This is a genomic window from Photobacterium atrarenae (genome assembly GCF_024380015.1).
In the GTDB taxonomy this organism is placed as follows: domain Bacteria; phylum Pseudomonadota; class Gammaproteobacteria; order Enterobacterales; family Vibrionaceae; genus Photobacterium; species Photobacterium atrarenae.
On the sequence record NZ_CP101508.1, the window covers coordinates 3,013,057 to 3,070,727 of the forward strand.

Annotated in this window: 45 protein-coding genes, 1 tRNA gene and 1 riboswitch (2 of these 47 only partly in view); of the genes, 27 read left to right on the forward strand and 19 right to left on the reverse strand. The window is 56.6% G+C overall.

Annotation, left to right across the window (positions count from 1 at the left end; all coding sequences use genetic code 11):
- The 7 genes from NNL38_RS13970 to NNL38_RS14000 all read left to right on the forward strand — a co-directional run.
- Nucleotides 1–417, forward strand: the 3' portion of a protein-coding gene (locus NNL38_RS13970) for a GatB/YqeY domain-containing protein (RefSeq protein ID WP_255388623.1). It extends 27 nt beyond the left edge of the window; only the last 417 of its 444 coding nucleotides appear in the window; its start codon lies off the left edge, out of view; its stop codon occupies nt 415–417.
- A 120-nt stretch (nt 418–537) separates the two neighbouring features.
- The gene (gene dnaG, locus NNL38_RS13975; protein ID WP_255388624.1) at nt 538–2,292 is read left to right on the forward strand and encodes a DNA primase; all 1,755 of its coding nucleotides are present in this window, start codon (nt 538–540) and stop codon (nt 2,290–2,292) included.
- A 92-nt stretch (nt 2,293–2,384) separates the two neighbouring features.
- Entirely contained in the window at nt 2,385–4,223 is a 1,839-nt protein-coding gene (rpoD, locus tag NNL38_RS13980; protein ID WP_255388625.1) for an RNA polymerase sigma factor RpoD, read from the forward strand.
- A gap of 188 nt (nt 4,224–4,411) precedes the next feature.
- Nucleotides 4,412–4,487 (forward strand) — tRNA-Ile (locus NNL38_RS13985).
- Nucleotides 4,488–4,916: 429 nt separating this feature from the next.
- Nucleotides 4,917–5,795: a hypothetical protein gene (locus NNL38_RS13990; protein ID WP_255388626.1), complete on the forward strand. Its 879-nt coding sequence runs from the start codon at nt 4,917–4,919 to the stop codon at nt 5,793–5,795.
- A 386-nt stretch (nt 5,796–6,181) separates the two neighbouring features.
- Complete coding sequence (gene nirK, locus NNL38_RS13995; protein WP_255388627.1) at nt 6,182–7,357, forward strand: copper-containing nitrite reductase; 1,176 nt, start codon at nt 6,182–6,184, stop codon at nt 7,355–7,357.
- Nucleotides 7,358–7,516: 159 nt separating this feature from the next.
- Complete coding sequence (locus NNL38_RS14000) at nt 7,517–8,614, forward strand: alpha/beta hydrolase family protein (RefSeq protein ID WP_255388628.1); 1,098 nt, start codon at nt 7,517–7,519, stop codon at nt 8,612–8,614.
- Here the strand turns inward: NNL38_RS14000 and NNL38_RS14005 are convergent.
- The 4 genes from NNL38_RS14005 to NNL38_RS14020 all read right to left on the reverse strand — a co-directional run bounded on the left by NNL38_RS14005 (nt 8,611) and on the right by NNL38_RS14020 (nt 12,149).
- A complete protein-coding gene (locus tag NNL38_RS14005; protein ID WP_255388629.1) occupies nt 8,611–9,750 on the reverse strand; it encodes a helix-turn-helix domain-containing protein in 1,140 nt (379 codons plus the stop codon). The two genes, NNL38_RS14000 and NNL38_RS14005, sit on opposite strands and share 4 nt — an antisense overlap.
- Before the next feature lie 152 nt (nt 9,751–9,902).
- Entirely contained in the window at nt 9,903–10,892 is a 990-nt protein-coding gene (locus tag NNL38_RS14010; RefSeq protein WP_255388630.1) for a peroxiredoxin family protein, read from the reverse strand.
- Nucleotides 10,893–10,904: 12 nt separating this feature from the next.
- Nucleotides 10,905–11,444, reverse strand: coding sequence for a TlpA family protein disulfide reductase (locus NNL38_RS14015; protein ID WP_255388631.1), 540 nt, complete (start codon nt 11,442–11,444; stop codon nt 10,905–10,907).
- Between the two features lie 18 nt (nt 11,445–11,462).
- Complete coding sequence (locus NNL38_RS14020; protein WP_255388632.1) at nt 11,463–12,149, reverse strand: cytochrome c biogenesis protein CcdA; 687 nt, start codon at nt 12,147–12,149, stop codon at nt 11,463–11,465.
- A gap of 219 nt (nt 12,150–12,368) precedes the next feature.
- Here NNL38_RS14020 and NNL38_RS14025 point away from each other — a divergent pair, with 219 nt between their 5' ends.
- The gene (locus NNL38_RS14025; protein ID WP_255388633.1) at nt 12,369–14,723 is read left to right on the forward strand and encodes a winged helix-turn-helix domain-containing protein; all 2,355 of its coding nucleotides are present in this window, start codon (nt 12,369–12,371) and stop codon (nt 14,721–14,723) included.
- Between the two features lie 79 nt (nt 14,724–14,802).
- On the opposite strand, the gene ltrA is transcribed toward NNL38_RS14025, so the two are convergent.
- Complete coding sequence (gene ltrA, locus NNL38_RS14030) at nt 14,803–16,095, reverse strand: group II intron reverse transcriptase/maturase (RefSeq protein WP_369414621.1); 1,293 nt, start codon at nt 16,093–16,095, stop codon at nt 14,803–14,805.
- Between the two features lie 611 nt (nt 16,096–16,706).
- On the reverse strand, nt 16,707–20,024 hold the full coding sequence (locus NNL38_RS14035; RefSeq protein ID WP_255388634.1) for a prealbumin-like fold domain-containing protein: 3,318 nt from the start codon (nt 20,022–20,024) through the stop codon (nt 16,707–16,709).
- Between the two features lie 773 nt (nt 20,025–20,797).
- On the opposite strand from NNL38_RS14035, the gene pykF reads away from it, so the two are divergent.
- Together pykF and NNL38_RS14045 are read left to right on the forward strand one after the other, a co-directional pair.
- Nucleotides 20,798–22,210 carry a pyruvate kinase PykF gene (gene pykF / locus NNL38_RS14040; RefSeq protein ID WP_255388635.1) on the forward strand — a complete coding sequence of 471 codons (1,413 nt, stop codon included), beginning with the start codon at nt 20,798–20,800 and terminating at the stop codon, nt 22,208–22,210.
- 317 nt (nt 22,211–22,527) lie between these two features.
- Nucleotides 22,528–23,151, forward strand: coding sequence for a GntR family transcriptional regulator (locus NNL38_RS14045; protein ID WP_255390657.1), 624 nt, complete (start codon nt 22,528–22,530; stop codon nt 23,149–23,151).
- Nucleotides 23,152–23,182: 31 nt separating this feature from the next.
- Here the strand turns inward: NNL38_RS14045 and NNL38_RS14050 are convergent, their stop codons facing one another.
- The 8 genes from NNL38_RS14050 to NNL38_RS14085 form a co-directional block, all read right to left on the reverse strand.
- A complete protein-coding gene (locus tag NNL38_RS14050; RefSeq protein WP_255388636.1) occupies nt 23,183–23,311 on the reverse strand; it encodes a hypothetical protein in 129 nt (42 codons plus the stop codon).
- Between the two features lie 176 nt (nt 23,312–23,487).
- Nucleotides 23,488–23,985, reverse strand: coding sequence for an acetolactate synthase small subunit (gene ilvN, locus NNL38_RS14055; RefSeq protein WP_255388637.1), 498 nt, complete (start codon nt 23,983–23,985; stop codon nt 23,488–23,490).
- The gene (locus NNL38_RS14060; protein ID WP_255388638.1) at nt 23,985–25,703 is read right to left on the reverse strand and encodes an acetolactate synthase 3 large subunit; all 1,719 of its coding nucleotides are present in this window, start codon (nt 25,701–25,703) and stop codon (nt 23,985–23,987) included. The genes ilvN and NNL38_RS14060 overlap by 1 nt, the downstream gene beginning before the upstream one ends.
- A gap of 589 nt (nt 25,704–26,292) precedes the next feature.
- On the reverse strand, nt 26,293–28,116 hold the full coding sequence (locus tag NNL38_RS14065) for an AMP-dependent synthetase/ligase (protein ID WP_255388639.1): 1,824 nt from the start codon (nt 28,114–28,116) through the stop codon (nt 26,293–26,295).
- A gap of 309 nt (nt 28,117–28,425) precedes the next feature.
- Nucleotides 28,426–29,382, reverse strand: coding sequence for a transcriptional regulator LeuO (leuO, locus tag NNL38_RS14070; RefSeq protein WP_255388640.1), 957 nt, complete (start codon nt 29,380–29,382; stop codon nt 28,426–28,428).
- 338 nt (nt 29,383–29,720) lie between these two features.
- Complete coding sequence (locus tag NNL38_RS14075; protein ID WP_255388641.1) at nt 29,721–30,833, reverse strand: MJ1255/VC2487 family glycosyltransferase; 1,113 nt, start codon at nt 30,831–30,833, stop codon at nt 29,721–29,723.
- Nucleotides 30,830–31,339 (reverse strand): phosphatase PAP2 family protein, encoded by a 510-nt coding sequence (locus tag NNL38_RS14080; protein ID WP_255388642.1) that lies wholly within the window; start codon nt 31,337–31,339, stop codon nt 30,830–30,832. The genes NNL38_RS14075 and NNL38_RS14080 overlap by 4 nt, the downstream gene beginning before the upstream one ends.
- A 123-nt stretch (nt 31,340–31,462) precedes the next feature.
- Nucleotides 31,463–32,146 carry a TetR/AcrR family transcriptional regulator gene (locus NNL38_RS14085; protein WP_255388643.1) on the reverse strand — a complete coding sequence of 228 codons (684 nt, stop codon included), beginning with the start codon at nt 32,144–32,146 and terminating at the stop codon, nt 31,463–31,465.
- Between the two features lie 476 nt (nt 32,147–32,622).
- Between NNL38_RS14085 and leuA the strand changes: the two genes are divergently transcribed.
- The 8 genes from leuA to thiQ all read left to right on the forward strand — a co-directional run bounded on the left by leuA (nt 32,623) and on the right by thiQ (nt 41,856).
- Nucleotides 32,623–34,173, forward strand: a complete 1,551-nt coding sequence (gene leuA / locus NNL38_RS14090; protein ID WP_255388644.1) for a 2-isopropylmalate synthase — start codon at nt 32,623–32,625, stop codon at nt 34,171–34,173.
- Nucleotides 34,174–34,175: 2 nt separating this feature from the next.
- Nucleotides 34,176–35,264: a 3-isopropylmalate dehydrogenase gene (gene leuB, locus NNL38_RS14095; RefSeq protein ID WP_255388645.1), complete on the forward strand. Its 1,089-nt coding sequence runs from the start codon at nt 34,176–34,178 to the stop codon at nt 35,262–35,264.
- Nucleotides 35,265–35,287: 23 nt separating this feature from the next.
- Complete coding sequence (gene leuC, locus NNL38_RS14100; RefSeq protein ID WP_255388646.1) at nt 35,288–36,727, forward strand: 3-isopropylmalate dehydratase large subunit; 1,440 nt, start codon at nt 35,288–35,290, stop codon at nt 36,725–36,727.
- Nucleotides 36,728–36,745: 18 nt separating this feature from the next.
- Nucleotides 36,746–37,348: a 3-isopropylmalate dehydratase small subunit gene (gene leuD, locus NNL38_RS14105; RefSeq protein ID WP_255388647.1), complete on the forward strand. Its 603-nt coding sequence runs from the start codon at nt 36,746–36,748 to the stop codon at nt 37,346–37,348.
- Between the two features lie 134 nt (nt 37,349–37,482).
- Nucleotides 37,483–38,265, forward strand: a complete 783-nt coding sequence (locus tag NNL38_RS14110; protein ID WP_255388648.1) for a DUF547 domain-containing protein — start codon at nt 37,483–37,485, stop codon at nt 38,263–38,265.
- Between the two features lie 64 nt (nt 38,266–38,329).
- Nucleotides 38,330–38,438: riboswitch (TPP riboswitch) on the forward strand.
- A gap of 139 nt (nt 38,439–38,577) precedes the next feature.
- Entirely contained in the window at nt 38,578–39,531 is a 954-nt protein-coding gene (gene thiB / locus NNL38_RS14115; RefSeq protein WP_255390658.1) for a thiamine ABC transporter substrate binding subunit, read from the forward strand.
- Nucleotides 39,532–39,544: 13 nt separating this feature from the next.
- A complete protein-coding gene (gene thiP, locus NNL38_RS14120) occupies nt 39,545–41,134 on the forward strand; it encodes a thiamine/thiamine pyrophosphate ABC transporter permease ThiP (RefSeq protein WP_255388649.1) in 1,590 nt (529 codons plus the stop codon).
- Nucleotides 41,134–41,856: a thiamine ABC transporter ATP-binding protein gene (thiQ, locus tag NNL38_RS14125; RefSeq protein ID WP_255390659.1), complete on the forward strand. Its 723-nt coding sequence runs from the start codon at nt 41,134–41,136 to the stop codon at nt 41,854–41,856. Before thiP ends, thiQ begins: the two co-directional genes overlap by 1 nt.
- A gap of 89 nt (nt 41,857–41,945) precedes the next feature.
- On the opposite strand, the gene NNL38_RS14130 is transcribed toward thiQ, so the two are convergent.
- The gene (locus NNL38_RS14130; protein ID WP_255388650.1) at nt 41,946–43,322 is read right to left on the reverse strand and encodes a PhoH family protein; all 1,377 of its coding nucleotides are present in this window, start codon (nt 43,320–43,322) and stop codon (nt 41,946–41,948) included.
- A 306-nt stretch (nt 43,323–43,628) separates the two neighbouring features.
- Here NNL38_RS14130 and rapA point away from each other — a divergent pair, with 306 nt between their 5' ends.
- From rapA to NNL38_RS14145, 3 genes are all read left to right on the forward strand, one after another.
- Nucleotides 43,629–46,547, forward strand: a complete 2,919-nt coding sequence (gene rapA, locus NNL38_RS14135) for an RNA polymerase-associated protein RapA (RefSeq protein WP_255388651.1) — start codon at nt 43,629–43,631, stop codon at nt 46,545–46,547.
- A gap of 142 nt (nt 46,548–46,689) precedes the next feature.
- Nucleotides 46,690–47,406 carry a bifunctional tRNA pseudouridine(32) synthase/23S rRNA pseudouridine(746) synthase RluA gene (gene rluA, locus NNL38_RS14140; RefSeq protein WP_255388652.1) on the forward strand — a complete coding sequence of 239 codons (717 nt, stop codon included), beginning with the start codon at nt 46,690–46,692 and terminating at the stop codon, nt 47,404–47,406.
- Nucleotides 47,407–47,482: 76 nt separating this feature from the next.
- A complete protein-coding gene (locus NNL38_RS14145; protein WP_255388653.1) occupies nt 47,483–48,436 on the forward strand; it encodes a D-2-hydroxyacid dehydrogenase in 954 nt (317 codons plus the stop codon).
- A gap of 102 nt (nt 48,437–48,538) precedes the next feature.
- Here NNL38_RS14145 and djlA read toward each other — a convergent pair whose 3' ends face one another.
- Nucleotides 48,539–49,384, reverse strand: coding sequence for a co-chaperone DjlA (djlA, locus tag NNL38_RS14150; RefSeq protein WP_255388654.1), 846 nt, complete (start codon nt 49,382–49,384; stop codon nt 48,539–48,541).
- A gap of 190 nt (nt 49,385–49,574) precedes the next feature.
- Between djlA and lptD the strand changes: the two genes are divergently transcribed.
- From lptD to apaH, 6 genes are all read left to right on the forward strand, one after another.
- On the forward strand, nt 49,575–51,935 hold the full coding sequence (gene lptD / locus NNL38_RS14155) for an LPS assembly protein LptD (protein WP_255388655.1): 2,361 nt from the start codon (nt 49,575–49,577) through the stop codon (nt 51,933–51,935).
- A gap of 68 nt (nt 51,936–52,003) precedes the next feature.
- Entirely contained in the window at nt 52,004–53,308 is a 1,305-nt protein-coding gene (gene surA, locus NNL38_RS14160; RefSeq protein WP_255388656.1) for a peptidylprolyl isomerase SurA, read from the forward strand.
- On the forward strand, nt 53,295–54,287 hold the full coding sequence (pdxA, locus tag NNL38_RS14165) for a 4-hydroxythreonine-4-phosphate dehydrogenase PdxA (protein WP_255388657.1): 993 nt from the start codon (nt 53,295–53,297) through the stop codon (nt 54,285–54,287). The genes surA and pdxA overlap by 14 nt, the downstream gene beginning before the upstream one ends.
- Nucleotides 54,284–55,099, forward strand: a complete 816-nt coding sequence (rsmA, locus tag NNL38_RS14170; protein WP_255388658.1) for a 16S rRNA (adenine(1518)-N(6)/adenine(1519)-N(6))-dimethyltransferase RsmA — start codon at nt 54,284–54,286, stop codon at nt 55,097–55,099. The genes pdxA and rsmA overlap by 4 nt, the downstream gene beginning before the upstream one ends.
- 61 nt (nt 55,100–55,160) lie before the next feature.
- Nucleotides 55,161–55,544 (forward strand): Co2+/Mg2+ efflux facilitator ApaG/CorD, encoded by a 384-nt coding sequence (gene apaG, locus NNL38_RS14175; protein ID WP_255388659.1) that lies wholly within the window; start codon nt 55,161–55,163, stop codon nt 55,542–55,544.
- An 8-nt stretch (nt 55,545–55,552) separates the two neighbouring features.
- The gene (gene apaH, locus NNL38_RS14180) at nt 55,553–56,371 is read left to right on the forward strand and encodes a bis(5'-nucleosyl)-tetraphosphatase (symmetrical) ApaH (RefSeq protein ID WP_255388660.1); all 819 of its coding nucleotides are present in this window, start codon (nt 55,553–55,555) and stop codon (nt 56,369–56,371) included.
- Between the two features lie 91 nt (nt 56,372–56,462).
- Here apaH and folA read toward each other — a convergent pair whose 3' ends face one another.
- The 3 genes in view from folA to NNL38_RS14195 are tightly spaced (at most 18 nt apart) and all read right to left on the reverse strand, a layout consistent with a single transcriptional unit that may run on beyond the window.
- Nucleotides 56,463–56,954 (reverse strand): type 3 dihydrofolate reductase, encoded by a 492-nt coding sequence (gene folA, locus NNL38_RS14185; RefSeq protein WP_255388661.1) that lies wholly within the window; start codon nt 56,952–56,954, stop codon nt 56,463–56,465.
- An 18-nt stretch (nt 56,955–56,972) separates the two neighbouring features.
- Nucleotides 56,973–57,446 carry a threonine/serine exporter family protein gene (locus tag NNL38_RS14190; RefSeq protein ID WP_255388662.1) on the reverse strand — a complete coding sequence of 158 codons (474 nt, stop codon included), beginning with the start codon at nt 57,444–57,446 and terminating at the stop codon, nt 56,973–56,975.
- On the reverse strand, nt 57,443–57,671 hold the end of the coding sequence (locus NNL38_RS14195) for a threonine/serine exporter family protein (protein ID WP_255388663.1). The gene runs 566 nt beyond the window's last position; only the last 229 of its 795 coding nucleotides appear in the window; its start codon lies beyond the right edge, outside the window; its stop codon occupies nt 57,443–57,445. Before NNL38_RS14195 ends, NNL38_RS14190 begins: the two co-directional genes overlap by 4 nt.

The window sequence follows — 57,671 nt, forward strand, 5'->3', positions numbered from 1 at the left end:
GAACAAAAGGCGGCAATGAAGGCGAAGGACAAACCTCGTCTTGGTGCCATCCGTCTTGCTCTGGCTGCGGTCAAACAGCGCGAAGTTGACGAAAAGATCACTCTTTCCGATGACGACGTGCTGGCAGTCCTGACCAAGATGGTCAAGCAACGCCGTGACTCTGTCGCTCAATACGAAGCCGCAGGTCGCCAGGAACTCGCTGATGTCGAGCTTGCTGAAATTAAAGTACTGGAAGAATTCATGCCGCAACCGCTGAGCGAGGACGAAATCGTTGCTCTGCTCGATGCTGCCATAGCTGAAACCGGTGCTGCCAGCATGCAGGACATGGGCAAACTGATGGCGGTGCTCAAGCCTCAGGTTCAGGGTCGTGCCGATATGGGGAAAGTTAGCCAGCTCGTGAAAGCGAAACTCGGCTAAAACTCACCCAATTCTGCAGCAAGCCGTGCTTTCCAAGTTGATTGGAGTGCGCGGCTTGTTTGTATTTAAGCGCCAGATTTCTTACACTCTTACTCCGTTTTCTCAGGTAACATTCACTCTATGGCAGGAAGAATCCCTCGTTCTTTTATCGATGATCTGATTTCACGCCATGACATCGTGGACGTGGTTGACGCCCGAGTGAAGCTCAAAAAGCAAGGCAAGAACTTTGGTGCCTGCTGCCCATTCCATAATGAGAAAACCCCCTCTTTTTCTGTCAGCCAGGAAAAACAGTTTTATCACTGCTTCGGCTGCGGTGCCCACGGCAACGTGCTCGACTTTGTGATGGAATTCGACCGGCTGGAATTTGTCGAAGCGATTGAAGAGCTGGCCTCGCAACTGGGCCTGGATGTCCCGCGCGAGCAAGGCAGCGGTGGCGGGCAGCCCGGCACCCGCAGCAAGGAAAAGCTCGGCCTGTACGAGATGATGGGCCAGATTGCCCAGTTCTATCAGTCCCGCCTCCGCACCCCGGACGGACAAGCCGCCGTCGATTATCTCAAAGGCCGCGGCCTGTCGGGCGAGGTGGTGAAAAAGTTCGGCATCGGCTTTATCCCGGACCAGTGGGATCTGGTGAAAAACCGCTTCGGCCGCGATCCCGAATCGCAAAAAGCCCTGGTGACCGCCGGGATGCTGATCGAAAACGACAACGGCCGCCGCTATGACCGCTTTCGTGGCCGGGTTATGTTCCCGATCCACGACCGCCGAGGCCGGGTGATCGGCTTTGGCGGCCGGGTGCTGGGCGACGGCACCCCGAAATATCTCAACTCGCCGGAAACCCCGATCTTCCACAAAGGCCGCGAGCTGTACGGGCTGTATGAAGTGCTGCAGACCTACCGCGAGCCAGAGCAGGTCCTGGTCGTGGAAGGCTATATGGACGTGGTCGCCCTGGCCCAGTTCGGCGTCGATTACGCCGTGGCCTCACTCGGCACCTCAACTACCGGCGATCATATCCAGACCCTGTTTCGCCAGACCGGTACCGTGGTGTGCTGCTACGACGGCGACCGGGCCGGTCGCGATGCCGCCTGGCGGGCCATGGAGCAGGCGCTGCCCTACCTGACCGACGGCCGCCAGCTCAAATTTATGTTCCTGCCCGATGGTGAGGATCCGGATACCTACATCCGCCAGTTCGGCAAAGAAGGCTTCGAGCAACAAATCGAGCTGGCGATGTCGCTGTCGGAGTTCATGTTCAACTCCCTGGTCGCCCAGGTGGATATGAGCAGCCGCGAAGGCAAGGCCAAGCTCAAGACTCTGGCCAAGCCGCTGCTGGAAAAAGTGGCCGGCGAAACACTGCGTGAGTACCTGCTCAATACTTTGGGCTATAATTTAGGGTTACCGCCCGATCAGATCCGGCTCGAACTCAAACGGGATGAAACCCAGCGACCACCGCTGCAGCAACAGAATATCAAGCGTACTCCGATGCGGGACGTGATCGCCCTATTGCTGCAACACCCGCGCTTTGTCGACAGCCTGGCGTTTGAGATGGCGGCATTTGAAGGGATTGAGGTCCCTGGGCTAAATTTATTGATATCAATAGTTGATAAATGCCGATCCAATCCCAATATCACTACAGGCCAGTTACTAGAGTCCTGGCGTGGCAGTAAACACGAGCCAATGATGGCTCGCCTGGCAGCATGGGAACTCCCGCTGGCCAAGGACGAAGACAACACTCTAGATGTATTTTTAGACGCGATGGATAAAGTCATCGATCAATGCGTCAAACAACAAATCGAAAAGTTGCAGGCTAAATCGAACACTGTCGGCTTATCAGTCGAAGAGAAGCGGGAGTTGCAGTTACTGATACTCAACCGTCCCGGCTAATATGTAGTCAACAATTGGAAAGTTTGTTATATTAACAGGTTTGCATCTCTGCATACTAAACTCTCACTCAGACCCGAAGTTGGATATCGTCTATGGAGCAAAATCCGCAGTCTCAGCTGAAGTTACTTGTCGCCAAGGGCAAGGAACAAGGCTATCTGACCTACGCCGAAGTAAATGACCACCTACCGGAGGATATCGTTGATTCCGATCAGGTGGAAGACATTATTCAGATGATTAATGACATGGGGATTAAGGTGGTGGAAACCGCCCCTGATGCCGATGATCTGATGATGACTGAAGATAATGCGGACGAAGATGCGATAGAAGCCGCTGCTCAGGCGCTTTCCAGTGTTGAGAGCGAAATTGGCCGGACGACGGACCCGGTTCGCATGTACATGCGTGAAATGGGGACCGTTGAGCTGCTGACGCGTGAAGGCGAAATCGACATCGCGAAGCGCATTGAAGATGGGATTAACCAGGTTCAGTGCTCGGTGGCCGAATACCCGACCGCGATCGCTCACCTGCTTGAACAATTCGATAAAGTTGAAGCAGACGAACTGCGCCTGACCGATATTATCTCAGGCTTCGTTGACCCGAACGAAGAAGAAACCGCAGCGCCGACTGCGACCCACATCGGCTCTGAACTCAGCGAAGCCGATCTGGAAGATGAAGACAAAGATCTCGAAGACGACAGCGACGACGACGAAGAAGAAGATACCGGGATCGATCCGGAGCTGGCGCGCGAGAAATTTGATGACCTGCGCGTCACCTACGAAAAAATGGCGCTGGCCATTAACACCTACGGCCGTAACGATCCGAAGACCGTTCAGGCCGTGGAAGAGCTGTCTGACGTATTCAAGCAGTTCCGCCTGATCCCGAAACAGTTCGACAAGCTGGTGAGCTCGCTGCGTGAATCCATGGATCGCGTGCGTACCAACGAGCGCCTGATCATGCGCATGTGTGTCGACAACAGTAAGATGCCGAAGAAAACCTTTGTCACCCTGTTTGCCGGCAACGAAGCTTCTACCGAGTGGATCGACGAAGCCCTGAACTCAGGCAAGCCGTATGCTGAGCGCCTGAAAACGTACGAAGAAGAGCTACGTCGCTGCTGCACCAAGCTGCGGATGCTGGAAGAAGATACCGGCCTGTCGGTTGAGCGGATCAAAGACATCAGCCGTCGCATGTCGATTGGTGAAGCCAAAGCTCGCCGCGCGAAGAAAGAAATGGTTGAAGCCAACCTGCGTCTGGTTATTTCGATTGCCAAGAAATACACCAACCGCGGTCTGCAGTTCCTGGACCTGATCCAGGAAGGGAACATCGGCCTGATGAAGGCGGTCGATAAGTTCGAATACCGTCGTGGTTACAAGTTCTCGACCTACGCCACCTGGTGGATCCGTCAGGCGATCACCCGTTCGATTGCCGACCAGGCGCGGACCATCCGGATTCCGGTTCACATGATCGAAACCATCAACAAACTGAACCGCATCTCGCGTCAGATGCTGCAGGAGATGGGCCGTGAGCCGCTGCCGGAAGAGCTGGCAGAGCGCATGCAAATGCCGGAAGACAAGATCCGTAAGGTACTGAAGATTGCCAAAGAGCCAATCTCGATGGAAACCCCAATCGGTGATGATGAAGATTCACATCTGGGCGATTTCATTGAAGACACCACGCTTCAGCTGCCAATGGATGCCGCCACGGCGACCAACCTGCGGATGGCAACCAACGAAGTGCTGGCCGGCCTGACGCCGCGTGAAGCCAAGGTGCTGCGGATGCGTTTCGGCATCGACATGAACACCGACCACACGCTGGAAGAAGTCGGTAAGCAGTTTGACGTCACCCGTGAGCGGATCCGTCAGATTGAAGCCAAAGCCCTGCGTAAACTGCGCCACCCAAGCCGTTCCGACGTGCTGCGCAGCTTCCTGGACGAGTAAGCGACACCAACACCACAAAAACGGGCCGCAGGCCCGTTTTTTTATGCCGGTTCAACACCCAAAATATCAAGCACTTACTGTTCCATCCCTACCCGCATCCTCCGGCCCTAACTGCCGAAAAAGCAAGCAAAACAACCACTTTATTCGCTAGACAAGATCCCCCCCATCCCATATAATTTCACCCACTTGGCCCCTTAGCTCAGTGGTTAGAGCAGGCGACTCATAATCGCTTGGTCGACAGTTCAAGTCTGTCAGGGGCCACCAGATTAAAGAAAGGCTGATAGGGAAATCTATCAGCCTTTTCTGTTTCTGGTCCGGTCTATATCCGGTCCGCCGTGACCTCCGGTAAGCGCCTTTCCATTAGCACCAGCGAAATCCGCTACGTAGTTACCACAGAACCACAATTCCAACCCCACACTATAACCAACAAAAATACAATCAACAGCATACGCACAGAAAGGTATATATACTTATTGTATAGACTGATGCTTATGTCATAATCCCGGCCAAGGTAATACAGGATTTTACTATGACTGAGTTAACGATTCGCTCTGAAAATGACTTTCTTGATTTTGCAAGCGCGTACTATTAGACAACGATACAAGTTTTACAAACATAAAATTCGATGGCTGGCCAACAATTGAGTTTTATATCCAAGGCGAACGCTATAACCAGTCTCTACCTGTTACAGCTATGGAAGGGTACGTAGGCTTTCAGCAGGAACTTTACAGGCTTTTCACTGACTTAAAGTACAACAACCCTTCTTTACAAACGCTTAGACAAGCTGATAAAGAAGCATTAGAGCTAGTATTCAAAGTTGAAGAAGGCTCATCAGATACTAGTGCAGACGGTTGGGATTTCCTCAACAAACTGACAGAAAGCCTTACAACTATTACAACCGGTATGGACAGTATGGAAAAATTAATTTTAGTGCTGCTCCTAAGTGGCATATTAGGTGGCGTGTTCTGCTACTACGTGAGAAACAATCGCAAATTAGAGAATGAGCAATTTTTAGAACAGCAAAAAACGACAAGAGCGGCCCTAGAGAGCGGTGAGAAAAGCGTCAAAGAGGTCTCATCCCTGCTGCAGAATGTCTTGTCGCAGCATCCTCAGCTGAATGGTCACCATAGTAGAGTTATGGATTACACCGACCAAGCTCACACAAACTTCATGCGCCGTGTTCCTGATGCTAGTTACGTAAGAACTGGAAGCAATGAATACCGAGGCGCTGAAATTCGCGAGTTTAGCCGCAGACAACGCGGCGAAAATGGCAAACGAAATGAACGCACTGATGACTTTTATATAGACGGAGTCGAAAGAGCCACTGATAGCGAGTACTTGGTAATTAAAACAACCAAGGTAAGTAACGAATCTCCAATTCGGATGAAAGCTTTAGGATCTATCATCGGAGATGATCTTGAAATTCTGACAGCAGCATTTGTTTCTGGTGAAGTAGTTACCATCCGCTATATTTCATCTGTAAAAGATGGGGATGAGTATTCCGCTCAATTTAGCTACATTATCACTGACGAAGAGCAACCTCCCCAAGCAGAGCAGCCAGAATCAGCTTAATAAGTATAAAGGTCGCAATTAGCGACCTTTACTTTCAACTACACGTCCCCTTTATTAATTGCGCCATAATTATCATGGCCCGCCTCCCCCAACCCACTGTCACAACGACACTCAAGTGTCTAATTTACATACTTTTTGCCTGTCAATCAGACAGCGTTTTTTGCTGCGTAGGCGAAAACCCGCGATCTATCAAGTAATCACTTAGTGGCATACTCCTTGCTGTAGTGTTTCTGCTTACCTTTGTTGATGCCGACAAGCATAAGTGCAGGATATTTGAGACAAAGAGCATGCTGATATTCCACCGAATAGCAAAGCTGCCACATTCTGTACAACACGAACACCCCCATGCCGGCATCTTGATGATCCTTACAATGGAGTCCGTGACTATGTCTGAAAAACTCGCTACTCGCCCGGAACAACTCGAAAGTACCACCCGCCGTGATTTCTTTAAAGGCGCAACTGCCGCAGCCGTCGGTGCTGCCACCATTGCCGCATTTGGCAGCGCGTCGGCTCAGGCCTCACCCTCGGCAGCCTTCAGGCCAATTCCGGATGTCGACATCGCGTCATTACAACGTGTGAAGCAAGAACTGGTCCAGCCGCCGTTTGTTCCTGAGCATGATCAGGTGGCCACCGGCAAGCCCAAAGTGATCGAAGTACGGATGGAAGTGGAAGAGAAGCTGATTGAAGTCGATCAGGGTGCCAAAGTCTGGGCCTGTACCTTCAATGGCAGCGTACCGGGGCCGCTTATTGTCTGCCACCAGGATGACTATATTGAGCTGACGCTGGTCAACCCGGCCAGCAACCAGCTGCAACACAACATCGATTTTCACGCCAGTACCGGCGCGATGGGCGGTGGTACGCTGACCGAAGTCATGCCCGGCGAAGAAGTAGTGTTTCGCTTCCGGGCCACCAAGGCCGGCACCTTCGTCTATCACTGTGCTCCGGGCGGCCCGATGATCCCGTTTCACGTCGTCTCCGGGATGAACGGCGCCATTATGGTACTCCCGCGCGATGGCCTGAAAGATGAAAACGGCAATCCGGTCCGCTACGATCACGCCTATTACGTCGGTGAGCAGGACTTCTACCTGCCGAAACACAGCAACGGCACCTATAAGCAATACGACTCCCTGATGCATGGTATGACTGATATGCTGGAAGTGATGAAAACCCTCACGCCGAGCCATGTGGTGTTCAACGGTGCGGTTGGTGCCCTGACCGGTAAGAATGCCCTGAAAGCCAAAGTCGGTGAATCTGTGCTGATCATTCACTCACAGGCCAACCGCGATACCCGGCCTCACCTGATTGGGGGTCATGGCGATTTGGTCTGGACTGCGGGCTCCTTCACCGACCGGCCGTCCACCAACCTTGAAACCTGGCATATTCCGGGCGGCGCCGCAGCCGCAGCGCTGTATACGTTCCACCAGCCCGGCCTGTATGCCTATGTGAACCACAACCTGATCGAGGCCATCCTGTTAGGTGCCGCAGCGCACTTCCAGGTCGAGGGCGACTGGAACGACAACCTGATGACCCAGGTTCGCAAGCCGGGACCAATCACGGCCTAACCCGGAAAACCATCAACATCATACCCACCCCGCCGGAACCGGGTTCCGGCGGTCATACGTCCAGGAACAGGATTCAGGACGTCCTCCATCGTGTTCCAGGTCTTTTAAAATCAGATTATTAGGATAATGACCTCACATTCACCACGCCTGAGGTCACCTATGAAACAGCTCTGGATCACCCTACTCGCACTCCTGCTGATCAGTAACCCTGCTGCGGCGTCAAATGATGCGCCCGCAGTAGACCACGCTCAAACACCCGAAACACGCGAAGCCACAGAAAACGATATCGGCTTCCGGCAAATCCGCCTGCAAGATGCTCAAACGCAGCGGCCGCTGACTGTCAGCCTCTGGTACCCGGCCCAACCTCACTCCGGCCAGCCGGTCAAACTCGGCGACAACCCGGCTTTCCACGGCATCCCGGTGCTGAAAGAAGCCAGGCTCTCTGCCCCCGAACCGCTGCCGCTGATCCTGATGTCACACGGTTACCGGGGCCACTGGCGCAACCTGAACTGGCTGGCGGCGACCTTAGCCCGGCATGGTTACCTGGTCGCTGCGCCGGATCATCCGGGCACCACAACCTTCGACACCGACCCGGCGCAAGCAGCCCAGTGGTGGCAGCGCCCGAGGGATCTGTCGCGTACCCTGGACTGGCTGCTCGTCAGCCCGGCCTACCGCAGCCACATCGATCCCCGCCGCATCGGCGCCCTCGGCCACTCCCAGGGCGGCTGGACGGTCATCAGTCTCGCCGGTGGCCAAGTCAGCAGCACGCACCTGGCCCGCCAGTGCCGGGAGCCCGGGCTGAGCAATGGTTGCAGTTTAGTCAGGGAGTTGGGGCTGGCGCAAGATAGCGACTCACTAGGACGAAGCCGAAACCTCGGGCTACACGACCCGCGGATTACCGCCATCATCAGCCTGGATCTGGGCCTTGCCAACAGCTTCACTCCGCAGAGCCTGCGCGCGATCACGGTGCCGACGCTGATCCTGGCCGCCGGGGTCAATAACCACAACCTACCGCAGGCGCTGGAGTCCGGCTATCTGGCCAAACATCTTGATCCGCGCCTTACCGATTACCAGGTGTTGGCCAACGCCACCCACGCCACCTTTATGGGCCGCTGCAAGCTTGGCGGCAAAGCCATTGTCGAGGAAGAGGCCCCCGGTGAGGGCAAGGTATGTGATTCCGTCCCGGGCACCACCCGGGCGATCGAGCATCAGGCCATTGCGCGCCACGTGACAGATTTTCTTGCCCGGCACCTCTAAGAGCTGATGGCCGCCGAGCGACGATAGGCGCTCGGCGTCATTGCCGTAATACGGGAAAACTCGCGGTTAAAGTTGGACTTGGTGTTAAACCCGGCCATGCCGTAAATCTCGGTAATGCTGAAATCGGTCTCTTTCAGCAATTGCCGGGCTTTTTCAATCCGGTACTGGTTGATCCATTGCGAAACATTAAGCCCACTCTGGCGGTTGACCGCCGCAGAGATCTGCCGGGCCGGGATCCCGGCTTTTCGCGCTAACTGCGCCAGGGTCAGGTTCGGATCCAGGTAGAGCGTTTGCGCCTGCAACAGCGTGGTCAGGCGATGCATGATCCGGAGATCGTCTTCGCCCCCGTTGGTCGTCGATGGCTTCACCACAGCAGCCGAGGGCTCGGGCGCGCCTTTAAGCGGAGTCGCTGCGGTTGCGGTCACCGCAACGCGGTCTCGCCCGCCATCCGGCCCAGTCTCCCGCCCCCCGATTTCCCGTTGCTCAAGCGCCAACGTCTCAGGCTCAGCCTCAGCCGTGATCCGACTGACGGCAATGATGGCATAGCTCAGCCCGGTAACAATCAGTGATTGCGACACCGTCAGGATCCAAATGAGGTACTGTCCCTGACTCAGCCAGGCATCCAGGGTGATCGCAACATCGGTCACCACCGATAACAACAGAAATCCCCCAGCGCCAAGGCAGAGTCCCGGTACTGCCTGTGCCTGACTGAGCATCACCCGGGAAAAATCATCGCTCGAGTGGCGGGAGAGCCGAAACAGCAGCACAGCATGGCCGAAATAGCTGAGACTGATCAGCACATCGATTCCCTGCTGCAATCCGGCCGGACCGAACACCAGCACCGGAAGGAGTCCTACCGGCAATCCGCTCAGCCATCGCCCGGGGGCAGCATAGCCAATCATTTGGGTAAAACAGAGCCACAGCAGCGAAGGCAGCAACACCGCCAACACGGGTTGAACCATCGCCATCGCGGACCACTGATAATGCCAGCGCAACCCGACGCAGGCGGCCATCAAGGCGCAGAAACTCAGAAAAGCGACGGCAGGCCCAACCGTCCGCCCCTTCTCGCGGGGCAACTGCGCGGCCAGGAGGAGCAACAACAGCGTAATCACAAACGGCAGCGGGATCGCGGGCATGATGGTCTCATCTCTTCCTTGATATCAATCAGGTTGCATCATAAGCAATCTGGCAAGGGCCGCCAAGGTAAAACACAGCAAAATCAAAGCCGCCGGGGCAATCCAATTCATGATCGCCCCGGCTTAGCTTGCCGTTTCAAAGATGGCTTCGACTATCGGATCTGCTCGCCCCGCGAGACCAAGCTACCATCAGCGCCAATATCAATTTGGTACGGTGTGGCATGTACCCCGTATTGCTGGAAGAGCTGATTATCTACATCAAACACGACTGGTACATCCAGGGTATGCTTTTCGGCAAATGCCCGGGCGATCGACTCATCGATATAGAAGCCGCTGATCACCCCGACCCATTGTCGCTGCGGTGAATCCTGAACCTGCGCGCGCCACTGCGCCAGTTTCTGCTCACAATCGGGAAATTGCGGCATCGGACACAGCGCGTCCATAAACAGCAGGCTGACGGGCTGCGCATCCGCTGCCGGTTTCAGCAACTCTGCCAGAGAGAGTGTCTCGCCGGACAGGGTGGTGACCGAAAATGACGGCGCCGGATCACCGGGCTCTGGCGCATGATAAACCCGCTTTCCAACGGAAGGGGCCGCTGCCTGAACCTGGGCCGGAGCCTGTGTCAGCGCATGCGTTTGCTCAGACGACTCTGGCGGCGCGTCCTGATTCAGGTAGCGCAGCAGCGCCGCATTATCGCCCTGAAACACCACCTTCCCGTCCTCAATCAGCACATGGGACGGGGTTTGCCAGAACTGAAACTGCCGCAGCCACTGCTGGGAGCGATCCAGGACCAGCGGGGCAACGGTCGGATAATAGCTCTGAAACTCTTTGAGCTGCGCCGTCGTGACATTGATCTCCGGCTGGATCCAGATCTGCTGGCTCTGTTCCAGGAAATCTTCCGGCAGGGTCGCGACAAATTGCTCAGCGCCCTGTCCGGCGTAACTGTTCCATATATCCATAAACACCAGGTGTGCCGTTTGGTGCTCAGGCAGCGCCAGAGATTGACCTTGAATCGTCGGCTGCTTAGCTAAAAGCTTAGCCACATCAAACGACTTGGCTTCCGGCGGCGCGGCCATCGCCTGGGACATCGGCGCAATTACCAGCAAAGTCAGGCCGACAAGTCGGTTTAGTTGAGTCTTCATGATCGGCACTCCTTATTGCTGATAACTGTCTGATGTGGCTGCAGCCGTCCGGCCCCACGAGGACACCAAGTCATCGAGCTGATCGGTGGCGAGAAATGTCTGGTAGGCAATCTTGCCCTGCTTGTCGATCAGCACTTGGTAGGGCGTCCCCACCACCTGATACTTGCGGCTGAGCTCACCGTTGCGGTCAAACACCGTCGGGAGCTGATAGCCGTGCTGCTGATAGAACTGCTCGATATTGGCGACGGAGTCATTAAGGCCGATATTGACCGACAGCACTTCGATCGCATCGCCATATTGCTGGTAAATCGATTCAAAGTGTGGCATTTCCGCTTTGCAGTAACTGCACCAGGTGGCCCAGAATTTCAGATACACCGGCTTCTTGCCGCGATAGTCCTGCAGATCAACCGTCCGCCCGTCCAGGGTGGTCACTTCAAATGCCGGCGCCTGCTGCCCCACCACCAGCGGCTCAGCCACGGCTGTCCAGCTCCCGCCCAGCAGGCAGGCAGACAGGATCCAGCCGCTCAACGGCTTGGCTACATACATCGTCATCTTCATCATTTCTCCTTGTTATAACGCCAAATACAAAAAATAAACTCCGGACCCTGCCATCAGGGACGCCATCAACCACTTCACCCCATTCATCCAGGGACCGGAGCGCGGAATCATCGTCAGTGCGCCACTGATACAACCGGCCAGCACCAGCAAGGCACTCATGCCGATGGCAAACACAAACATTAAAAGGGCAGCCCAATACGGGTCGCCTGCCGAAGCCACGTACATCAGCAACATTCCCAGCACCGGTGAGGTACAAGGAGCCATCACCAACCCGGAGCAGGCCCCGGCAACGAAGGTGCCCAGCAGCGGGTTACGGATGCCAGACCATGACACCAGATCCGCGCCAAAATGAGGCAGCCGGATCCAGCCCAGCATCCAGGCAGCCATCAGCAGGCAGAACAGCGCCACGACCACCAGGGTAAGCGGGTGGCTGGCGACTGCGCCGAACAACTGGCCGGTACTGGCCGCCAACATTCCTAACAGGGCATAAACCAGGGAAAGGCCGAGTACATAGGCCGACGACAAAATCGCCGCCTGCTTCTGACTTTTCGCCTGGCTACCGACCACCGAGACCGTGATCGGTAACATGGGATACACACAGGGCGTCAGGCTGGTGAGGAGCCCGGCCAGAAACACCGTGCCCACCACCCACATTCCGTATTGCTGAGTCATCAGCGCTTGCTGGATTACCATTTCCATGACCAACTCTGTCCTCTCTGGAAAACCTGAAGCCAGTTATACCCAAGCCCGGACGGGAAAATATGAAATCGGGATAAAATCGAGGTGAAATAGAGATGAAATGAAAACAAACCATTGATAAACAACAGGTTACTATTTCACATAAATAGTTAAAAACATTGAATTACAGGCATTCGACCGTAGAATATGAGCTCAATCTGATTCACCTATGGACGCCGGATGACTCGTTATCACTTCGCTTCATTTGTTTTTGACCCCGCTTCGGGTGCACTGAGCCTAACGGCCCCGTCGGGGGAGCCAGAAACGGTTTATCTGCGCCATAAAGTCGGCCAGCTCCTGGCCTACCTGCTCGCCCATGCCGGGGAAGTGATCAGCAAAGAGGTGTTACTGGATGCGCTGTGGCAGCACGGTGAATACCGGGAAAACTCCCTGACCCAAAGCATCCGGGAGCTGCGCAAGGCGCTGGGTGACAGTGCCCAATCGCCCCGGTTCATCAAAACGCACCCGCAACGGGGCTATCAGTGGATATGTCCCGTCACCGAGCCGCCGGGCCCCACAGAAGAAAAGCCGGTCTCCACAGCGCCTGACAAGCCCCGGCGCAGCAAACGCACCGTCCTGGCCATTACTGCCAGTGTCCTGATGTGCCTGGTGGTCGCGGTATCGGCCTGGCGCCTGCTTCCGACGTCTCAGCCCGTACCCACCGAACAGGCATCCGCTTTGCTGGTATTACCCCTTCTCAACGAGACCGGCGATCCGCAGTTTGACTGGATGGCGCTGGGTCTGGCAGATATGCTCGGGGTGAGCCTGAGCCAGCAGGGCCAGCAACCCATTACGCTGCCGGCGATGGCCAATCTGTGGTTATTGGACAATGAACTGAGCTGGCCAGCATTGCCGGGCCAGATCCGGACCTTGTTGCAGCAGAAACACCACCGGGTCGCCTTATCCGGCAGTGTCCGGCTGCACAACGGCCAGCAAGTACTGGATTTTCAACTGATCTATGCCGACGGCTCTGTCCAGCAAGGCAGTATTGCTTATCCGTCACTGGCGGCGGCAACCCAGGCGATCAGCCGCCAGTTGCAGCTGATGCTCAACCCGCAATACGCGCCCGCACCACCGCCGGTCGATGAGTCGACTATGTTTGTCCAAACGCTGGCGCAGGGGCGGCACCAGCTGCAGACCGCTGGCGCGCACCAGGCACGGAAATATTTCCAGGCCGCATTCGTCCTGAAACCGGAAGATGACTGGACCCGGATTCAGCTCGCCCAGGTTGATCTGCTGTTAGGAGACTGGGACCAGGCCCGCGAGCACCTCGCCGCCTTGTCGGAATCCCGGCTGCAGCATGACCACGCCCTGCGTGCGGCGCAGGCCTACTGGCTCAGTGAGCTCAGCTACCGAAGCGGGGAGGAAAACGCCCAGGCCCGGACCGAGCAGGCCATTGCCGCAGCAGAACTGGCGGACAACCCGATACTGAAAGTCCGGGCTTACCAACTGAGTGCCCAGCTGGCCTGGAACCGCATGGACTGGGAACGGCACCAGCAAGACACCGCCAAGCTCGTCAAGTTACTGGGCGACAGCCACGCCTTGCGCCAGGATGCGGACAAACAGTTCTATCTCGGCAACCCGGCCAATGAAGGGCTGGAAAAGAGCCCCACGGTTGATCTGCTTGCCAACCAACCGCGCCTGCGTAAAGCACTCAACTTTTACCGCCAACTCAATGATCAACCCATGCTGGCAGCAACCCAACTGGCCATTGCCCAGAACTATACCTTCCCACTGGCACAACGTGAGGCCGCGCTGTCAGATGCCATCACGCGCTACCGGCAGCTGCAACAGCCATATGAGCTGGCCCAGGCGCTGATCTACCAGGGCTTTTACCTGATGCAGCTCCACAAAGGGGAAGAGGCCGATCTGTTTTTTAAAGAAGCCGGCCAGATTGCCGCCAGCCTCGGCGCTCGCGCCTTGGCGCGGGACAGCCAGTTTTACCGTGCCTTTGCCGCCATGGATCAAGGCCTGGATCAGCGGGAGCGCGGCGGACACGGTCCGGATCCGTCTCAACTGAGCCGGGCGAACAGTGCTTTTCAAACCCTGCTGACGCAAACCCCGCCACCACCGCCCCAGATGCAGGCCGGTATCCACTTGTTCCTCGGCTGGATCCAAACCCAGCGGCAAGCTTACGATGGTGCCATCACCGCGTTTCAGCACGCCGAACGCCTGGCCAAGCAGCAGAGCATGACCACGACCCTGGCTTATATCCGCTACTCAAAAATGCGGGTTTTTCTGGCACAACAGGACTATGACGCGGTGATCGCCATGGCCAAGTATCCCGTGCTCACCCGCCTCCAGGCGGTGTATCTGGCCCGGGCTTATTTTGAAACCGGCCAAGCCGCAGAGGCAGTGAACGTCCTGGATCAATTTCGTCGCCAGCAGCCGGAGCAATGGCAGCCGGACGACCAGCGCCGTCGCATTCGCTATCAGCAGGCCATGCAAGGCCAGTCAGTCACGCTGGCTGCCGAGCCAAGCGCCCACCTGGTTTATTGTGAAACAGACTGGCTTACGAGCAACAGTCCGCTGTAATGCGGCGTACCGGTTTTCCCAGAGCTTCGGCAACATCCAGGGAAATCGAGTAGGAGGAGGCCTCACGGCCTCCGTCCTCTCACACCACCGTACAAGCGTGGGTCGCATACGGCGGTTCCGAATATATTTTCAGTGACTCGTACCCATCTCGCAACGAGTACAGACCCATATCCTTGAACCATTTCATTGGCATGGCCTGATTGAGCTGGGGCGATAAAGCCAAGTGCCACCACCCTTTATCTGACATCGCCAGCTTCCACGCATTGCGTTCGCTTACACCCTCTTGGCGTAACCATGTCGCTATGCTGTATCTGCGCTTGCGCTGCTTGAGGCGATAGCACCGTAAGCGCCGCCTTATCCATTCATCCAAGCGCTGCATCGCGCTTTTCCGTATGGCAAGCTTGAAATAGTGTTGCCAACCTCTTAGGTATTGAGTGAGTTCGACTAGGACTGTCTTCAACTCTCGCCCTCGATTCCGCTTCGTTATTTGACGCACTCGCTTCTTCATCTGAGTTTGTGCTGTCTTCGAGATATGGATGCTTCCATCTCGTTGAAAGCGATGGCCTAGGTAAGTCCGCTCTGTCACTCTCGTTGCCGCACTTTTCTCACGGTTAACCCTGAGTTTCAGTTTCTGCTCCAAGAACTCCGTGATTGAGGCTTTTACTCGATTGGCGGCTTCCTCACTGTGCACGTAGATTTGGCAGTCGTCTGCATATCGGCAGAACTTATGCCCTCTTCGCTCAAGCTCTTTATCCAACTCATCTAATACGATATTTGATAGCAGCGGAGATAATGGTCCACCCTGTGGCGTCCCTCGTTGCCTCTGCTCAACTAACCCGTTTCGCATTATGCCTGCCTGTAGGTATGACCTGACCAGCTTCAGGACCCGTTTATCTGTGATGTCCTCCGATAGCCTGTGCATCAGTCTATCGTGGTTCACAGTATCGAAGTATTTCGCCAGGTCTATGTCGACTACATAACCCCGCCCCTCCCTGATGTAGTGGCTTGCTGCCACCAATGCATGGTGGGCACTGCGGTTAGGCCTGAACCCATAACTGTTGCTTGAAAACTGAGGTTCGTAGATATCTGTCAGTACTGAGGTAATGGCCTGTTGGACTACCCTATCAAGTACAGTTGGGATACCTAGCTGCCTCACTCCCCCGCTAGGTTTGGGAATTTCTACACCCAGAACGGGTTGCGGTTGGTAGCTCCCGTCCAGAAGGCTCTGGCGGAGCGCTTGCCCATTAGAAGACTGCCGAAGCATCGAGATAGTCGCTGTTATGTCGAGTTTATCAACCCCAGCACATCCCTTGTTCTTCTTCACTCTTCTCAGGGCTTGGTTCAGATTTGTTGAGGAGCAGATCCGCTCCATCAACTGAGTTGAGGTCACCAAGACTCGTCCTCCTGTCTACGCCGATCATGCTTGTCATTCTTCGTGGCCATGAGCGTCACTTGCGGTGTTGCCCAGTAGTACGTAGAGATGTTGTTCATCTTGCTATGACCCCACATGATTGAGTGTCTAGTGACTGCTTCTTGATATATTCAGTTCCGGCCTTCCCTTGGGTTGTACTTCCCCAAGGTACTATGCCTTCTGCTGACTTCTTATTACCCGTCACACAACATCACTGTTGTATTAGTCTCATCCGAGACAGGTCGTAAGATCTCCCGAGGTAAGACGTTGTTCTTTCCCTTGGCTGTGCCTGATTTACCCGTACACACTTCCCGTCGAGGCATTGGGCTGTTCTATATATTGCTAGGTTACCCAAGTTGTACTGGCCTACTATCAGGTTTCTGTTCGTCACACCCAAGTTTTGCCGTTTGCTTCCTTCAGATCCCACCTCACGGTGGGCACCCTTGCATAGGCTAACGGTTCTCGCTCGACTGAGCCCGTAGAGGACTTTCACCTCCTAGAACAACGCCATGCTCGGCGCACAATAAAATGGGCCCAGCCTAAGCTGAGCCCATGGCACATGATGACAACCGTTAGTCACATAACCGGTGCTGGCTATAGCGATTTAGCTTAGTCGCGAGCTTGCCAGCGGTATAGCTATCCCAACTGCCCGGATGATATCCCAGGTGCGAATAGCCGCCCTGCTCAAGCATCCGCTGGGCCCGCTTCATCACCCGGTCCGATTGATCACAGGTCCGATAACCCAGATCACGACTAAGCGTGGCATGCATTAGCTTGGTCGCCAAATCATCCGCGCTGCCCTTGCTCGAGTCATAGTCCAGCAATCCCGAGAGCTTGTCACAGCTATCGACCGGGTAGTAACCCACCCGATACCCTTTGCCATCAACCATCTCATGCGTCACGTAGCGATCATTGATCGGCTTGTCGTAACAGGCTTTCGGCTTCGGATCATAGGAATCGAGGTACTGCATGTTGTCGATCACCATCTTCAGGGTCTGGCCCGGTTTCACCGTAAAGTTGACACAGTACGTTTCCGGCTCAGGGCTGCTGCCATAGCTGCCGTAACTTCCATAGCCACCGTACTGAGTCTCCCCGTTTGGTTTGTAGACCAGGCTGATCCCCGTATAAGGGTCAACCGGCGCATCCGTTGCCCCTTCCAGCTCATCCAGAAGGGTTTCCGGATACCCGTCTTTGTTGAAATCCATCAACCAGACCGGATGCCAGCCATGCGGGATATCCGTTTCACACAGGGTGTAGACTTCACCCGGGATCAGCTTCGCCCCGTCAAAGTCAAAGTGCGCGGGTGGTGTTTGTGCCGCCGTATTGAGCCCGGGACCGGTCAGGGTAAAGTGCCAGACATCATCGGTGATATACCCGTTGGTTTTTTTGATCACTTTCACCATCCCGCTTTCACGGTTGGTAAAGGTGCACTCCACCGTCTCACCCGGATCCAGCTCAATTTCGACGCTCCGTGTAGCCTGATTCGGGGTCGAATTTTCAACTTCAGACTCGGTACAGGTTAAACCCGTCAGCTGGAAGGCCGGGCTCGGATCATCTTCGGTCACCGTGTATGTCCCCGGCAACACGTCGATAAACATCTCCATCTGGCCATGATCGAGCGAGAAGGGGGTACCATTACTTCCAATATCATGAGTGAAGCTAAATCCGGTGCCATACTTCGGCTCGGTCAGCTTTTTCACCACAATCTTCCCGAGTTTCTGGTTGGTGATCACGCACTGTTTGGTCTGTCCGGCATCTGCCGCCGTATCCACCGTAAACGAACAACCACTACTGGATGTCTGCGCCCAGCCCTGTTGCGGTGTTTCGGTAATGGTGTAATCACCGTCCAGCAGCTCAAAGTTACTGTTATTGAGTTGGAACACTTCAAACGTTGCAGGATCGCCGTCCGTGCTCAAAGTGATCCCGCCGGGAGGCAGCCCCGGACCTTGCAGGGTCATTTCCCAACCGCTTTCAAAGCCGGCCGGCAACGTCACCTTATTTACCGCAGCAAGCACGGGATCATCAGGCTCAGGTGCTTCCAGGGTAAAGGACAGGGTATCGGTACAGTCGGCAAGCGTCGGCTGCGCCGGCAAGGTCATATCAATCGTTTTGACCGTGGTACCGACCAAGTTGCCACAGCTGGTGACCGTCGCGGTATAGCTGTCCGGCTCGATATCCTCTGCGGTTTCGGTCAAGGTCGTTGCACCAAGAGCATCAAACTCAAACTCCAAGTTCTGAACCACGTTATTGCCGCTGTCTTTCACCTCCACATTACACGTCAGGTCTTGCGCCGCCGGAATGGTAAGCTCAACGTCAAGGTCCACCAGCGCAGCAGCGGTCACCAGAATCGAAACCGGACTATTGGCGTCACCGCTTGATGCCGTTGCACCGTTAGCAGCGGTGAGCAGCGCCCAGTCAGACAGCGTCCCGTTGGTGGTCGTCACCGCCGCCGCCGCAATGGTTTTGGTGAACTCGACAAACCCGACCGGGCAGCCGTTATCGTCCTCACAAGTCCCGGATGGTTGTTCCTCCGAAGTCCATACCAGGTTCGGATCAGACTCAGTCAGGAAAGTGCCCAGGCTGTAGCTGTCACTAAAGGTTCCGCTGGCACTGCCGCCGGCAATACTGGCCACCGCATAGCTGAGGCCGTCACCGACAATCTGCTCAGTATCCGAAATAGTTGCGGTCGTTTCAGTTTGCGACCCAGGCTGGATGTCACTATTCGGCAGGTCGAACGTGACTTCAATCGTTTCAGCAAAAGGCTCATTGGTCGCCGGGTCGATAAAAGTCAGAACCGCGGTATCGCTCAAGTCACTGGCATCTGCCGGCGCATCAAATAAGTGGGTCAGCACCAATGTTTCGCTGCCTGCCGGCACCGGGACATCTTCAGCGGTAGCGACATCATTCACAGCTGGGGTGCCGTTGCCTGTCAGCGTATCCGTCACATCCACCAGAATATCCCGCGATGCCGGGTTGGTGGTATAGATATTGGTCACCACCGCTACGGTGCCGGCCTCGGTCGGACGAACTTCCCAATCCACCCGGATGGTCACATCCTGGGTATTGGTTTCGCTAACATCACAGGTATTGCCCAAATCGACCTGGGCCGGTGATGCCTGCTTGGTCACATTCCACACCAGGCCGCCACCTTCGGTTGCTGACATGTCTTTACGCGCTGCCGCAGCTTCAATATCTTTGACCGGGATAGGCACGGTGCGCTTGCCGGTCTGGAAGTTCTCGGCCTCAAACATATAGGCCTGGAGCGATGAACCACTGAACTGGCTGGCCCCGATAGCAAGCCGGTTGGCCCAGTCAATCACACAAGTCGTGTCCGGTCCCTGGGTGATCGTCAACTGACGATAAATGACTTCTTCAATCCCACCCGTCACCGTCCCGGATGCATCGATCTGCTGTGCTCCGACGACGAGGCTACAACTGGTATCCGAAAAGACATTGAGCGTATCCGGGGCCTTGATAATCTGCACATCAAAAATCTGATCGTAACCTTCAATTCCGCTGGCCAGGGCATGATCAGCGGCAATAATAACGTCATAGGTCACATTCCCCGAACTGTTGCCATTGGTTGTCGTCAAGCGATGCGGCACCAGATCCAATTCATGCCAACCTTTACCCAGGTTCCCGGTGGTATAAGGGGTGTCATTCCCTCCCAGAGGAGCTGGATCCTGGCAAGTAAAATTATCATCCGTATTGGGCAAGGTATTACTACCTGCAATCAAAGTCGGGTTGCCATCATTACGACACCCTTCCAACCGAAACTGTACTGTATTCGGGGGCGGGTCAAAGGCCCAGGCAGTACTCATTGCTGTCGAAGACAGCAGTGAAACACCCAGCGCATATTTTATCCCCCTCAGGATAACATCAGGCTTCATCTTTCTTCCTCATGGTTAGACTGATTCATAGACAAGTCTCAGCCAATGCCGATGAAGACCCACCAAGTCCCCGGCAGGCAACCTTCATTACAAAACACATCAGCTTGATATGAAAATAGTCAATTAGCATTTCATGGAACTGCGCAAACCTGAGACAGTCCAAGGATCCGGCAAACTCGCCTGCAAAACAGCACTTCAAGATGAGAAACCCGTCACGACTTTTCAGCCATTCGTACCATGGCAAAGCCATGCCATGTAAACACTGAATTTACAGACAGAAACAAAGTGCTAACCTTTCCTTGTTTTCCGAGCAGAAATAAGCCAACTATTGATACACAACAAGAAAAATCTGTGAAATACGTAGATAATTTCGACACTGGCTAAAATGGGCAAAAAAGCTTGCTCATTATCACAAGGTGATAAAAGAACCGAGCTGTGCTATGATGACGAGCTTGTTTCTTAGTCAGTTTTATGGCTGGAGAACATCATCTCGTCACAAAGTTATGCGAGTCTCCTTACCATAAGCAGGGAGGCATAACGCGTTCGCCAGCCAGACAGGAACGGTCTTATCAAAGCAACCCAATGCTTTCATAAGGCTATATTTTTTGTGAAAAATTTGTTTTACCACTGCGTTCTGAAGGCTGAAAGTTAAAAATCTTTGAACTCCGCCACAGTTTGTAGGCGTTATTCAACATAAATGAACTTTCATTTTCAGGTATAAATCAGTGAATCAAATTTCCCTTGGGTAAAAGTTCGTCCGGAGACAATCCTCAATGAAAAAGACTAAGATCGTATGTACGATTGGACCTAAAACAGAATCGAAAGAGATGCTGACCAAGCTGGCAGATGCCGGCATGAACGTGATGCGTCTGAACTTCTCGCACGGTGACTTCGCTGAGCACGGCCAGCGGATCCAGAACCTGCGTGACGTGATGGCGGAAACCGGGAAGCAACTTGCCATTCTTCTGGACACCAAAGGTCCGGAAATCCGTACGATTAAGCTGGAAAACGGACAAGATTTCTCTCTGGTTGCCGGCCAGGAGTTCACCTTCACCACTGACACTTCCGTGATTGGTAACCAAGACCGCGTTGCCGTCACTTACCCAGGCTTTGCCAAAGATCTGACCAAAGGTAACACCATCCTGGTCGATGACGGCCTGATCGAGATGGAAGTCCTGGAAACCACAGAAACTGAAGTGAAGTGTAAAGTCCTGAACAACGGTGATCTGGGCGAGAACAAAGGGGTCAACCTGCCAGGCGTTTCTGTCAACCTACCGGCACTGGCTGAAAAAGACAAAGCGGATCTGAAGTTCGGCTGTGAGCAAGGCGTTGACTTTGTTGCGGCTTCTTTCATCCGTAAAGCGGATGACGTGAGAGAGATCCGTGAACTGCTGAACGCCAACGGCGGCGAAAACATTCACATCATCTCGAAAATCGAAAACCAGGAAGGCGTGGATAACTTCGATGAAATCCTGGAGGCCTCTGACGGCATCATGGTTGCCCGTGGCGACCTGGGTGTTGAAATCCCGGTTGAAGAAGTTATCTTCGCGCAGAAGATGATGATCGAGAAATGTAACCGTGCCCGTAAGATGGTGATCACCGCGACCCAGATGCTGGACTCGATGATCAAGAACCCACGCCCAACCCGCGCCGAGGCCGGCGATGTGGCCAACGCCATCATGGATGGTACCGATGCAGTCATGCTATCTGGTGAGTCTGCCAAGGGTAAATACCCGATTGAAGCGGTGACCATCATGGCGCAAATTTGTGGCCGTACCGATGCCGCGCTGAAAGCTGAGCTGGGCTCTCGCCTGGACAGCCCTCGCCTGCGCATCACCGAAGCGGTGTGTAAAGGTGCCGTGGATACGTCAGAGAAACTGAACGCGCCGCTGATCGTGGTCGCGACAGAAGCCGGTAAGTCTGCCCGCTCTGTGCGTAAGTACTTCCCGACCGCGAACATCCTGGCCGTGACGACGAACCCGAAAACTGCCGCCCAGCTAACGCTGACCAAAGGGGTGACGCCAGTGGTTGTGGACGCGATCGAAAACACCGACGCTTTCTATGCCCGCGGCAAAGAGCTGGCGCTGGAAACCGGCCTGGGTGCCAAAGGCGATATCGTGGTGATGGTCTCCGGTGCACTGGTTCCTTCAGGCACGACCAACACCGCGTCTGTTCACGTCCTGTAATTTCAGCCGATGTGAACCTGCAGCATTGAGAACGGGAGCCGGTCGGCTCCCGTTTTTTATTGCAACGCAACAGCTCCTACCTCTCGCGGAACGCTCACAGAACACCGCTTTATCTATCGCCCTGTCAATCTATCAACTGTATACTCAACCTGTAGCAAAATTCCCCAAAGGTATCGCGAATCGCTGATATCCTCGACGATATTGCCGTCAAGCGACCACCACACTTGCTACCTGTACCCCCTCCGGCACCGACGCCGGGTGAAAAAACGAGAACAATGAGGATACATGTGTCTAGCCCGACGTTAACCAATAAAGTCATGGAAATGATCCGGCAGGATATTTTGCTGGGCGAGCTTGCGCCCGGGCAAAAGCTTGTCGTTGCCGAGCTCAAAGCGCGATACGACGTCGGAGCCTCTCCGATCCGGGAAGCCCTGGTCCAGCTATCGTGGAAGAAGTATGTCATCTTTGCGCCGCAAAAAGGCTGCTGGGTCGCACCGGTCTCGGTGGCCGAACTGGAAGAGCTGTTCGAAGCCAGTCAGCTCCTGACCCAAACACTGCTCTCCCAGGCCATCGACCAAGGTGGTGAAGCCTGGGAGCTGAACATCCTGACCAGCTTCCATAAACTCAGCCGCCTCAACCCGGCCGAGCAGGATATCGACTTCAACGAATGGGAAAAGCGCCACAGTGAGTTTCATCTCGCCTTACTCGACGGCAGCCAGTCGACCGTGATGCTCGAGTTGTATCGCGAAGTCTACGAGCAGATTGAACGTTACCGCCATATCTGGGCCAGCCAGACCCGTTGCTACGAAGAACACTACCACAATCACGGCGAGCATGAGGCCATGATGAAAGCCGTGCTGAGCCGGGATATCCAAACCGCCCAGACGCTGCTGCGCAATCACTCGCAGCGGGCCATCGAGATGATCAAGACCTACCTCTGATCGTGCTCAGCATTTCCCACCATGGGTGAAATTACCAGAAAATTTCCTTATGGTGGGTGTTGAGCAGCAACACTGCCAACAGAAAATACAACGCGCTGACCTGAAATCCCAGCAAGAACAACCCCAGCGTTGTCAGCCGAACCAGAAACTTATTGACCATGACTGCACACCTTTCCTGCACTGCACATGCGTGCGACACCTATTAGACTTTAGTCGAATATGGCACAGCTTTCCGGCGCAAAAATCAGATACCGGAGTATAAGATTTCCGGGATCAAAACAGCCCGGCTCAGGGAGAACTGAGCCGGGCTGTTCAATCCAAAAAGGTGTCTTGCGATCAGGCTTTCAGCGCACGCTCGCCGCGGGCAATCCCAACCACGCCACTGCGGGCCACCTCTATGATGTCCGTCGCTTCAGCCACCGCGGCAATAAAGGCATCCAGCTTGTCGCTGGTGCCGGCCAGCTGAATGGTGTAGATCTGAGCCGTCACATCGACAATCTGGCCGCGGAAGATATCTGCTGTGCGTTTGACTTCCGCCCGGGCAAAGCCGCTGGCTTTGACCTTCACCAGCATCAGCTCCCGCTCCACATGCTCGGTTTCCGTCACATTGCTGACCTTGAGAATATCGATCAGCTTATGCAGCTGTTTCTCGATTTGCTCCAGGGCCGCGTCATTTTCAACATTGGTGGTAATGTTGAGCCGCGACAGTGTTGGGTCGTCGGTCGGTGCGACCGTCAATGATTCAATGTTATAGCCACGCTGAGAGAATAAGCCAACTACCCGTGACAATGCGCCCGATTCATTTTCCAGTAAGACCGATATAATTCTGCGCATTATGTTCTCTCCGTTTTACTTAGCCACATTTCACTCATCGAACCACCCCGGATCAACATCGGGTACACGTGTTCGGTTTCATCCACACTGATGTCGATAAACACCAGCTTGTCTTTCATCGCCAGTGCCTTTTCCAGTTCGCTTTCCAGCTTGGCCGGATCGGAAATCCGAACCCCGACATGGCCGTAAGCTTCGGCAATCGCGGCGAAATCCGGCACCGAATCCATATAGGAATGCGAGTGGCGGCCCTGGTAAATCATATCCTGCCACTGTTTCACCATTCCCAGGAAGCGATTATTCAGATTGATGATCTTCACCGGAATGTCGTACTGCAGCGCCGTCGACAGCTCCTGGATATTCATCTGGATGCTGCCGTCACCGGTCACACACACCACCTCGGCATCCGGCAGGGCAAACTTCACGCCCATGGCCGCCGGCAGGCCGAAGCCCATGGTGCCGAGACCACCGGAGTTGATCCAGCGGCGCGGTTTATCAAACGGGTAGTACAGGGCGGCAAACATCTGATGCTGGCCGACATCGGAGGCGACATACGCCTCGCCATCGGTCAGCTTGTGCAGCACTTCGATCACCTGCTGCGGTTTAATCCGCTCGTTATCCGTGGCATAGCTCAGGCATTTGCGGGCACGCCAGGATTCAATCTCACTCCACCAGCTGTCAATCGCCTCACCATCGTTGCTGCTGTCCTGCTCGTCGAGCATCTTCAGCATGCTACTCAGCACCGCTTCAGCCGAGCCGACAATCGGAATATCTGCCGCAATCGTTTTTGAGATCGAAGACGGGTCAATATCAATGTGCATCACCGTGGCATTCGGGCAGTACTTGGCAACGTTATTGGTGGTCCGATCGTCAAAGCGTACCCCGACCCCGAAGATCAGATCTGAGTTATGCATGGTCATATTGGCTTCATAGGTACCGTGCATCCCCAGCATCCCCAGGCTGTTGTGGTGGGTGCCCGGGAAGGCGCCCAGCCCCATCAGGGTACTGACCACCGGCAGGTTGAGCCGCTCGGCCAACTGCAGCAGTTGTTCGCCGCATTCCGCCATAATCGCGCCGCCGCCGACATACAACACCGGCTTCTTGGCAGACAGCAAGGCCCGCAGCCCGCGCTTGATCTGTCCCTTGTGCCCCTGAGTGGTCGGATTGTACGAGCGCATCGCGATCGACTCGGGGTATTTGTACGGGTAGGTTTCTGCCGGGTTCAGCATATCTTTCGGGATATCAATCACCACCGGGCCCGGACGGCCGCTGGCAGCAATATAGAAGGCTTTTTTGACAATTTCCGGAATGTCTTCCGGGTTCTGCACCAGGAAGCTGTGTTTGACGACCGGGCGGGAGATCCCCACCATGTCACACTCCTGGAAGGCATCATTACCAATCAGGTTACTCATCACCTGACCGGAAAACACGACCATCGGAATGGAGTCCATGTACGCGGTGGCAATCCCGGTCACGGCGTTAGTCGCACCGGGACCTGAGGTCACCAGCACCACCCCGACTTCCCCGGTTGCCCGGGCGTAGCCATCGGCCATGTGGACTGCAGCTTGCTCGTGGCGAACGAGCACGTGCTCAATATCACTTTTTTCATGCAGTGCATCGTAAATATCCAGCACTGAACCGCCAGGGTATCCGAAGATATGTTTTACGCCTTGATCAATCATGGACCGCACGATCATCTCGGCGCCGGACAACATTTCCATATTTTCTGCCTCCAGGTCGTGTATACCACCCCATATAGCTAATTCTTCCGTTCGTTTCCGGGGCGTACCTGCATGGTGCAGAACAGCCGGAGGAGATGGCCAGCCCGACACGTGGCAGTTGGGTAGCACGACCGCAGAAAGCAAGCGGAGAAAATACCGGGCGGGAAGATCCCTCACCAACACCAGCATTCATTCAATTAGCTATACGGGTTGATATCACATAGTTAGGGCTTATTTTTAGCCTAAGTTGAAATCATTTTCGTCTCTTCTATGTTCGCCGGCGTCAGTCATAACAAACGCCGGTAACCCGAAACAACTGTAACGTTTTTTTATCAACCAAGTCTATCGGTCCAAACCAGTTCACAGTATTCCTCTGCAACGTGATGAATTCCGACCAATTCCTTCGGCAGGGATTCCATCGCACAAAGATCATACACTGGGAATACGGCAATATTGAGAGAATCACGCTATGGGAAATGCACAGGACGTGCTGAATCGGAAGTTGGCAGCGCGGGAGACTACGCCATCAGAGGCGCGCTCATACCACGCCGGCAGGTGCCCGGCGTGGTTAATTAAGACATGGGATCGGTTAATGCGGACGCGGCGAGCGCTTATGGCTCTCTTCGTACATTTCCTCAATTTGCTGATGGTAGCGATCCTGGATCACTTTCCGCCGCAACTTCTGGGTCGGGGTCAACTCGCCCTGATCCATCGAAAAGGCCTTCGGTAGCAGGGTAAATTTCTTCACCTGCTCAAAGCGAGCCAGATCTTTTTGCAACTCAACCACCCGCTTTTCAATCAGCTCAATGATCTGGGTGTGCTTGATCAGCTCCAGCCGGTCCTGATACTTAATATTGAGTTCGCGGGCGTGGGCTTCCAGGGTTTCGAAACACGGTACGATCAGCGCCGAGACAAACTTGCGGGTATCGGCGATCACCGCGATCTGCTCAATGAAGTGATCTTTACCAATCGCTCCTTCGATGACCTGCGGGGCGATATATTTCCCGCCCGAGGTCTTCATCAGCTCCTTGATCCGATCGGTAATGAACAGGTTACCATGCTCGTCGAAGTGACCGGCATCACCGGTTTTAAGGAAGCCATCTGCAGTAAAGTTTTTGGCCGTTTCTTCCGGCATATTGTAGTAGCCGCGCATCACCATCGGCCCGCGCACCAGGATCTCGTTATTCTCGCCGATCTTCACTTCCGCACCCGGCATCGGCATCCCGATCGAATCGGGGTTAAAGCACTGATCGTCCCAGCAGGACACCGTGGCCGTGGTTTCGGTCATCCCGTACCCCAGCTTGACGTTGATCCCGATAGCATGGAAGAAACGGCCAATACTTTCATCCAGCTTGGCGCCGCCACATGGCATAAACTTAATGTTCCCGCCCAGCAGATCCCGCAGCTTGCTCAGCACCAGCTTGTCGGCCAGGTTGTAACTCTTTTGCAGCAGCCAGGACGGCGGGCGACACTCCTGACGCGCCAGCGCCATCCGCGCGCCCATATTGACCGCCCAGGTAAACATTACCTTCCGGTGCAGCGGCGCCCGGGAGACCTTGTCGTGGACCGCAGAGTAAATTTTCTCATATACCCGCGGCACGGCAGCCATCACATTCGGCTTCACCGCCGGCAAGGCCGTTTTGAGCTGATTGGTATCCGACAGGTAGCAGTTGATGCCGCCCCGGTGCAGGACATAAAAGGTCCAGGCGCGCTCGAACACGTGCGAGAGCGGCAAAAAGCACAACGAGGTATCCCCTTCATCCAGGGCCAGCTTCTGATCATGGGACTCGATCTGCGAGGCTACGTTGGCATAATCGAGCATCACCCCTTTCGGCGTCCCTGTGGTGCCCGAGGTATAGATCAGGGTCAGCAGATCGTCCATCCGGATCTCGTCCAGACGCCGGGCCAGCACCGCCACATCCGCCTGCGGCGCATAAGTGTCGATAAAGTCGCGGTAATGGCACACCAGCGGGTGATCAGCCAGCACCACGCTCTCGTCCATCACCACGATGCGCTCGAGCTGCGGGCAGTCGTCGGCCAGTGCCAGCGCTGCATCATGCTGCGCCTGCTCGCCGACAAACAACACCCGGACATCGGCATCATTGAGGATGTAAGCCGCCTGCTGCGGGGTGTTGGTCGGGTAAATCGGCACCGTGACACAACGGTTATACAGGGTGGCGAAATCAGCGATGGTCCAGCGCGGCATGTTGTTGGAAAAGATCGCGACCTTGTCCTGAACCTTTAGTCCCTGACCGGCCAGCGCCAGTGCCAGTTGGTGGATCTGCGCCCCGAATTCGCGCCAGCTGATATCCAGCCATTGGCCGGCGGCCTGATGCCGCAAGGCAGCCCGATCGCCCAGCCGGGCAACCTGGGCACGAATTCGATTGACGATATGAAAATCAAGTTTAGCCATAACTACATTCTGCTACTTTGGCTTACACCTGTAAGCTCATGAGAGCTGCGCAGTCTACCGCCGGCAGCAGAAAAGGCAATCAATAACAGGATTCAGGGCACGGTTATGCTGGTCTGATCTCAGTCCAGCCCAGGAAGACAGTCAGAACCGTATAAAGATACACCGCCTTTGCAAAAGTCAGGCAATTAACCAGGGAGATAAAGCGGGGCATGAACCAGCACCGGTTCACGACAAGCGTATTGAGAGTGGCAGGCGATTGTGCTCAGAGAAGGGGCGCCGTCGGGCGCCCGAAAATTCAAAGCATGGAGATCAGGCGGTGGTATCCCCACACACGGTCAGGAGCTGATCGCGCATCCAGATATGGCCTTTGTCTTTTTCCGAGGATTCGTGCCAGCTCAAGTAGCCACTGATATAGGCGTGCTCAAACGGCAAGGGCAGAATATTCAGCTGCAAAGATTCCCGGGCCGACTCAGCCAGCCAGCGCGGCACCACGGCAATCAAATCAGACTGGCCGACCACATACATGATATTGCTCAGGCTGGCCCCCTGGTACGCTTCCTGGAAATGGCTCTGCTGGTGATAAATCCGATCGGCAAACAACTTCACGCCCGGTACCGCAGCAAGCACCGCATGTTTTTCAGCGGCAAAGTCAGCGGCACTGATCGCATCGCCCAGGCGGGGGTGATTACCGGCGGCAATCACCACCAGCTCATCGCTGAACAGCTCAGTGCTGCGAAAACCCGACTCATCAAAGCGGACATAATCGATCACGAAATCAATTTCCTGGTAACGCATTTTCTGCGGCAGCTCAGCATCGAACTCGGCTTCCAGGTGAATCCGCAGGTTGGGTGCCTGTTCGGCAATCTGGTTAAGGATCCGCGGTGCAAAGCGGATATCGGACGGACTGCACACTGCCAGCTTGAACGTACGGCTGGAAGTTTCCGGGGAAAAAATAGACGACGGCAGCTCATTGCGAACCAGCTGCAGCGCCTGGCGGATCGGGCCGAAAATCTGCTTGGCCCGAAGCGTTGGTTGGATCCCGCGGCCATGGCGGATGAACAGTTCATCGTTAAACATCACCTTCAGCCGGGCGACAGCATTACTCACCGCAGGCTGGGACATACCCAGATTTTGCGCCGCCCGGGTGATGTTCTGCTCTTGCATCACCGCATCAAATACTGTCAGCAAATTCAGATCCACGCCACGCAGCGTCGACTCTGCGCCAAATCTATCCGTCGGATGAATGGATGAACTTCTTCGCGTCATTGTTCGCCTCTATTTAAATACCTGCCGGGGAAAGATCCGATACACCCCGGATTCAAGATGAAGAGCGACTCCTTCGCCCTTAAGCACCAGACTGATGCTCGGAGTGAGACAAGTATTATTCAAATAGATTGACGAAACCAATAGGCGAGCGCCGGCAAATGTAAGGAAAAACGAAGCAGATAAGAAAACCTGGAGGTAAATCAATAAAAAACAAATAGATAGAGACAACCTAAAACTATCTAAATCTTTCTTAAACAGGTTGAATGATGTTCAGAACAGGGCTCTCCCCCCTGAAAAACGGCCCCCGCCGTCTGCTGAAGCTGTCGTTCAGAATAGTATTAATAATTGTCGCTGATTGAAAAAAGTCGGCTTTGCTCCGGAACCGAAGGATGAAATTCGGCCATCGCTTCACGCACCATGTCCGGAAATTCCACCTGCTGCCACAGCTGTTGCCATAATTCATCAGACTGATGCCACTCCCCGGCCAGGACCCAGCGGGCAATCGCCAGCGCGACATCCGGAAACACCACCGCCCCGGCCGCATCGCTGTCGAGCCACTGGCGCACGGCAGACGGATCCAGATAGGCCATCGACCGCGCCAGGCCCATTTGTTCCAGCGTCGCCACATTGCTCTGCTGCTCATACTGACCGTGCAGCGGCTTGAGCAGCAACTTTTTCCCCTGCCCAATCGCTTCTGAAGGCAGCTCAAAGCCGCCGTTGGCAATCACCCCGTCACAGCAATGCAGGCGATGATGAAAGCTGTCGCGGTTGAGCGCGCGGATGCTGATATTTTCCAGTTCCTGATCTTCTTTCACCGCCGGATGGTAACAGTAGAAATGGATTTGGGAAAAACGAGTCAGCAGCGCCAGCACCTTGCCCAACTCTTCAAACGGCAGGTAAACCAGAATACTGCCGTCGCTGTCGGCCCTGAGCCCCTGCCTCGGCGGGACGATCGGCGGCAGGATCAGATGGCCGAAGTGATGCCAGTGCAGCCCCAGTTGCTGGGAAGTGGGAGCAAAGTAGCGGGTGATCAGCCGATCCAACCCGGTTTCATCTTTCTTCGGCACCGGGTAAAGAAAGGCACTCTGATGACTGATCCCGATACTGTGCACCTTCTGCCGCCGGGCAGCCCAGGCCGACACCGGCTCGAAGTCGTTGAGCACCACATCATAATCACTGAGATCCAGCTGACGCACATCGCGTACAAACTCCCCCGGCCGGTTATGGGTCAGGGTTTTCCATTGGTTCAGCTGACCGTTTTCCGTTACAAAAGTCAGGCCGCGGCGGGTCTGGAAATCTCCGAAGCAGGCCATATCGAAATATTGCTCTGCGGGGCGACCGGAAAACAGGTAATCCACATCAACGCCAAGCTGGCGACATGCCCGGGCCATCTCCCGCGCCCGTGAAATATGACCGTTCCCGGTCCCCTGAATGCCGTAAAGTATTTTCATAACGCCCCCAACACGAGCTCAAAGCAGACCAGGCCAAGCGCGGCGCCGGCAACAATATCAGTAATAAAGTGAACCCCGAGCAGCACCCGGGACAACCCGACCATCACCGCCCAGGGCCAGACGATCCAGGCAGCCATGGGATAAAAAGTGGTGATGAGTGAAGCCATGATGAAGGCGGCCGCGGTATGGCCGGAAGGCAAGCTGTACTTGTCAGAAGGTTGGATAAAACTGGGCAGCTCGCGGGGGCGTTCCCGTTTGAACATGTTTTTCAGCACCAGGTAGACCGGCAGTTCCAACAGGAAGGCCAGCAACCCGAGCGTCAGCACCTGGACGCCCTGCTGCTTGTCGAACAGCCAGGCCACCAGGCCGAAGGCCACATACAGAGGGCCATCTCCGGAGCGTGACACCGCGCGACTAAAGGTCGCAACCTGACGATTAAACCGGTGGCACAGACAAAGACTTGAAAACGCGGTATCAAAACGCTGTATCGGTGCAAGAACGGTCATGATGAAACCCTTCGCTGACTCAATTATCCCCAGCCTAAAAAAGGGATATGACAAAGCCGTGACGTTTTCAAGGAGCCTCAATGACAAATCCCATCGCCAAGGACCAGAGCCCCGCAGGCCCGCTCAAGCCGATGTCTTCAAGGTTGGTTCTGAGCCCGGCATGGGCTCCGGCCGCGCATCCGGTTGCACCATCATGCCACCCGTCAGCACCGCGACATTATGATCGGCCAGGGCATTGAGCCAGTCCTCATCTAACGTGATCCCATGAAGCCCCAGCAAAGACGGCGGCGCGAGAAACGGGAACACCATCATGCTGATGATCGTCATCTTGGCCATTTCCGGCTCAATCTCCGTGCGCAGCATACCGCGCTCACGCATCTGCTCCAGCATCAGTGACTGGGCGAGCGGGACAATGTCGCGAAAGACCCCCTCGATCGCCTCGCGCTGCACATCCCCGGGCGCCATCATCATCGCGCGGACGATCAGTTTCGGCAGATCCGGATTCGGGCTCATGATCCGATAATAAGTCCGCATCACATCTCCGATACTCTTGACGCCACCCACCGTCACCGCTTTTTGCATCTCCGCCTGGATCGGGGCGATCGACTCCCGCAGCATGGTTTCAAACAAGCCCCCCTTGTTGCCGAAGTAATAGCGGATCAGGGCCACATTCACCTCCGCCCGGCTGGCGACCATCCGGGTCGAAACCTTGGCGTAAGGCAGGGCGACAAACAGTTGCCGGGCGGCGACAATCAGCCGTCCCCTGGCATCAGAGCCTCCCACCGGCCGTCCTGCTTTTCCCGTCATCTGTATGCTCCAATAAATTAATCACTTGATGAATAACATACGCGAACTGGCCCCGGGCGTCGCCCCCCTTTAATTCAACAGCAGCGCCGCAGTGATGAATTTTCCCGAAACGAGCAATGAACGGCTATCCGGCAGCGGAAGGCCGCATCCGCCGCACAGCAAGGTCAGATTAAATGGCCTATTTATCAATGCATTAACCGCACCCACTAAATAATTATTCAATTTATAGTTGACGGTGAACCTGTCTATTTGGTATTCATTTGTTAACCAACTTTGTGGATATTATTGAAAACATGCAAACACGTTTTTCCCTACTCATTAGCCTCCTCCTTATCGTGAACAATCGCGCGGGTAGCTGATGGGTGGAAAACACCACGAAGAATTCAAGAAACCCGCGCAATAGCGCGGGTTTTTTATATCAAGAGCCGGCGCAGCGGATGCAAACACAACAGGCAGGCAACAAAAAGGAAGCAGCCATGAATGATCAGGTCATTATTTTCGACACCACCTTACGTGACGGCGAGCAGGCGCTGTCCGCCAGCTTAACGGTCAGAGAGAAATTGCAAATCGCCTATGCGCTGGAGCGGTTGGGCGTCGATGTGATTGAGGCCGGTTTCCCCGTTTCCTCACCGGGCGACTTTGAATCGGTCCAGACCATCGCCCGGCACATCAAAAACAGCCGGGTCTGCGCCTTGTCCCGCGCGGTGGCCAAAGATATTGATGTTGCAGCCGAATCCCTGAAAGTCGCCGAAGCCTTCCGTATCCACACCTTCATTTCTACCTCAACCATCCACGTTCAGGACAAACTGCGCCGCAGCTATGACGACGTCATCGAGATGGGTGTCGCTGCGGTCAAACGTGCCCGCCAGTACACCGATGATGTCGAGTTCTCCTGTGAAGATGCCGGGCGTACCCCGATTGACAACCTGTGCCGGATGGTCGAAGCGGCGATCAACGCCGGGGCGACCACGGTCAACATCCCGGACACCGTCGGCTACACCCTGCCGAGCGAGTTTGGCGGCATCATCACCCAGCTGTTCAACCGGGTGCCGAATATTGATAAAGCCGTGATTTCCGTCCACTGCCACGACGATTTGGGGATGTCGGTCGCCAACTCCATGGCTGCGGTTCAGGCCGGTGCCCGCCAGGTCGAGGGCACCATCAACGGCATCGGAGAGCGGGCCGGGAACTGCGCCCTGGAAGAGATCGCGATGATCATCAAAACCCGCGCCGAGCTGCTGGGGGTGGAGACCGGCCTCAAGTATGACGAGATCTCCCGCACCAGCAAGCTGGTCAGTCAGCTGTGCAACATGCCGATCCAGGCCAACAAGGCGATTGTCGGTGCCAATGCCTTCAGCCACTCCTCAGGCATTCACCAGGACGGCATGCTGAAGAATAAGAATACTTACGAAATCATGACCCCGGAGTCCATCGGCCTGAAGAATCAGGCGCTGAACCTGACTTCGCGCTCCGGCCGTGCCGCGGTGAAGAGTCACATGGACACCATGGGCTACAACGAGAGCGAGTACGACTTAGATACCCTGTACGCCGACTTCCTGAAGCTGGCTGATCGCAAGGGCCAGGTCTTCGACTACGACTTAGAAGCGTTGATGTATTTCGCCAACCTGCGTGAGGAAGACGATTACTACAAGCTGAACTATCTGAGCGTGCAGTCCGGCAGCGTGATGGCCACCACCAGCATCAAGCTGCAATGTGGTGAAGAAGAGAAATGCGAAGCGGCGGTCGGCAACGGCCCGGTCGACGCCCTCTACCAGTGCATCTACCGCCTGACCGGCTATGAAATCGTGCTGGATAAGTTCGACCTGACCGCCAAGGGCGAAGGCGAAGACGGACTGGGCCAGGCCGATATCATCGCCAACTACAAAGGCCGCAAATACCACGGCACCGGCCTGGCGACCGACATTGTCGAAGCCTCCGGCCAGGCGCTGCTGCACGTGATCAACAGTATTCACCGTGCCGATCAAATTGAACAAATTAAACAAAAATCCCATATGGAGACCGTATAACCATGGCAGGTACTTATCAAATCGCCGTTTTACCCGGTGACGGCATTGGCCCGGAAGTGATGCAGCAAGCCCACAAGGTGCTGGACGCCGTCCAGGACAAGTTTGGCTTCACCTTAAACTGCACCGAATATGATGTCGGCGGCATTGCCATCGACAACCACGGCAGCCCGCTGCCGGAAGCAACCTTAAAAGGCTGTGAAGCTGCCGATGCCGTGCTGTTCGGCTCGGTCGGCGGTCCGAAATGGGAGCACCTGCCGCCCAATGATCAGCCCGAGCGCGGTGCCCTGCTGCCGCTGCGCAAGCACTTCCAGCTGTTCTGTAATCTGCGTCCGGCACAGATCCATGCCGGCCTGGAGCGCTTCTCGCCGTTGCGTGCCGATATTTCCGAGCGCGGTTTTGACATCGTGGTGGTCCGTGAGCTGACCGGCGGGATCTACTTCGGCCAGCCGAAAGGCCGCGAGGGCGAAGGCGCACAAGAAAAGGCATTTGATACCGAAATTTATCACCGTTATGAAATTGAGCGGATCGCCCGCATCGCGTTTGAATCGGCGATGCTGCGCGACAAGAAAGTCTGCTCGATTGACAAAGCCAACGTGCTGCAAAGCTCAATCCTGTGGCGCGAAGTAGTGGAAGAAGTCGCCCGGGATTACCCGGACGTCAGCCTGAGCCACATGTACATCGACAACGCCACCATGCAGCTGATCAAAGATCCGTCCCAGTTTGACGTCATGCTGTGCTCCAACATCTTCGGCGACATCATCTCAGATGAGTGCGCGATGATCACCGGATCGATGGGGATGCTGCCTTCGGCCAGCCTGAACCAGGACAAGTTCGGCATGTACGAACCTGCCGGCGGCTCCGCCCCGGACATTGCCGGGAAGAATATTGCCAACCCGGTCGCGCAAATTCTGTCCGCCGCGCTGATGCTACGCTACAGCCTGGGTGAAGAGCCCGCGGCCCGCGCCATTGAGCAAGCCGTCTCGCAGGCGCTGGAAGCCGGTGAGCTGACCGCCGATCTGGCCGGTACCCGCCCGGCACTGTCCACCAGCGAGATGGGCGACAAGATCGCCGCCTACATCCGCCAAGCATAATCAGAACGAGGAGCACCCGAGCAATGTCAAACACAGAAGCAAAAGCGCCGAAAACGCTTTACGAAAAAGTCTACGATGCCCACGTTGCCGTCGCGGCGGAAGGCGAAACCCCGATCCTGTACATCGACCGTCACCTGGTCCATGAAGTGACTTCGCCGCAGGCCTTTGACGGCCTGCGGGAGAAAGGCCGCAAGGTGCGCCAGGTCGGCAAAACTTTTGCCACCATGGATCACAACGTTTCGACCCAGACCAAAGATATTAAAGCCTCGGGCGAGATGGCCCGGATCCAGATGGAAACCCTAGCCAAGAACTGTGAAGAATTCGGCGTCACCCTGTACGACTTGAACCACAAGTACCAGGGCATCGTCCACGTCATGGGCCCTGAGCTGGGCATCACCCTGCCGGGGATGACCATTGTCTGCGGCGACTCCCACACCGCCACCCACGGCGCGTTCGGCTCGCTGGCATTTGGTATCGGCACCTCCGAAGTTGAGCACGTGCTGGCAACCCAGACCCTGAAGCAAGCCCGCGCCAAGACGATGAAGATCGAGGTCAAAGGCAAGGTCGCACCGGGCATCACCGCCAAAGATATCGTGCTGGCAATCATCGGCAAAACCACTGCCGCCGGCGGCACCGGCTATGTGGTTGAGTTCTGCGGCGAGGCCATTACTGACCTGTCAATGGAAGGCAGGATGACGGTCTGTAACATGGCCATCGAGCTGGGCGCCAAGGCCGGGCTGATCGCCCCGGACCAAACCACCTTTGATTATGTCCAGGGCCGCAAGTTTGCCCCGACCGGGGCCGACTGGGATGCTGCCGTGGCCTACTGGCAAACCCTGAAAACAGACGCAGGGGCCGAATACGATGCCGTGGTGACTCTGGATGCCAAAGACATCAAGCCGCAGGTGACCTGGGGCACGAATCCAGGCCAGGTCATTGCTGTCGATGAGCCGATCCCGGCCCCGAGTGATTTCAGCGATCCGGTCGAGCAGGCCTCTGCGGCCAAAGCCCTGGCCTATATGGGTCTGGAAGCGGGCAAAAAGCTATCTGATTTTGCCATCGACAAAGTCTTTATCGGCTCATGCACCAACTCGCGCATCGAAGACATGCGCGCCGCTGCAGCCGTGGCCAAAGGCCGCAAGGTCGCGCCGAATGTGCAAGCACTGGTAGTGCCAGGCTCTGAGCAGGTCAAAGCACAAGCCGAACAAGAAGGACTGGACAAGATCTTCATTGATGCCGGATTTGAATGGCGCCTGCCGGGCTGCTCCATGTGTCTGGCAATGAACAACGACCGCCTGGGCCCGGGCGAACGCTGCGCCTCGACCAGTAACCGTAATTTCGAAGGCCGCCAGGGCCGCGACGGCCGCACCCACCTGGTCAGCCCGGCGATGGCCGCGGCTGCTGCATGTGCCGGCCACTTTGTCGATATCCGCGCGCTGGAACCAGAAGCCGCGACCGCATAATTCAGAAGGAACGAAACAATGACAGGATTTAAACAACACACCGGCCTGGTAGTTCCTTTGGATGCTGCCAACGTGGATACCGATGCCATTATCCCGAAACAGTTTTTGCAGAAAGTCACCCGCACCGGCTTTGGCAAGCACCTGTTTCACGACTGGCGCTTTTTAGATGATGCCGGCAAGCAGCCGAACCCGGATTTCGTGATGAACGCGCCACGCTACCAGGGTGCCAGTATCCTGCTGGCGCGGGAGAACTTCGGGTGCGGCTCATCCCGCGAGCACGCCCCGTGGGCACTGGCCGATTACGGTATTCAGGTGATGATCGCGCCGAGTTTTGCCGACATTTTCTACGGCAACTCAATCAACAACCAGATGGTACCGGTGCGCCTGAGCGACGCCGAAGTCGATGAGCTGTTCACATTCGTCACCGCCAACGAAGGGGCTGAAATCACCGTGGATCTGGAAGCCATGACGGTTTCAGCCAACGGTAAGCAGTACCACTTTGAAATCGATGAGTTCCGCCGCCACTGCCTGCTGAACGGGCTGGATAACATCGGCCTGACCCTGCAGCATGAGGACAAAATCGCCGAGTATGAACGCAATATTCCGGCATTTCTGGCCTGATTGCGGATATCATCCGCCCCGGCCACCGTGCCGGGGCTTTTTCAATGCTGGCAACATCTGTCCCAAAAAACTGAAAGAAAACAGCGGCCCGCAGGTCTTTTCCTTTGAACCGCTTAGAATCTGAAGGACACCCCATGCGCTCCCTGTTTGCTCTGATCCTGCTCTGCTTATCACCCGCTATTTTCGCCGCGCCCAAAGCCGACCTCTGGCCGGACTGGCAGCCGCATAACGCCGCTAGCACGGTGCAGGTTGACCACAGCCGCTGGCAACAGCTGCTGGATAAATATCTTGTCACCCAACCAACCCAGACCCTGTTTCGCTACCGTCAGGTCAGCGACAGCGATCGCTACGAGCTGGGTCGCTATGTGCGCGATCTGAGCCAAAGCGATCCACGTCAGCTCAACCGCCGCGAGCAGTTTGCCTACTGGGTCAACCTCTACAATGCCCTCACCGTCAAACTGATCCTCGACAACTACCCCGTGAGCTCGATCACTAAGCTCGGCGGCCTGTTCAGCTTCGGTCCCTGGGATGAAGAGGTTATTACCATCAACGGCAAAGCCCTGACCCTCAATGACATTGAGCACCGGATCCTGCGCCCGATCTGGCAGGACCCGCGCATCCACTACGTGGTGAACTGCGCCAGCCTCGGCTGCCCGGATCTCCAGCCGCAGGCCTTTACTGCCGCCAATGCCGAAGCCCTGCTCGAGCAAAGCGCCAAACGCTTTATCAACAGTGACAAAGGCGTGGCGGTGCGCGGCAACCGGGTACGTCTGTCATCGATCTATGACTGGTACGGCAGCGATTTCGGCACCCGTGCCCAACTGCAACGCCACCTCAACCGCTACCGGGATGGGAAACCGGTGACGCTCAACAGTGTCAGTTACGACTATAACTGGGCCCTGAACGAAGCCCGCTAACGTGCTTGTAGGCCGGACGATTGCGAGAAGCTGGCAACCCACCGCCGGGCAGATTACAATACCGGCTGTTCTCATGGGGTGTCTGAGCCCGGCTCAGACTGAGACTGCCTACGCAGAACCCATTGAACCTGAACCAGATCATGCTGGCGTAGGAATTGAGATGATTTGAAGTGCCTTTGCTTTTCCAAGTCGCAGCACGATGCCGCGAGCCCTTCTCAACCCTAAGCCGCTCAAACGATTTTCTTCTCTTGCAGGATGCAAGCGTATCAGGAGCGCACCGTGAAAAAACATCTGTCTATTTTGACCCTGGCGATGGCCGCCGGCTCTGCCTGGGCCGCCGACGAGACTCTGACTGTCTACACCTACAGCTCATTTGCCTCAGACTGGGGACCGGGCCCGGCGATTGAAAAAGCCTTTGAAGCCCAATGTGACTGTAACCTGGAATTTGTCGCCCTTGACGATGGCGTTTCCATCCTCAACCGCCTGCGCCTGGAGGGCAAAACCACCCAGGCCGATGTCGTGCTGGGGCTGGACAACAACCTGATCAGCGAAGCAAAAAATACCGGCCTGCTGGCCGAGCACCAGCTCGATACCAGCAAGCTGGATGTGCCGAACGGCTGGCAGGACACCACGTTTGTCCCGTTTGATTACGGCTACTTTGCCTTTATCTACGACAGCAGCAAGCTGAGCAACCCGCCGAAAAGCCTGGATGAGCTGGTTCAGCGCGATGATCTGAGCATCATCTACCAGGATCCGCGCACCTCGACCCCGGGCCAGGGCCTGATGCTGTGGATGAAATCCGTCTACGGCGACCAAGCCAGCGACGCCTGGCAGCAGCTGGCGAAGAAGACCGTGACCGTCACCAAAGGCTGGTCGGAAGCCTACAGCATGTTCCTTAAAGGCGAATCCGATCTGGTGCTCTCCTACACCACCTCTCCGGCGTATCACCTGATTGCCGAGAACGAAGGCAAGTATAAAGCGGCGAATTTCAGCGAAGGCCACTATATGCAGGTGGAAGTGGCCGCCAAGCTGAAGGGCAGCAATAACCAGAAACTGGCCGATCAGTTCATGGCCTTTATCCTGACGCCACAGTTCCAGGGGGAGATCCCGACCGGCAACTGGATGTATCCGGTGGTCAAGCAGGAGCTGCCGCAAGGGTTTGAGCAACTGACCCTGCCGGCCAAATCGCTGGAATTTACCGCAGAGGATGTTGCGGCGAACCGACGTGGATGGATCCGTGAATGGCAACATGCACTGACCCGTTAAAAGCGAGACGCTGTTGAATACCCGCGTAACCCAAGTATTGCCCGGCCTGATCTCGGCCGGGTTGATTGTAGCCCTGGTGGTCAGTGCCCTGAGCGCCCTGATTGGCCAGGCCCATTCCCTGAGCCCGTGGCTGATCTGGCAGGATCCCTACCTGCGCCATGTCACCGGCTTTAGTTTCTACCAGGCATTCCTGTCGACATTGCTCAGCATTGTCCCGGCGATCCCGGTCGCCTATGCCTTTTCCCGCCGCCGTTTCCCCGGCCGCAGCCTGCTGCTGCGCCTGTTCGCCATGACCCTGGTGCTGCCGGTACTGGTCGCGGTATTCGGCCTGCTGGCGATATACGGCAAAAGTGGGCTGCTGGCCCAGTGGCTGGAGCACAGGGGCGGATCGATGCCATTCTCCGTCTATGGACTTCACGGCATTTTGCTGGCCCATGTGTTTCTCAATTTCCCGCTGGCCACCCGGCTGCTGCACCAGAGCCTGGACAGTATTCCCTACGAACAGCATCAGCTGGCCGCCCATTTGGGGATGCGCGGCTGGAGCAAGTTTCGCTTAATCGCCTGGCCGCGGTTGCGCCAGCAACTGCCGCAGGTCATCGGCCTGGTGTTCATGCTCTGCTTTACCAGTTTTGCCGTGGTGATGTCGCTCGGCGGCGGGCCCAAAGCGACCACCATAGAGCTGGCGATCTATCAGGCGCTGCGCTACGACTTTGACTTGGCCGGCGGGGCCATGCTGGCCCTGTGGCAAATGCTGATCTGCTGCAGCCTGGTGTTATTCAGCCAACGCTTTGCCAAACCACTCGCCACCCTGAGCGGCGCGACTGCCCGTCCGCTGCCGCCACAACACGACAGCTGGCAGGGCAAAGTCTGGGACGGTGTGTGGATTGCCTTCACTTTGCTACTCGTGCTGCCGCCGCTGCTGGCGGTGGTCGGTGCCGGGCTGAACCCGCAACTGCCGGCGCTGCTGAGCGATCCTGCGCTGTGGCAGGCGGTCGGGACCTCGCTGAAAATCGCCTCGCTGGCCTGCCTGCTGGCACTGCTGGGCGGCGTGACGATTCTGCTGGCCAGCCGTCAGTGGCGGTTGCGCCACCATGGCCTGTCGGCCGACGGCATCGAGCTCATCGGCACCATGATTCTGGTGACGCCGGGGTTGGTGTTGAGTACCGGGATCTTCCTCCTGCTGCGCCAGTTTACCGACGTCTTTGCCGCGGCATTCTGGGTGGTGGTCAGCGTCAATGCCCTGATGGCCTTGCCCTATGTGATCAAAACCCTGAGCCAGCCGATGCTGCACATCGCCCAGCAGTACAACCCGCTGTGTCACAGCCTCGGCATGCGGGGTGGGGCCCGGCTGCGACTGGTCGAATGGCCGGCCCTGCGCAAGCCGATCGCCCAGGCGCTGGCGATGGGCTTTGTCCTGTCGCTGGGCGATCTGGGCGCGATTGCCCTGTTCGGCAGCCAGGGCTTCCAGACCCTGCCGCTGTATCTGTATCAGCTGCTCGGCAGCTACCAGATGGACGCCGCTGCCGTTGCCGCCTTGGTCTTGCTGCTACTGAGCCTGGGCCTGTTTACCCTGGTGGAAAAATTGCTCATTCGGAATCCATGATGTTAACCCTGAACCAACTGACCCACAGTTACGTCCAACCGGGCCGCCAGCGTGAGCGCACCCGCTTTTGCTTTGATCTCAACGTCGAGGCCGGCGAAATCGTCGCCCTGCTCGGGCCCAGCGGTGCCGGCAAGAGTACCCTGCTGGCGATGGTGGCCGGCTTCCTGGCCCCCGACAGCGGTGAGCTGATCATCAACAGCCAGCACATCGAGCGCCAGCTGCCGTCCGAGCGTCCGCTTTCATTGCTGTTTCAGGACCATAACCTGTTTCCGCACCTAAGCGTGTTCGACAACCTCGGTCTGGGGCTGCACCCCGGCCTGAAGCTGACCCGTGAGGATAAAGAGAAAATTGTAGTGGCCGCAGCGCGAGTCGGGATCCAGCCCTATCTCGACCGTTTGCCGGAGCAGCTCTCCGGCGGCCAGAAACAACGGGTCGCCCTGGCGCGCTGCCTGCTGCGCAACCGGCCGCTGCTGCTGCTCGACGAGCCGTTTTCTGCCCTGGATCCGGCGCTGCGCAACGGAATGCTGGCACTGGTGAAAAGCCTGGCCCGGGAGCACCACACCACGGTACTGCTGATCACCCACAGTCCGGAAGAAGCGCTGAAAATTGCCGATCAGTGCGCCTTTATCAACCAGGGCCAGATCCAGGTGGTCGGCCCGACCCGCGAGGTACTGGAAAACCCTCAGCATGATGCGCTCAAGCGCTACCTCGGGCGAGTTTAAGCAGCCCCTGAAAATCACAAGGAGCAAGGGTTTCCCCTTGCTCCTTTAAGTTTCAATTCAGTGAATGGAAGATCGGCCAGTGGCCGGAATTACAGGTTCTCTTCGGCAAATTCGGCCAGACGGCTGCGAACCACGCCGTTCAGGTACACGTTGGCACTTCCCTCGAAATTTTTAAATCGCTCGACGATATACGTCAGGCCCGAGGTCACAGGTGATAAGTAGGTGGAGTCAATCTGCGCCAGGTTCCCGGAGCAGATAATTTTGGTGCCTTCCCCGCAACGGGTGATGATGGTTTTGATTTGCGAGGCGGTTAAGTTCTGACACTCATCCAACAAGACGAAGGCATTCTGGATCGAGCGTCCGCGCATGAAGTTAATCGATTTAAACTGAATGTTGGCTTTGTCGTAGATATATTTCATTGAGCCGTCAGTACACACGTCGTTTTTGTGCAAGGCTTCCATGGTGTCGGTCACGGCCGCCAGCCACGGCATCATTTTCTCTTCTTCAGTCCCCGGCAGATAACCAATCGACTCGGCAATCTCCGGCGTGTTGCGGGTCACGATAATTTTATCGTACATCCCTTTCTCGATGACCTGCTCCAGCGCTGCGGCCATCGCCAGAATGGTTTTCCCGCAGCCCGCCGGGCCGGTCAGGATCACCAGATCGATATTCGGATCCATCAGGGCATCCAGCGCCATCCCCTGGTAGATATTTTTCGGGTGGATCCCCCAGGCCTGACGGTGCATCAGCCGCTCCTGGCCGATATCTTTGACCACCACATCCTTGCCGTCGACCGCCTGGACCCGGGCGGCAAAGTCCGTACCCTCGTCATACAGGTACTGGTTCACAAACGGGGTTTCGAACAGCTCCGCCGGCAGGGTGTGCAGGGTGGACCGACCTTCGGCTTTGGACTGGCACTCTCCGACCCGCTCCCAGAAGTTGCCCGGGAACTGATAGAATCCCTTGGTCAGCAGCCGGACATCATCGATCAGCTGATCCGAACGATAATCATCCACATGGTACACCCCGGCCCCCTTAGCCCGTAGTCGCATGTTGATATCTTTGGTGATCAGCACCACCTGCCGCGGCGCGTAGTCGGCCTGGAGAAACAGTACCCCGTTGAGGATCCGGTTGTCCCCGGCCTTGTCGGCAAAGGCGTGGACGGTTTCAGTCACCTCATAGTCCGCAAAAATGGCAATCGTCCCGCTACCCTCGCCATCTTTACTCAGCGGGATCCCGGCGGAAATTTCTTCCGGGGTGGCATCGTGAAAGATGTCTTCCAACGTCCGAATGGCAATCCGGGCATCCCGGGAAACGTCACGCTTGGTATCCTTGATTCGGTCCAGCTCTTCCAGCACGGTCATGGGAATGACCACATCATGCTCTTGGAATGAATATACGGCGAGGGGTTCATGCAGCAGAATATTCGTATCGAGTACAAACACTTTCCGATCAGTGTCGTCCATAGATACCTCCTTGGTAACAGTATGACGGCAACTGGTGCCGCTCTTTTTAGCGTATGCCAGCGGTGTTTCTCTTTTCTATTTATGACCGGATTTAATGAAAAAATTGTGACAAGAGACCCGAAAACGTCACAGAGCGAATCTGTTCACTTTCACCGTGACCTTGCTCACAGCATGCAGTACCATTACTCCCCTTTCATGACCGGTGCAGAATCTGGCTTACACTTATATTTCAGTGTAGCGCAATAATCGAAGAGCACCGGCTTAGCAATCTCCTTAATATCAAATAATTAGAAGGTTTTAACCACTATGCCATTTGCTTTGGGTCAACGTTGGATCAGCGATACTGAAAGTGATCTGGGACTCGGAACGGTCGTCGCCATGGATGCCCGCACCGTCACCCTGATGTTCTCTGCAACTGAAGAAAACCGCTTGTATGCACGCAACGATGCCCCCGTGACCCGGGTGATGTTTAATGTCGGGGATGTGATCGAAAGCCACGACGGCTGGTCGCTACAGGTTGAGCAGGTGGATGAAACCAATGGCGTGTTCACCTATATCGGCACCCGCACCGACACTGGTGAAGAAAACGTCCCGCTGCGCGAGATTTTCCTCTGCAATCAGATCCGCATCAACAAACCGCAAGACAAGCTGTTTGCCGGTCAGATTGACCGCATGGACCGCTTTGCCCTGCGCTACCGGGCGCTGCAAAACCAGTATCAGCAGCACAAGAGTCCGCTGCGTGGCCTGTGCGGGATGCGTGCCGGCCTGATCCCGCACCAGCTGCACATCGCCCATGAAGTTGGCCGTCGTTATGCCCCGCGGGTACTGCTGGCCGATGAAGTGGGCCTGGGTAAAACCATCGAAGCCGGGATGATTATCCACCAGCAGGTACTATCCGGCCGTGCCGAGCGGATCCTGATCCTGGTGCCGGAAACCCTGCAGCACCAGTGGCTGGTCGAAATGATGCGCCGCTTCAATTTGCACTTCTCCATTTTTGACGAAGAGCGCTGCGTCGAGGCCTTTGCCGATTCCGCCAACCCATTTGATACCGCCCAGTATGTCCTGTGCTCGCTCGACTTCCTGCGCAAGAGCCGCCGCCGCTTCGAGCAGGCGCTGGAAGCGGACTGGGACCTACTGGTGGTCGATGAAGCCCACCACCTGGAATGGAGCGAAGACAACCCGAGCCGCCAGTACCAGGTGGTCGAAGCCCTGGCTGAGAAAAGCCCCGGCGTGCTGCTGCTGACCGCAACCCCGGAGCAGCTGGGCCACCAGAGCCACTTTGCCCGCCTGCGTCTGCTCGATCCGGACCGCTTCTACGATTACGACGCCTTTGTCGAGGAAGAGCGCCAGTATGCCCCGGTAGCCGACGCAGTGTCCCGCCTGCTGTCCGGCGACAAGCTCGATGATGCGGCCAAGCGCAGCCTGACCGAGCTGCTGCCGGAGCAGGACATCGAGCCGCTGCTGCAGACCATTGAAGCCGATGCCGTCGACCCGGCGCAACAGGCCAGCGTGCGTCAGGAGCTGATCGATAACCTGATGGACCGCCACGGCACCGGCCGGGTACTGTTCCGCAATACCCGCGCCGCGGTCAAAGGCTTCCCGCAACGCCACCTCAACCTGTACCCGCTTGCGCTGCCGACCCAGTACCAGACCGCCATGCGCGTCGCCGGGATGATGGCCGGCAGCATGTCACCGGAGCAAAAAGCGGCCAAGTTGCTGTACCCGGAAGATATTTACCAGGAGTTTGAAGGCGAGTCCGCAACCTGGTGGAACTTCGATCCGCGGGTCAACTGGTTGCTGGAGATGCTCAAGGCCAACCGCAACGAGAAGGTGCTGGTGATTTGCTCCCGCGCCCAGACCGCATTGACCCTGGAGCAGGCGCTGCGTGAGCGCGAAGGGATCCGGGCCACGGTGTTCCACGAAGGTATGTCGATCATCGAGCGCGACAAAGCGGCCGCCTACTTCGGCCAGGAAGAGGACGGCGCCCAGGTGCTGCTGTGTTCTGAAATCGGCTCGGAAGGACGCAACTTCCAGTTTGCCAACCAGCTGGTGATGTTCGATCTGCCGGACAACCCGGATCTGTTGGAGCAGCGTATCGGCCGTCTCGACCGCATCGGTCAGAAGCGCGATATCGAAATTCATGTTCCGCACCTGGAAGGCACCTCGCAGGCCCTGCTGGCCCACTGGTACAACGAAGGCCTCAATGCCTTCGAGGAAACCTGCCCGACCGGCCGCGCCATCTATGATGCCGTCAGCAATGATCTCATCGAACTGCTGGCCAGCGACAAGCCGGAAGGCGAAGCCCTGGAGGCCCTGATTGAGAAAAGTGCCGCCATGCACCAAGAGCTCAAAGCCAAACTGGAGCAGGGCCGCGATCGCCTGCTGGAAATCCACTCCAACGGCGGTGTGGCAGCCCAGGCGCTGGCGGATGAGATTGCCGCCAAAGACGGCGATACCAACCTGGTGACCTTTGCGCTGGGCCTGTTTGATACCATCGGCCTCAACCAGGACGACAAGGGCGAGAACGCGATTGTGGTCACGCCATCGGAGCACATGATGGTGGCCAGTTATCCGGGCCTGCCGTATGACGGCTGTACCATCACCTTTGATCGCGACACCGCGCTGGCCCGCGAAGACATGCACTTCATCAGCTGGGAGCACCCGATGATCCAGGGCGGGATCGATCTGCTGCTGGCGGAAGGCGTCGGCACCACCGCCGTCTCGCTGCTGAAGAACAAAGCGCTACCGGTCGGTACCCTGCTGCTGGAGCTGGTCTACGTGGTCGATGCCCAGGCACCGAAGCAATCGGGGATCACTCGCTTCCTGCCGCACACGCCGATCCGCATCCTGCTGGATGCCAAGGGCAACAACCTGTCGGCCAATGTGGAGTTCGAAGGCTTCAACCGCCAGCTCAGCCCGGTCAACCGCCACCTCGGCAGCAAACTGGTCAACTCGGTGCAAAAAGACATTCACGTGTTGATTGAACACGCCGAGAAAGCGGTCGCCTCCGAGCTGGACACGGTCCGTGACCAGGCCCAGCACGAGATGGAAACCACCCTGCGCGCCGAACTCGACCGCCTACAGGCGTTGAAAGCGGTCAACCCGAATATCCGTGATGACGAGCTGGCATTGATCGAAACTCAGATCGAGGCGCTGACCGGCTACATCGCCAAGGCCCAGATCCAGCTCGACTCGCTGCGCCTGATTGTGGTCAGCCACGGCTAATCACCCGTACAATGAAAATCCAAACCGCCTGCTCACTCGTGACAGGCGGTTTTTCTTTTCACCCACTCCGCCCATACAGACCAAACACCTTGATGTGCTATCATCTCCGGCCTGATGTACCACCAACCCGACGATACCGCCGATGAAACCACTGCCGATACTGGACTACAACCCGCCGACCGATCCCTGGCTCGATGTGCGCTATCAAGATCAGGACATCATTGTCCTCAACAAGCCTTCCGGCCTGTTGTCGACCCCAGGTCGGGATCCGCGCCATCACGACAGTGTCTATGCCCGGGTGATGGCAACCTATTCCGGGGCGTTTCTGGTCCACCGGCTCGATATGGCCACATCTGGTTTGATCCTGCTGGCGCTGACCAAAGCGGCCGAACGCCAACTCCATCACCAGTTCCGCGAGCGCGAAACGGAAAAAGTCTACTATGCCCGGGTCTGGGGCACCCTCGAGCACGATGAAGGTACCGTCGAGCTGCCGCTGATCTGCGACTGGCCCAATCGCCCGCGGCAGAAAGTCTGCTTTGAAACCGGCAAACCCTCCGTCACCCGCTACCAGGTCCTGGTCCGGGAAGAAGGCACTACCCTGGTCCGCCTGCGCCCGGTCACCGGTCGCTCGCACCAGCTTCGGGTTCACATGCAGGCCCTCGGCCACCCGATCCTCGGCGATGGTTTTTACGCCCATGAGCAGGCACAGGCTCTGGCGCCGCGGTTACAACTTCATGCCGCTGAGCTGACTTTCCGCCATCCGATCAGCGGCCAGCCGATGCACCAGTTTGCCCCGTGCGACTTCTATCCGGACGCCCCAACCTGTACCTTGCCCTATCCTGTCGGCTCCGGGGCATAAATCACGACCCGGGCTTGAGCTCAGCGCCTGAGTTAGTGTTAACTATCAACACCATTTCTCAACGTCAGCTCAGCCCATGGAACAGATTGTCTTTCTCGACCGGGATACCATTCCCGGCCACATATGCCTGCCCGAGCCGCAGTTCGCGCACCAGTGGCAGGCCTACCCGGCCACCGCGCCGGACCAGGTGCTGCCGCGCCTGCAAGACGCCACCATAGCAATCACCAATAAGGTGGTGCTCGATGCCGATACCCTGCGCCGATTACCGCAGCTCAAGATGATCGCCATTGCCGCCACCGGCACCAACAACGTCGATCTCGACTACTGCCGGGCCCACGGGATTGTGGTCAGCAATATTCGCGGTTATGCCACCGACTCGGTCCCGGAGCATGTCGTTGCCATGATGTTTGCCCTGCGCCGCAACCTGATGGGCTATCACCAGGATATTGAACGGGGGGTATGGCAGGACAAAGGGCAATTTTGTTTCTTCACCCATCCGATTGGTGATATTCGTGGCGCGACCCTGGGGATCATCGGCAGCGGCAGCCTGGGCCAGGCGGTGGCCAACCTGGGTCGGGCGCTGGGCATGACGGTGCTGCTGGCCGAGCGCAAAGGTCGGCCGGATTGTCGTGACGGCTATACACCGTTTGAGGATGTGCTCACCCGAGGCGATGTGCTGACGCTGCACTGCCCGCTCAGTGACGAGACCCGCAACCTGATCGGCCCGGATGAGCTGGCGGCTATGAAATCGAGCGCGATTTTGATCAACACCGGCCGCGGCGGTCTGGTCGATGAAAGCGCTTTAGTGGACGCTTTAACCCAGGGATCGATTGCCGGGGCCGGAGTCGATGTGTTTACCGAGGAGCCCGCCCCGAGTGACAACCCGCTGCTGCTCCACAGCCACTTGCCCAATCTGCTCCTGAGCCCGCATGTCGCCTGGGGCTCAGACTCGGCCATCCAAACGCTGGCAAACCAGCTGATTGACAACCTCAACGGCTTTGTCGCCGGCCAGCCGCAAAATCAGCTGTAAAACCGTTCAAAAAACGGCCGGTGAACCGCAGGGCCGTTTTGATTGGGGTTTGTTGTGACCAACGCGCGATGAACTAGGCTTGGTCCTGAGCGCCCTGGACACTCACTTGAACCCTTTTTCTTTGCGGATCAGATCGTAAGCTGCTTGCAGCTCCTGGGTTTTTTGCTTCGCCAGCTCCATCATCTCCGGCGGCAGCCCCTTGGCCGCCAGCTTGTCCGGGTGATGCTCATTCATCTGCTTGCGATACGCCCGCTTGAGCTCCTGGGCCGAGGCCGACTCAGACACGCCCAGTAGTTCATAGGCATCGGCCAGCTGATCCCGGGTCGGCGCTTGGCGGAAGCCGCCCTGCTGCTGGGACTGCTGGTTGAAACCGCCCTGCTGGAAACGAAACGCAGCTTCCTGCATATGCAGCCGCTGCTCCAGTTGCTGGGCCGAAAAGCCCAGGCCGCGTGCAATCACGTGCAACAATTCACGTTCGCGCGGATGCAGGCTACCGTCAGCAAAGGCGGCCTGGATCTGCAGCTCGAGAAAGAACTGCAATAAATCTGCCCGGCCGGCGCAGCTCATCCGCACCTTAGTCAGGATCTCTCCCAGCGGAAAGTCTTCCTCTTTCCCTTCCCGGAACGCATTCTGCGCCTGGTGACGCGACTCACCGTGCAGCCCCATCCGATCCATAATGGCACTGGCGACCCGGATCTCATCCTGAGTCACCCGCCCTTTGGATTTGGCCAGGTGCCCCATCACCGCAAAGCCGGCGTAGAAAAATTCGGCCTGGCGCTCGGCGCTGTTGGCGCGGCCGGCACTGAAACCGCCAAAACCCCTGCCAGAATAAATATTTGTCCGCGCTTTATCGAACTTATGGCCGAGAAAGAGGCCTAACAGTAACCCGAACGGTCCACCAAGGAGGAAACCAAAAAATGCGCCTAAAATCTTGCCCCAAACCTGCATTCTCTACTCTCTGGTAATTTGCTAAATTTAGAAATATTTCTTCGACTTTTACCCGGCCTTCGCAACGCCAAGAGATGCTGTCGGGCTGAATTTGCATTATGATAGCTGGCATTTATCGGGAATGCTTGCAAAAAGCGCCAACAATCCGATTTCAAACGCGCTATAGATGAATACAGGAACGTGTAATTAGATGTCATTAACTTCCCGCAGCTTACTGGCCACCATGATCAGCCTTGCGCTCTATGGTCCGGCCATGGCTTCCGAGACCCCTGCCCTGAGCGAAGATGTCAATGACGAGTCTGCGGCTGTCAATGACACAACCGATCATCTGGAGATAGTCCGGGGGACCTGTGTCGCGCCTCAGGATAAACCGGCTGATCCGAATAACGAGCCGATTACCGTCAGTGCCGATACCGCAGAAGCACAGCCGAACCGCAAAGTCACCTATTCCGGGGATGTGGTGCTGCAACAAGGACACCGTACCGTTGCTGCGGATTCGGCAACCCTGCACCAGCCGGAGAATGTAGTCACCGCAGAAGGCAACGTTTACTTCCATGACGGCTCGATTGAAGTCTATGCCGATCGCATCCAGAGCAACCTCGACACCGAGGACTCCGAGATGAACAACGCCGTCTATAACATGACCTGTGAAGCCGGCCGGGGTGAAGCCGAGCGGGTCACCAAAAACGGCATTTCTTACTACCGGCTGAAAAACGGCACCTATACCACTTGTCCGCCGGGGGACAAGAGCTGGCAGTTCACGGCGACCAGCATTGAGCGCGAGGCCGACTCTCCGTTTGCCGATCTCTACAACGCCCGCTTTGAGGTCGCCGATGTCCCGGTGTTTTACATGCCGTACCTGCGGGTGCCTGTCGGGGATGAACGCCTGACCGGTTTCCTGTATCCATCCGTCAGCTATGGCTCCCGGGACGGGTTTGAGCTCGAAACACCGTTTTACTGGAACATCGCGCCCAACTACGACATGACCATCACCCCCAAGTACATGAGCAACCGCGGCTTGCAGCTCAATACCGAGTTCCGCTACCTGACCGAAGCGGGTAGCGGCCGGTTGCGCGGGGAGTACCTGGGGGATGATCAGGAGTCGCCCGACGGCGATCCGCGCTGGGGCTATAACTGGTCCCACAACGGCATGTACGATAAACACTGGCTGTTTGAAGTCGACTACAGCAAGGTCAGTGACGTGAACTACTTTGCCGATATCGATTCCAACATCGGGGAGCGGGAAGACAACAACCTGCTCCAAACCGGGGAAGTCTCCTACCGGGACCGCTACTGGGATTCGACGCTTCGGGTGCGGAACTTCCAGCCGCTGACGCCGGGGGTATCATCGAACTACAAGCTGCTACCGCAGCTGGCGTTCAACTACTACCGCCCGGATATGCCGTACGGTCTTGATTTTAAACTGCACAGCCATATCAGCCGGTTTGAAAATGACGCCGATGATAAGCCTTCTGCCGACCGGGTTCACCTCGAGCCGACACTGACCTTACCGTACGCAACCCCGTGGTGGTCGCTCACCTCCGAGGCAAAACTGATGTATACCTATTACAATCAGGAATTTAATGCCAATGTAGACGAGCTGGCCTCGCTTGAAGAGAACGCATCGCGAACCGTGCCGAGCGGCCGGATCCACAGCGGGCTGTACTTCGAGCGTGATACCCTGTTATGGGGAGAAGACTACACCCAGAGCCTGGAGCCGCAGGTTCAGTACCTGTATGTCAAAGATGTCGAGCAGCAAGATATCTACTCGGGCTATGACACCACCTTGCTGCAGACCGATTACTACGGCCTGTTCCGCGATCGCCGCTACTCCAGCGTTGATCGGATCGCCGCTGCCAACCAATTTACGGTCGGTGCGACCACCCGCTTCTTTGACAGCGAGTTTATCGAGCGCTTCAACCTGTCGTTCGGCCAGATTTTCTACCTCAACGACTCGGGCCGGAATCTGGACGAAGACGGTGAATCCTCGCCGAACTATTCAGCGTCGGCATTCGAGTCGGACTTCAATTATGAGGACTGGCTGTTCTTCCACGGCAGTCTGCAATATGACGCCAGCGAAGATGTCATGCAGTTTGCCAACGCCGCGGTGGAATACCGCCAGGATGATGTCTTCAGCCAAGTGAACTACCGCTATGTATCGAAAGACTACATCCAGCAGAGCCTGCCGGATAACGATCAGATTGATAACTACACCGAAGAAGGGATCTCACAACTGGGCTTTTCAACCGGATTCCCGGTCTACGGCAGCCTGAGCCTGCGCGGGGATTACTACCACGATTTGACCGAGAACCAAATGCTGGAAGGCCAGATCACCCTGAACTACCGCTCAGCCTGCTGGATGATCAGCCTGGGCTACAACGAGTACATGAAGTCGCGCAGCAACGTCAACACGCAATCTGCTGAGTACGAGCAGAACTTCAGTATCTCTTTCAGCCTGATCGGACTGGCCGGGGCAACACCGGCCAGCTTGTCAAGCGCTGACGGCGGCAATGCCATTGCCTATGGCCGTCCTTTCTACCTCAATAACTGATTCAGCCGCCGCGGCATGGCCGCGGCATCACTGAAAAAACGCGCGGATGCGCACAAATGGAAAGATGTATGAAAAAGTGGAAGTCTTCCCTGCTGGGCCTGACCTTATGGAGCCTGGCTGCTGGCAGCTTTGCTGCCCCGCAACAACTCGACAAAGTGGTCACCATCGTCAATGACAGCGTGATCCTGCAAAGTGATGTTGATGCCATGCTGAAAACCGTGCGGATGAACGCCGCCGGTCAGAACCAGCCGCTCCCCTCGGACGATATCCTGGTCGATCAGATCATGGAAAAACTGATCATCGAGACCCTGCAGATCCAGCAGGCCGAGCAGTTCGGGATCCGCATCGATGACAACCGCTTGGATCAGGCGATCAGCCAGCTGGCCGCAGAGCGCCAGATGTCGGTCGCCCAGCTGCGCCAGTACCTGGCCGACAACGGCATCAGCTTTGCCGCTTTTCGCGAGCAGATGCGCCGCGACCTGACCGCCAGCGAAGCCCGCACCATCCAGGTACGCCGCCGGATCAACATCCTGCCGCAGGAAGTTGAGCTACTGGCCGAGCAGCTGAACAAACAAAACCTGCAGGACACCAGCTACAACATCAGCCACATCCAGCTGCGGATCAGCGAGGATGCCAGCGCCGAGGCCCGGGAAGCCGCTCAGCAGCAAGCCCGTGAGCTGGCGCAGCAACTCAAACAGGGCGCCGACTTTGCCAACCTGGCCTACCGTTACTCCAAAGGACCGAAAGCCCTGCAAGGCGGCCAGTGGGGATGGATGCGCAAAGAAGAGATGCCGACGATTTTCGCCGACCAGCTTGGCGCCAGCGGCAAAGGCGCGATCATCGGCCCGTTCCGCAGCGGCGTGGGTTACCATATTCTCAAGGTCAATGACGTCCGGGGACTGGAGACCATCTCGGTGACGGAAATCAATGCCCGTCATATTCTGCTCAAGACCTCGGTGATTCTGAGCGACGAGGGTGCCAAACGTCAGCTAGAGAAAGCGCGACGTGCTATCATGGCCGGAGAGCAAAGTTTTGCTGATGCGGCCCAGGCCCTGAGTGCAGATCCCGGCTCTGCGGCCAACGGCGGTGAGCTGGGCTGGCAGACCCCGGATATTTACGTCCCGGCCTTCAAGGACAAAGTCGAGACCCTGCCGGTCGGCACCATCAGCGAGCCGTTCAAAACCGTACACGGCTGGCATATTGTTGAGGTGCTGGAGCGTCGCGATGTCGACCGCACCGATGCCGCGGTGAAAAACCGCGCCTATCGCATTCTGTTCAGCCGCAAATTTAACGAAGAAGCCCAGGCGTGGCTGCAGGAGCTGCGCGCCGGGGCTTATATCGAAAAGCCGGAAGAAACCAATGACCCAAGTTAAACGCATCGCGATCACGCCCGGCGAGCCTGCCGGGATTGGTCCGGATCTGGTGATCGCCCTGGCCCAGGAAGACTGGCCGCATGAGCTGGTGATTTGTGCAAATGCCCAGCTTATGGTAGAACGTGCGGCCCAGCTGGGACTTCCGCTGGAAATCATGAACTATGATCCGGCACAACCGCCCCGCCCCCACAAGGCAGGAACCCTGGTGGTCGCCGATCATGCCCTGGCGGCCCAGGTCCAGGCCGGGGCGCTGAACGAGCAGAACGGCCACTATGTGTTAGACACCCTGGCCCGGGCAGCCGACGGCAACATCAGCGGCGAGTTCGCCGCCGTGGTCACCGGCCCGGTGCACAAAGGGGTGATCAACCGTGCCGGCGTCTCGTTCAGCGGGCATACGGAATTTTTTGCCCATAAAGCCAACTCCTCCCAGGTGGTGATGATGCTGGCGACCGAAGGGTTGCGTGTGGCTTTAGTGACCACACATATCCCGTTGGCCTATGTCTCCAAAGCCATCACCGAGGAGCGGCTCCAGCAGGTGATCCGGATTTTGCATGACGATCTGGTCAACAAATTCGGCATCGCCGAGCCGAAAATATACGTCTGCGGGCTCAACCCGCATGCCGGCGAAGACGGCTGTCTGGGGATGGAAGAGATCGAAGTAATTTCTCCTGCCCTGGAAAAGCTTCGTCAGGAAGAAGGGATGAATTTGATTGGCCCGTTGCCGGCCGATACCATCTTCCAGGAAAAATATCTTGCCGATGCCGATACGGTGTTGGCGATGTATCACGATCAAGGGCTGCCCGTGCTGAAATTCAAAGGTTTTGGCAAATCGGTCAATATCACGCTCGGCTTGCCCTTTATCAGAACTTCAGTAGATCATGGTACCGCACTGGAACTTGCCGGTACCGGACAGGCGGACACCGGTAGCCTTCGGACAGCGCTATCGCACGCCCTTGAATTGGTAGAAAAACAAACATGAGCAGCGATCAGGTCCATCTCGGCCACCGCGCCCGTAAGCGCTTTGGTCAGAACTTTTTGAACGACCCCTATATCATCGACGGCATTGTCTCGGCCATTAACCCGAGACCGGGCCAGAACCTGGTGGAAATCGGCCCGGGCCTGGGCGCGATCACCGAGCCGGTCGGCAAACAGGTCGATAAATTCTCGGTCATCGAACTGGACCGGGATCTGGCCGAGCGCCTGCGCAACCATCCGGACCTAGGCAGCAAGCTGACCATTTATGAAGGCGATGCCATGCGCTTCGACTTCACCCAACTGATCAAAGAAAACAACAAGCTGCGAATTTTCGGCAACCTGCCATACAATATTTCGACACCGCTGATGTTCCACCTGTTCAGTTTCCATAAGCACGTGCAGGACATGCACTTCATGCTGCAAAAAGAAGTGGTCAACCGCCTGGCTGCCGGGCCGGGCAGCAAAGCCTACGGCCGCCTGACCGTGATGGCGCAGTACTACTGTAAAGTCACCCCGGTACTGGAAGTGCCGCCATCAGCCTTCAAGCCGGCACCGAAAGTCGACTCTGCGGTCGTGCGCCTGATGCCGTATGAAACCCTGCCGCATCCGTGCACCAGCCTGAAATGGCTCGACCGGGTCTGTCGCGAAGGGTTTAACCAGCGTCGTAAGACCATCCGTAACTGCTACAAGTCGCTGATGACGGCCGAGCAATTGGAAGCGCTGGGGATCAACCCGGGCATGCGCCCGGAAAACCTGGCCCTGGAGCAATTTGTTGCGATGGCCAACTGGCTGGATGCCAACCATCAGCCATCCTAACGTGTAACCCGCTTGCCCGGACTACAGGTCCGGGCAACAGCCAACGAAAGGAAGCAAAACTGTGACATCCAAGGCGATCCCGACCATCAAATGCAGAGTGGTCACGCACTACCTCGAAGAGCAATCCGAGCCTGAAAACCAGCGCTATGTGTTCTCTTACACTATCACGATTTGCAACCTGGGGAGCGGTCCGGCTCAGTTGCTCAAGCGCCACTGGCAGATCACCGATGCCAACGGCAAAACCCTGATCGTCGACGGCGAAGGGGTGGTCGGCGAACAGCCGAACATTGCCGCGCATGAAGAGTACACCTATACCAGCGGCACCATTATCGAAACCCCACTCGGGGTGATGCAGGGCCACTACGTTATGGTCAATGAGCAGGGTGAGCACTTTAAAGCCGATATTGCGCCGTTCCGGCTGTCTGTTCCCAACATTCTCCACTGAGGCACGATATGGCGACTTATCTGGTCGGTGACATTCAGGGCTGCTTGGACGATCTGTATGTGCTGCTCGAGCAAGCCAACTTCAATCCACAATACGATGAGCTCTGGCTGACCGGCGATCTGGTCGCCCGTGGCCCGAAATCTCTCGAAACCCTGCGCTTTGTCAAAAGCTTAGGGAAACAAGCCACAGTGGTGCTGGGCAATCACGATCTGCACCTGCTGGCCGCAGCCCACGGGCTGGCCAAAGTCAAAAAGCGCGATCAGGTACAGCCGATCCTCGATGCCCCGGATCGCGACGAGCTGCTGGACTGGCTGCGCCACCAGCCACTGCTGGCCGAACATCCCGAGCACCCGTTTGTGATGGCCCATGCCGGGATCTCCCCGCAATGGGATCTGGCCATCGCCCGCCGCGAGGCCCGTGAGGTGGAGCATTGCCTGCAAAGCCGCGATTTCCTCTGGCTGCTGGAGAATATGTACGGCGACGGCCCGGACTTCTGGCAACCGGAGCTAAGCGGGATTTCGAAATACCGCTATACCATCAATGCCCTGACCCGGATGCGCTTTTGTCACCCGGATGGCCGGCTGGATATGGCCTGCAAGCTATCGCCGGATGATCCGGCCACAGGCGATCTCAAGCCCTGGTTCAGCCTGCCGCGTCAGAAGCCACTGGGCAAGACGGTGATTTTCGGTCACTGGGCCGCCCTGATGGGGCACCAGGATCAACAGGTGGTTGGCCTGGATACCGGTTGCGTCTGGGGCAACAGCATGACCCTGCTGCGTTGGGAGGACAGCGCCCGGTTTGAAACAGCCTGTCCGGCGTATGCCTAACTCTCCCTGATGCTCAATTGCAAAAGGGCTGATCTGGATCTCAGATCAGCCCTTTTTGATAACCGCTCGTTGATTGCAGTGATGAAGGCACTCAAGCCCCGCTTGAGCGCTCCAGGATCACAAACTGCATATCATGGGCATTTTTCTCATCAGCGGCATAGGCTTGCCTGTGCACTTCCTGCCAGCCTTCACCCCAGTCCGGGAAACGGGTATCGCCCGCCACTTCGGTGTCAATAAACGTCAGGTAGAGGCGATTGGCTTGCGCCAGGCACGCCGTATAGATGGTCCCGCCGCCAATGATCATCAGCTCATCGACAGCGCCGGCAGCCGCCTTGGCCGCGGCAATATCGGCCACCACAGTCACCCCGTCGGCCTGAAAATCCGGATTGCGGCTGATCACGATATTATGCCGTCCCGGCAATGGCCGGCCGATCGACTCAAACGTCTTGCGCCCCATGACCACCGGCTTGCCTAGGGTTGCCTGCTTGAACCAGGCAAAGTCGGCAGGCAGGTGCCAGGGCATCGCATTATCCTTGCCAATCACCCGGTCGTGCGCCATCGCGGCGATCATACTGATCTTCATCTTGTTCCCCTCGCAAATCTAGACCACTGGGCGGCGACGATAAAACAATAGGCCCGGCATTGCCAGCCCAATCGCCAGGGCAGCAACAATAAATACGGCCTTGATAACATTCTCCAGCAACAGGGTCCACAGCTCGGGACTGAATCCGCGATGGTTGATCTCCACCAGCGCAATCATCGCCTTGAACGCAAATACCCCGGGTACCATGGGGATCATTGCTGCCACGGTGAATACTTTGGGGTGGGCGAGAAAACGGTGTGACCAGTGCACCCCAATCATCCCCACCAGCGTCGCGGCACCGAGCGTTGCCCATTCAATCGGCACGCCCCAGTGCATCAGGACAAACCGGCTGCCATGGCCCAGCGCACCGCCAATCGCGCAATACTTCAGGGCTTTATGCGGCACATTAAACACCAGGGCAAAACCGACCGCCGGGATCATGGCAAAGAACATATCATTGAGCAGCGCCAGCAAAAACGCCAACATCGTCATGACACCCACCCCCAGACACCGAGGATATTCATTGCCGCGACAATTCCCATACTGGTCGACAGAGTGAGCAGACTCGCCATGACCCAGCGCGCAATCCCCATATCAACATAGCCTTTGACCATATCCGCCACCGCATTGATCAGCGGAAATCCCGGCACCAGCATCAGCACCGAGGACGCCATCGCCAGGAACGGTGCTTCCCCGATCTGCCAGACCACTCCCAGC

Excerpts from the sequence above, each read along its gene's own strand:
- dnaG (WP_255388624.1), top strand. The coding sequence starts at position 538 with ATGGCAGGAAGAATCCCTCGTTCTTTTATCGATGATCTGATTTCACGC.
- rpoD (WP_255388625.1), top strand. The coding sequence starts at position 2,385 with ATGGAGCAAAATCCGCAGTCTCAGCTGAAGTTACTTGTCGCCAAGGGC.
- NNL38_RS13990 (WP_255388626.1), top strand. The coding sequence starts at position 4,917 with ATGGAAGGGTACGTAGGCTTTCAGCAGGAACTTTACAGGCTTTTCACT.
- nirK (WP_255388627.1), top strand. The coding sequence starts at position 6,182 with ATGTCTGAAAAACTCGCTACTCGCCCGGAACAACTCGAAAGTACCACC.
- NNL38_RS14000 (WP_255388628.1), top strand. The coding sequence starts at position 7,517 with ATGAAACAGCTCTGGATCACCCTACTCGCACTCCTGCTGATCAGTAAC.
- NNL38_RS14005 (WP_255388629.1), bottom strand. The coding sequence starts at position 9,750 with ATGCCCGCGATCCCGCTGCCGTTTGTGATTACGCTGTTGTTGCTCCTC.
- NNL38_RS14010 (WP_255388630.1), bottom strand. The coding sequence starts at position 10,892 with ATGAAGACTCAACTAAACCGACTTGTCGGCCTGACTTTGCTGGTAATT.
- NNL38_RS14015 (WP_255388631.1), bottom strand. The coding sequence starts at position 11,444 with ATGACGATGTATGTAGCCAAGCCGTTGAGCGGCTGGATCCTGTCTGCC.
- NNL38_RS14020 (WP_255388632.1), bottom strand. The coding sequence starts at position 12,149 with ATGGAAATGGTAATCCAGCAAGCGCTGATGACTCAGCAATACGGAATG.
- NNL38_RS14025 (WP_255388633.1), top strand. The coding sequence starts at position 12,369 with ATGACTCGTTATCACTTCGCTTCATTTGTTTTTGACCCCGCTTCGGGT.
- ltrA (WP_369414621.1), bottom strand. The coding sequence starts at position 16,095 with ATGGAGCGGATCTGCTCCTCAACAAATCTGAACCAAGCCCTGAGAAGA.
- NNL38_RS14035 (WP_255388634.1), bottom strand. The coding sequence starts at position 20,024 with ATGAAGCCTGATGTTATCCTGAGGGGGATAAAATATGCGCTGGGTGTT.
- pykF (WP_255388635.1), top strand. The coding sequence starts at position 20,798 with ATGAAAAAGACTAAGATCGTATGTACGATTGGACCTAAAACAGAATCG.
- NNL38_RS14045 (WP_255390657.1), top strand. The coding sequence starts at position 22,528 with ATGGAAATGATCCGGCAGGATATTTTGCTGGGCGAGCTTGCGCCCGGG.
- NNL38_RS14050 (WP_255388636.1), bottom strand. The coding sequence starts at position 23,311 with ATGGTCAATAAGTTTCTGGTTCGGCTGACAACGCTGGGGTTGTTCTTG.
- ilvN (WP_255388637.1), bottom strand. The coding sequence starts at position 23,985 with ATGCGCAGAATTATATCGGTCTTACTGGAAAATGAATCGGGCGCATTG.
- NNL38_RS14060 (WP_255388638.1), bottom strand. The coding sequence starts at position 25,703 with ATGGAAATGTTGTCCGGCGCCGAGATGATCGTGCGGTCCATGATTGAT.
- NNL38_RS14065 (WP_255388639.1), bottom strand. The coding sequence starts at position 28,116 with ATGGCTAAACTTGATTTTCATATCGTCAATCGAATTCGTGCCCAGGTT.
- leuO (WP_255388640.1), bottom strand. The coding sequence starts at position 29,382 with ATGACGCGAAGAAGTTCATCCATTCATCCGACGGATAGATTTGGCGCA.
- NNL38_RS14075 (WP_255388641.1), bottom strand. The coding sequence starts at position 30,833 with ATGAAAATACTTTACGGCATTCAGGGGACCGGGAACGGTCATATTTCA.
- NNL38_RS14080 (WP_255388642.1), bottom strand. The coding sequence starts at position 31,339 with ATGACCGTTCTTGCACCGATACAGCGTTTTGATACCGCGTTTTCAAGT.
- NNL38_RS14085 (WP_255388643.1), bottom strand. The coding sequence starts at position 32,146 with ATGACGGGAAAAGCAGGACGGCCGGTGGGAGGCTCTGATGCCAGGGGA.
- leuA (WP_255388644.1), top strand. The coding sequence starts at position 32,623 with ATGAATGATCAGGTCATTATTTTCGACACCACCTTACGTGACGGCGAG.
- leuB (WP_255388645.1), top strand. The coding sequence starts at position 34,176 with ATGGCAGGTACTTATCAAATCGCCGTTTTACCCGGTGACGGCATTGGC.
- leuC (WP_255388646.1), top strand. The coding sequence starts at position 35,288 with ATGTCAAACACAGAAGCAAAAGCGCCGAAAACGCTTTACGAAAAAGTC.
- leuD (WP_255388647.1), top strand. The coding sequence starts at position 36,746 with ATGACAGGATTTAAACAACACACCGGCCTGGTAGTTCCTTTGGATGCT.
- NNL38_RS14110 (WP_255388648.1), top strand. The coding sequence starts at position 37,483 with ATGCGCTCCCTGTTTGCTCTGATCCTGCTCTGCTTATCACCCGCTATT.
- thiB (WP_255390658.1), top strand. The coding sequence starts at position 38,578 with ATGGCCGCCGGCTCTGCCTGGGCCGCCGACGAGACTCTGACTGTCTAC.
- thiQ (WP_255390659.1), top strand. The coding sequence starts at position 41,134 with ATGTTAACCCTGAACCAACTGACCCACAGTTACGTCCAACCGGGCCGC.
- NNL38_RS14130 (WP_255388650.1), bottom strand. The coding sequence starts at position 43,322 with ATGGACGACACTGATCGGAAAGTGTTTGTACTCGATACGAATATTCTG.
- rapA (WP_255388651.1), top strand. The coding sequence starts at position 43,629 with ATGCCATTTGCTTTGGGTCAACGTTGGATCAGCGATACTGAAAGTGAT.
- rluA (WP_255388652.1), top strand. The coding sequence starts at position 46,690 with ATGAAACCACTGCCGATACTGGACTACAACCCGCCGACCGATCCCTGG.
- NNL38_RS14145 (WP_255388653.1), top strand. The coding sequence starts at position 47,483 with ATGGAACAGATTGTCTTTCTCGACCGGGATACCATTCCCGGCCACATA.
- djlA (WP_255388654.1), bottom strand. The coding sequence starts at position 49,384 with ATGCAGGTTTGGGGCAAGATTTTAGGCGCATTTTTTGGTTTCCTCCTT.
- lptD (WP_255388655.1), top strand. The coding sequence starts at position 49,575 with ATGTCATTAACTTCCCGCAGCTTACTGGCCACCATGATCAGCCTTGCG.
- surA (WP_255388656.1), top strand. The coding sequence starts at position 52,004 with ATGAAAAAGTGGAAGTCTTCCCTGCTGGGCCTGACCTTATGGAGCCTG.
- pdxA (WP_255388657.1), top strand. The coding sequence starts at position 53,295 with ATGACCCAAGTTAAACGCATCGCGATCACGCCCGGCGAGCCTGCCGGG.
- rsmA (WP_255388658.1), top strand. The coding sequence starts at position 54,284 with ATGAGCAGCGATCAGGTCCATCTCGGCCACCGCGCCCGTAAGCGCTTT.
- apaH (WP_255388660.1), top strand. The coding sequence starts at position 55,553 with ATGGCGACTTATCTGGTCGGTGACATTCAGGGCTGCTTGGACGATCTG.
- folA (WP_255388661.1), bottom strand. The coding sequence starts at position 56,954 with ATGAAGATCAGTATGATCGCCGCGATGGCGCACGACCGGGTGATTGGC.
- NNL38_RS14190 (WP_255388662.1), bottom strand. The coding sequence starts at position 57,446 with ATGACGATGTTGGCGTTTTTGCTGGCGCTGCTCAATGATATGTTCTTT.